This is a genomic window from Sedimenticola hydrogenitrophicus (assembly GCF_029017505.1).
GTDB classification, from domain to species: Bacteria; Pseudomonadota; Gammaproteobacteria; order Chromatiales; family Chromatiaceae; genus Sedimenticola; species Sedimenticola hydrogenitrophicus_A.
Map to the genome: position 1 here is coordinate 1 of NZ_JAQGEI010000032.1, position 56,434 is coordinate 56,434.

Annotated in this window: 53 protein-coding genes and 1 tRNA gene (1 of these 54 cut by a window edge); 27 read left to right on the forward strand and 27 right to left on the reverse strand. The window is 63.7% G+C overall.

Going from position 1 to position 56,434, the window contains the following annotated elements:
* Window positions 1-170 precede the first annotated feature (170 nt).
* The 17 genes from ppa to leuS all read right to left on the reverse strand — a co-directional run bounded on the left by ppa (window position 171) and on the right by leuS (window position 23,093).
* Complete coding sequence (ppa, locus tag O9K64_RS17670; protein ID WP_275099431.1) at window positions 171-719, reverse strand: inorganic diphosphatase; 549 nt, start codon at window positions 717-719, stop codon at window positions 171-173.
* A gap of 717 nt (window positions 720-1,436) precedes the next feature.
* Window positions 1,437-2,693: a 6-phosphofructokinase gene (locus O9K64_RS17675; RefSeq protein ID WP_275099432.1), complete on the reverse strand. Its 1,257-nt coding sequence runs from the start codon at window positions 2,691-2,693 to the stop codon at window positions 1,437-1,439.
* Window positions 2,694-2,916: 223 nt separating this feature from the next.
* Window positions 2,917-3,261, reverse strand: coding sequence for a hypothetical protein (locus O9K64_RS17680; protein ID WP_275099433.1), 345 nt, complete (start codon window positions 3,259-3,261; stop codon window positions 2,917-2,919).
* A 632-nt stretch (window positions 3,262-3,893) separates the two neighbouring features.
* Window positions 3,894-5,234, reverse strand: coding sequence for a metalloprotease PmbA (gene pmbA / locus O9K64_RS17685; protein WP_275099434.1), 1,341 nt, complete (start codon window positions 5,232-5,234; stop codon window positions 3,894-3,896).
* A 46-nt stretch (window positions 5,235-5,280) separates the two neighbouring features.
* Window positions 5,281-6,723, reverse strand: coding sequence for a metalloprotease TldD (gene tldD, locus O9K64_RS17690; RefSeq protein ID WP_275099435.1), 1,443 nt, complete (start codon window positions 6,721-6,723; stop codon window positions 5,281-5,283).
* A 136-nt stretch (window positions 6,724-6,859) separates the two neighbouring features.
* Window positions 6,860-7,681 carry a carbon-nitrogen hydrolase family protein gene (locus O9K64_RS17695; protein WP_275099437.1) on the reverse strand — a complete coding sequence of 274 codons (822 nt, stop codon included), beginning with the start codon at window positions 7,679-7,681 and terminating at the stop codon, window positions 6,860-6,862.
* Window positions 7,682-7,859: 178 nt separating this feature from the next.
* The gene (locus tag O9K64_RS17700; RefSeq protein WP_275099438.1) at window positions 7,860-12,218 is read right to left on the reverse strand and encodes a YhdP family protein; all 4,359 of its coding nucleotides are present in this window, start codon (window positions 12,216-12,218) and stop codon (window positions 7,860-7,862) included.
* Window positions 12,219-12,228: 10 nt separating this feature from the next.
* Entirely contained in the window at window positions 12,229-13,683 is a 1,455-nt protein-coding gene (gene rng, locus O9K64_RS17705) for a ribonuclease G (RefSeq protein WP_275099439.1), read from the reverse strand.
* Window positions 13,680-14,279 carry a Maf family protein gene (locus O9K64_RS17710; protein ID WP_275099440.1) on the reverse strand — a complete coding sequence of 200 codons (600 nt, stop codon included), beginning with the start codon at window positions 14,277-14,279 and terminating at the stop codon, window positions 13,680-13,682. Before O9K64_RS17710 ends, rng begins: the two co-directional genes overlap by 4 nt.
* A 296-nt stretch (window positions 14,280-14,575) precedes the next feature.
* Window positions 14,576-15,046: a 23S rRNA (pseudouridine(1915)-N(3))-methyltransferase RlmH gene (gene rlmH / locus O9K64_RS17715; protein WP_275099441.1), complete on the reverse strand. Its 471-nt coding sequence runs from the start codon at window positions 15,044-15,046 to the stop codon at window positions 14,576-14,578.
* A 136-nt stretch (window positions 15,047-15,182) separates the two neighbouring features.
* A complete protein-coding gene (locus O9K64_RS17720; RefSeq protein WP_275099442.1) occupies window positions 15,183-15,410 on the reverse strand; it encodes a hypothetical protein in 228 nt (75 codons plus the stop codon).
* A 364-nt stretch (window positions 15,411-15,774) separates the two neighbouring features.
* Complete coding sequence (gene rsfS / locus O9K64_RS17725) at window positions 15,775-16,134, reverse strand: ribosome silencing factor (RefSeq protein WP_275099443.1); 360 nt, start codon at window positions 16,132-16,134, stop codon at window positions 15,775-15,777.
* A gap of 261 nt (window positions 16,135-16,395) precedes the next feature.
* Window positions 16,396-17,010, reverse strand: a complete 615-nt coding sequence (gene nadD / locus O9K64_RS17730; RefSeq protein WP_275099444.1) for a nicotinate-nucleotide adenylyltransferase — start codon at window positions 17,008-17,010, stop codon at window positions 16,396-16,398.
* Between the two features lie 14 nt (window positions 17,011-17,024).
* On the reverse strand, window positions 17,025-18,296 hold the full coding sequence (locus O9K64_RS17735; RefSeq protein WP_275099445.1) for a glutamate-5-semialdehyde dehydrogenase: 1,272 nt from the start codon (window positions 18,294-18,296) through the stop codon (window positions 17,025-17,027).
* 581 nt (window positions 18,297-18,877) lie between these two features.
* Window positions 18,878-19,930: a DNA polymerase III subunit delta gene (gene holA / locus O9K64_RS17740; RefSeq protein ID WP_275099446.1), complete on the reverse strand. Its 1,053-nt coding sequence runs from the start codon at window positions 19,928-19,930 to the stop codon at window positions 18,878-18,880.
* Between the two features lie 19 nt (window positions 19,931-19,949).
* On the reverse strand, window positions 19,950-20,450 hold the full coding sequence (lptE, locus tag O9K64_RS17745; RefSeq protein ID WP_275099447.1) for an LPS assembly lipoprotein LptE: 501 nt from the start codon (window positions 20,448-20,450) through the stop codon (window positions 19,950-19,952).
* 42 nt (window positions 20,451-20,492) lie between these two features.
* The gene (gene leuS, locus O9K64_RS17750) at window positions 20,493-23,093 is read right to left on the reverse strand and encodes a leucine--tRNA ligase (RefSeq protein ID WP_275099448.1); all 2,601 of its coding nucleotides are present in this window, start codon (window positions 23,091-23,093) and stop codon (window positions 20,493-20,495) included.
* 438 nt (window positions 23,094-23,531) lie between these two features.
* Here leuS and O9K64_RS17755 point away from each other — a divergent pair, with 438 nt between their 5' ends.
* Window positions 23,532-24,062: a zinc ribbon-containing protein gene (locus O9K64_RS17755; RefSeq protein ID WP_275099449.1), complete on the forward strand. Its 531-nt coding sequence runs from the start codon at window positions 23,532-23,534 to the stop codon at window positions 24,060-24,062.
* A gap of 233 nt (window positions 24,063-24,295) precedes the next feature.
* Here the strand turns inward: O9K64_RS17755 and rpmG are convergent, their stop codons facing one another.
* The 3 genes from rpmG to radC form a co-directional block, all read right to left on the reverse strand.
* Complete coding sequence (rpmG, locus tag O9K64_RS17760; RefSeq protein ID WP_029133651.1) at window positions 24,296-24,451, reverse strand: 50S ribosomal protein L33; 156 nt, start codon at window positions 24,449-24,451, stop codon at window positions 24,296-24,298.
* Between the two features lie 11 nt (window positions 24,452-24,462).
* Window positions 24,463-24,699 (reverse strand): 50S ribosomal protein L28, encoded by a 237-nt coding sequence (gene rpmB, locus O9K64_RS17765; RefSeq protein ID WP_260294133.1) that lies wholly within the window; start codon window positions 24,697-24,699, stop codon window positions 24,463-24,465.
* A gap of 213 nt (window positions 24,700-24,912) precedes the next feature.
* The gene (gene radC / locus O9K64_RS17770; RefSeq protein WP_275099450.1) at window positions 24,913-25,587 is read right to left on the reverse strand and encodes a RadC family protein; all 675 of its coding nucleotides are present in this window, start codon (window positions 25,585-25,587) and stop codon (window positions 24,913-24,915) included.
* A 118-nt stretch (window positions 25,588-25,705) separates the two neighbouring features.
* On the opposite strand from radC, the gene coaBC reads away from it, so the two are divergent.
* From coaBC to slmA, 5 genes are all read left to right on the forward strand, one after another.
* Window positions 25,706-26,920, forward strand: coding sequence for a bifunctional phosphopantothenoylcysteine decarboxylase/phosphopantothenate--cysteine ligase CoaBC (coaBC, locus tag O9K64_RS17775; protein WP_275099451.1), 1,215 nt, complete (start codon window positions 25,706-25,708; stop codon window positions 26,918-26,920).
* 52 nt (window positions 26,921-26,972) lie between these two features.
* Window positions 26,973-27,431 (forward strand): dUTP diphosphatase, encoded by a 459-nt coding sequence (gene dut, locus O9K64_RS17780; protein ID WP_260294075.1) that lies wholly within the window; start codon window positions 26,973-26,975, stop codon window positions 27,429-27,431.
* Between the two features lie 72 nt (window positions 27,432-27,503).
* On the forward strand, window positions 27,504-30,017 hold the full coding sequence (locus O9K64_RS17785; RefSeq protein ID WP_275099452.1) for a phosphomannomutase/phosphoglucomutase: 2,514 nt from the start codon (window positions 27,504-27,506) through the stop codon (window positions 30,015-30,017).
* Between the two features lie 124 nt (window positions 30,018-30,141).
* Complete coding sequence (gene argB, locus O9K64_RS17790) at window positions 30,142-31,038, forward strand: acetylglutamate kinase (RefSeq protein ID WP_275099453.1); 897 nt, start codon at window positions 30,142-30,144, stop codon at window positions 31,036-31,038.
* Window positions 31,039-31,048: 10 nt separating this feature from the next.
* The gene (gene slmA, locus O9K64_RS17795) at window positions 31,049-31,639 is read left to right on the forward strand and encodes a nucleoid occlusion factor SlmA (RefSeq protein ID WP_275099454.1); all 591 of its coding nucleotides are present in this window, start codon (window positions 31,049-31,051) and stop codon (window positions 31,637-31,639) included.
* Window positions 31,640-32,024: 385 nt separating this feature from the next.
* Here the strand turns inward: slmA and O9K64_RS17800 are convergent, their stop codons facing one another.
* Both O9K64_RS17800 and pyrE read right to left on the reverse strand, forming a co-directional pair.
* Window positions 32,025-33,023, reverse strand: a complete 999-nt coding sequence (locus O9K64_RS17800) for a DUF4124 domain-containing protein (RefSeq protein ID WP_275099455.1) — start codon at window positions 33,021-33,023, stop codon at window positions 32,025-32,027.
* A gap of 87 nt (window positions 33,024-33,110) precedes the next feature.
* Window positions 33,111-33,752, reverse strand: coding sequence for an orotate phosphoribosyltransferase (pyrE, locus tag O9K64_RS17805; protein WP_275099456.1), 642 nt, complete (start codon window positions 33,750-33,752; stop codon window positions 33,111-33,113).
* Window positions 33,753-34,148: 396 nt separating this feature from the next.
* Between pyrE and O9K64_RS17810 the strand changes: the two genes are divergently transcribed.
* From O9K64_RS17810 to hisD, 10 genes are all read left to right on the forward strand, one after another.
* Window positions 34,149-35,687: an AmpG family muropeptide MFS transporter gene (locus O9K64_RS17810; protein ID WP_275099457.1), complete on the forward strand. Its 1,539-nt coding sequence runs from the start codon at window positions 34,149-34,151 to the stop codon at window positions 35,685-35,687.
* Between the two features lie 11 nt (window positions 35,688-35,698).
* A complete protein-coding gene (locus tag O9K64_RS17815; protein ID WP_275099458.1) occupies window positions 35,699-36,328 on the forward strand; it encodes a hypothetical protein in 630 nt (209 codons plus the stop codon).
* 292 nt (window positions 36,329-36,620) lie between these two features.
* Entirely contained in the window at window positions 36,621-37,442 is an 822-nt protein-coding gene (locus O9K64_RS17820) for an ABC transporter ATP-binding protein (RefSeq protein ID WP_275099459.1), read from the forward strand.
* Entirely contained in the window at window positions 37,436-38,215 is a 780-nt protein-coding gene (gene mlaE, locus O9K64_RS17825) for a lipid asymmetry maintenance ABC transporter permease subunit MlaE (protein ID WP_275099460.1), read from the forward strand. The genes O9K64_RS17820 and mlaE overlap by 7 nt, the downstream gene beginning before the upstream one ends.
* A 3-nt stretch (window positions 38,216-38,218) precedes the next feature.
* Window positions 38,219-38,707: an outer membrane lipid asymmetry maintenance protein MlaD gene (gene mlaD / locus O9K64_RS17830; RefSeq protein ID WP_275099461.1), complete on the forward strand. Its 489-nt coding sequence runs from the start codon at window positions 38,219-38,221 to the stop codon at window positions 38,705-38,707.
* Window positions 38,700-39,296, forward strand: a complete 597-nt coding sequence (locus O9K64_RS17835) for an MlaC/ttg2D family ABC transporter substrate-binding protein (RefSeq protein ID WP_275099462.1) — start codon at window positions 38,700-38,702, stop codon at window positions 39,294-39,296. Before mlaD ends, O9K64_RS17835 begins: the two co-directional genes overlap by 8 nt.
* The gene (locus O9K64_RS17840; RefSeq protein WP_275099463.1) at window positions 39,297-39,605 is read left to right on the forward strand and encodes an STAS domain-containing protein; all 309 of its coding nucleotides are present in this window, start codon (window positions 39,297-39,299) and stop codon (window positions 39,603-39,605) included. It abuts the gene before it with no gap.
* 328 nt (window positions 39,606-39,933) lie between these two features.
* A complete protein-coding gene (murA, locus tag O9K64_RS17845; RefSeq protein WP_275099464.1) occupies window positions 39,934-41,193 on the forward strand; it encodes a UDP-N-acetylglucosamine 1-carboxyvinyltransferase in 1,260 nt (419 codons plus the stop codon).
* Between the two features lie 30 nt (window positions 41,194-41,223).
* Window positions 41,224-41,868 carry an ATP phosphoribosyltransferase gene (hisG, locus tag O9K64_RS17850; RefSeq protein ID WP_275099465.1) on the forward strand — a complete coding sequence of 215 codons (645 nt, stop codon included), beginning with the start codon at window positions 41,224-41,226 and terminating at the stop codon, window positions 41,866-41,868.
* Window positions 41,869-41,919: 51 nt separating this feature from the next.
* On the forward strand, window positions 41,920-43,218 hold the full coding sequence (gene hisD, locus O9K64_RS17855) for a histidinol dehydrogenase (protein ID WP_275099466.1): 1,299 nt from the start codon (window positions 41,920-41,922) through the stop codon (window positions 43,216-43,218).
* Between the two features lie 516 nt (window positions 43,219-43,734).
* Here the strand turns inward: hisD and O9K64_RS17860 are convergent.
* Window positions 43,735-44,886 (reverse strand): Do family serine endopeptidase, encoded by a 1,152-nt coding sequence (locus tag O9K64_RS17860; protein ID WP_275099489.1) that lies wholly within the window; start codon window positions 44,884-44,886, stop codon window positions 43,735-43,737.
* Window positions 44,887-45,129: 243 nt separating this feature from the next.
* Here O9K64_RS17860 and O9K64_RS17865 point away from each other — a divergent pair, with 243 nt between their 5' ends.
* From O9K64_RS17865 to O9K64_RS17890, 6 genes are all read left to right on the forward strand, one after another.
* Entirely contained in the window at window positions 45,130-45,876 is a 747-nt protein-coding gene (locus O9K64_RS17865; RefSeq protein WP_275099467.1) for a Nif3-like dinuclear metal center hexameric protein, read from the forward strand.
* Between the two features lie 198 nt (window positions 45,877-46,074).
* Window positions 46,075-46,659, forward strand: coding sequence for a ubiquinol-cytochrome c reductase iron-sulfur subunit (petA, locus tag O9K64_RS17870; protein WP_275099468.1), 585 nt, complete (start codon window positions 46,075-46,077; stop codon window positions 46,657-46,659).
* Window positions 46,659-47,876 (forward strand): cytochrome b, encoded by a 1,218-nt coding sequence (locus tag O9K64_RS17875; protein WP_275099469.1) that lies wholly within the window; start codon window positions 46,659-46,661, stop codon window positions 47,874-47,876. The genes petA and O9K64_RS17875 overlap by 1 nt, the downstream gene beginning before the upstream one ends.
* Window positions 47,877-47,887: 11 nt before the next feature.
* Window positions 47,888-48,625 carry a cytochrome c1 gene (locus tag O9K64_RS17880; protein ID WP_275099490.1) on the forward strand — a complete coding sequence of 246 codons (738 nt, stop codon included), beginning with the start codon at window positions 47,888-47,890 and terminating at the stop codon, window positions 48,623-48,625.
* A gap of 282 nt (window positions 48,626-48,907) precedes the next feature.
* Window positions 48,908-49,531 carry a stringent starvation protein SspA gene (gene sspA / locus O9K64_RS17885; RefSeq protein ID WP_275099470.1) on the forward strand — a complete coding sequence of 208 codons (624 nt, stop codon included), beginning with the start codon at window positions 48,908-48,910 and terminating at the stop codon, window positions 49,529-49,531.
* Between the two features lie 18 nt (window positions 49,532-49,549).
* A complete protein-coding gene (locus O9K64_RS17890) occupies window positions 49,550-49,939 on the forward strand; it encodes a ClpXP protease specificity-enhancing factor (protein WP_275099491.1) in 390 nt (129 codons plus the stop codon).
* A gap of 8 nt (window positions 49,940-49,947) precedes the next feature.
* On the opposite strand, the gene O9K64_RS17895 is transcribed toward O9K64_RS17890, so the two are convergent.
* On the reverse strand, window positions 49,948-50,292 hold the full coding sequence (locus O9K64_RS17895) for a DUF3301 domain-containing protein (RefSeq protein WP_275099471.1): 345 nt from the start codon (window positions 50,290-50,292) through the stop codon (window positions 49,948-49,950).
* A gap of 541 nt (window positions 50,293-50,833) precedes the next feature.
* On the opposite strand from O9K64_RS17895, the gene O9K64_RS17900 reads away from it, so the two are divergent.
* Both O9K64_RS17900 and O9K64_RS17905 read left to right on the forward strand, forming a co-directional pair.
* Window positions 50,834-51,331, forward strand: coding sequence for an O-acetyl-ADP-ribose deacetylase (locus O9K64_RS17900; protein ID WP_275099472.1), 498 nt, complete (start codon window positions 50,834-50,836; stop codon window positions 51,329-51,331).
* Between the two features lie 119 nt (window positions 51,332-51,450).
* A complete protein-coding gene (locus O9K64_RS17905) occupies window positions 51,451-51,669 on the forward strand; it encodes an RND transporter (protein ID WP_275099473.1) in 219 nt (72 codons plus the stop codon).
* Window positions 51,670-51,861: 192 nt separating this feature from the next.
* Here the strand turns inward: O9K64_RS17905 and O9K64_RS17910 are convergent, their stop codons facing one another.
* Genes O9K64_RS17910 through trmB form a run of 3 tightly spaced genes read right to left on the reverse strand, consistent with a single transcriptional unit; the run spans window position 51,862 to window position 53,962 of the window.
* Window positions 51,862-52,659, reverse strand: coding sequence for an ABC transporter permease (locus O9K64_RS17910; protein WP_275099474.1), 798 nt, complete (start codon window positions 52,657-52,659; stop codon window positions 51,862-51,864).
* Entirely contained in the window at window positions 52,659-53,258 is a 600-nt protein-coding gene (locus O9K64_RS17915) for an ABC transporter ATP-binding protein (RefSeq protein WP_275099475.1), read from the reverse strand. The genes O9K64_RS17910 and O9K64_RS17915 overlap by 1 nt, the downstream gene beginning before the upstream one ends.
* Window positions 53,259-53,263: 5 nt before the next feature.
* Window positions 53,264-53,962: a tRNA (guanosine(46)-N7)-methyltransferase TrmB gene (gene trmB, locus O9K64_RS17920; RefSeq protein WP_275099476.1), complete on the reverse strand. Its 699-nt coding sequence runs from the start codon at window positions 53,960-53,962 to the stop codon at window positions 53,264-53,266.
* A gap of 250 nt (window positions 53,963-54,212) precedes the next feature.
* Here trmB and O9K64_RS17925 point away from each other — a divergent pair.
* The 3 genes from O9K64_RS17925 to O9K64_RS17935 all read left to right on the forward strand — a co-directional run.
* Window positions 54,213-54,286: transfer RNA gene (locus tag O9K64_RS17925), tRNA-Gly, on the forward strand.
* Window positions 54,287-54,336: 50 nt separating this feature from the next.
* The gene (locus O9K64_RS17930) at window positions 54,337-54,648 is read left to right on the forward strand and encodes a DUF2007 domain-containing protein (RefSeq protein WP_275099477.1); all 312 of its coding nucleotides are present in this window, start codon (window positions 54,337-54,339) and stop codon (window positions 54,646-54,648) included.
* 533 nt (window positions 54,649-55,181) lie between these two features.
* Window positions 55,182-56,434 carry the 5' portion of an AsmA family protein gene (locus O9K64_RS17935; protein ID WP_275099478.1) on the forward strand. The gene runs 916 nt beyond the window's last position, so only the first 1,253 of its 2,169 coding nucleotides appear in the window; its start codon is at window positions 55,182-55,184; the stop codon falls past the right edge of the window.

Here is a 56,434-nt window from a genome sequence, read left to right on the forward strand (position 1 = left end):
GGTACATCCCTGTACCACACCCTGACGGGTGGCCTTCGGCTGTGAAAATTGTCTATCGTGAAAATTTTTCATAGGGTTCCCGGCGGAGCGCCATCCCTGGCGCGGAGACGCCGCCCCCAGGGGCAGCGTCGGGTCACCACTCAATGATGTCGTTCCTATCCTGCGAGGGGTTAGAAGTTTGGTTTTTCCGGTGCGTCGTTAAACATCGCGATGCTATCTTGAATCTCTTTTTTGGCCTCGTCAACGCCGCCCCAGCCCTGCACCCGCACCCATTTGCCTTCTTCGAGATCCTTGTAATGCTCGAAGAAGTGGGCAATCTGGTTCAGGGTGTCCTCGGTGATGTCGCGGAAGCTCTCCACCTTGCGATAGCGCTTGGAGAGCTTGTCGATGGGCACCGCCAGGATCTTGGCGTCGTCGCCGGCCTCATCAGCCATCTTCAGCACGCCGATCGGGCGGCATTTGATCACCGAGCCCGGGATCAGCGGGTAGCGGGTCACCACCAGCACATCGACCGGATCGCCATCGGCGGAGAGGGTGTGGGGGACGTAGCCGTAGTTGCACGGATAGCGCATCGAGGTGGACATGAAACGGTCCACAAACATGGCCCCGGTCTTCTTGTCCAGCTCATACTTGACCGGATCGGACTGGGCGGGGATTTCGATGATGACATTGATCTCGTTGGGTACATCACTACCCGAACTAACTCTATCCAGATTCATGGGTTCTCGCCGTACTAAAAGTTTGAAAATGAGCCGGCTATTAGACCTGACCTAAGGTTTTTTTTCAAAAGATCTTATAATTCTAGGTGATATTCCCATAAGTTGTTTGATGGATATGGCCCTGCTGGCGCTGTTTCTCGGGCCGTTCCGGCTCCGACCCCGGCGATCACGGGGTGATTGACCTGCCTTGCCGGCCTTACGTGATGGCTTGTCTCCTCGAATCCGGCCCCATTTTCAGCGCCTGCCCAAGCCGCTCCCGGCCATCCCTGGCCTTCGCGGCATAAGTCCTTCCCTGGACAAAACTCGCTGCGCTCAAACAAGGGCAGGCTTGAATCTGAAAAAGGGGCCGGATTCGAGGCGCCATCCAGATCAGCCAACAAGGCAGGCCAATCACTTACAGACCGGGTGAGTAGTTAGACTCAGAGTTAAATGGCACTTACTTAAGCCAAGAACCACCGTCATCCCGGCGCAGGCCGGAGGAGTGGTGCAGGGATGCACCGTTTACGGACCTAAGGATGGCATCCAGACTGCTTAATGGTGGCGGTATTCCTGGATTATTCGCTTCGCTCACCCTTCGGGCCGACTTTCAGTCGTTCAACGCGCTTCGCGCTTTTGTCCGGCCTGCGCCGGAGAAGTGGTGCAGGGACGCACCGTTTACGGACCTAAGGATGGAATGACGAAAATCCTGCAATTCGCATTAAGTTAGTGCCATTCGACTCAGAGTTCGAATCCGGGCAGCTTCTTCTCCACAATACCGCTTTTCAGGGTCACATAGCGCGGCATGCCGTTGTCGTCATACTCCGGATAGGATTCGCCCTTGATCAGCGGGTAGAGATACTCCTTGCACTGGTCGGTAATGCAGTAACCGTCTTCGGTAATGAACTCCATCGGCATCATCTTCTCCACATTGGCTACCTCGCTCAGCGGGGCCTCGCCGATGTGCCATCTGTAGGGTGTGGAGGAGTCCCGCACCACGGTCGGCATGATCGAGTTCTTGCCCTCCAGTGCCTTCTCAACGGCGGCCACGCCCAGGGCATAGGCCTGTTCCACGTCGGAAGCGGAGGCCAGATGGCGGGCGGCCCGCTGCAGATAGTCGGCCACCGCCCAGTGATATTTGTAGCCCAGGGCGTCCTTGATGATATTGGCCACCACCGGCGCCGCACCGCCCAGTTGGGCATGGCCGAAGGAGTCCCGGGTGCCCTGTTCGGCGAGGAATTTACCGTCCGGCCAGTGGCAGCCCTCGGAGACCACGATGGAGCAGTAGCCATACTCCTTGACCTTGGCGTCCACCGCGGCCAGGAACTTCTCCTGATCGAACTCCACCTCGGGGAACAGGGTGATGACCGGGATGCCGTAGTCCTCCACCAGGGCGCCGGCGGCGGCAATCCAGCCGGCGTGCCGCCCCATCACCTCGATGACGAAGATCTTGGTGGAGGTGGCCGCCATGGAGCGCACATCAAAGCTCGCCTCCAGGGTGGAGACGGCGATGTACTTGGCCACCGAGCCGAAGCCGGGGCAGTTGTCGGTGATCGGCAGGTCGTTGTCCACGGTCTTGGGGACGTGGATGGCCTGGACCGGGTAGCCCATCTTTTCCGACAACTGGGAGACCTTGTAGCAGGTATCGGCCGAGTCGCCGCCGCCGTTGTAGAAGAAATAGCCGATGTTGTGGGCCTTGAACACCTCGATCAGCCGCTCGTACTCGCGCCGGTTCTCTTCCAGGCTCTTGAGTTTGAAGCGGCAGGAGCCGAAGGCGCCGGAGGGGGTGCTGCGCAGCGCGGCGATCGCCTCGTCGGACTCCAGGGCGGTGTCGATCAGCTCTTCGGTCAGGGCGCCGATGATGCCGTTGCGCCCGGCATAGACGGTGCCGATCCGGTCGGCGTGCTTGCGTGCGGTCTCGATCACTCCGCAGGCCGAGCTGTTGATAACGGCGGTCACGCCGCCCGATTGTGCATAGAAAGCGTTTTTCTTGGTCATGCTTTCATCTTCCTCTCAGTAGGTTTTAGTAATCATTTCTTTACGCTCAGCTGGCCGCAACAGGCTTCCAGCGCGATGTCTTGATCAAGCTCTCTCCAAGACGCCAAGAAACCATGGCACTGATACCCTCGGGTGACAGGACGGTCGCCGAACCGACAAGATAGTGGGCTGCTGTGCCGCCGAAACCATGCGTGTCTTGCGTCTTTGCGAGATGGACTCCTTGTTAGATGTCGCCGCGCTCCTTGGCCTCGAAATCGGCCTGGGCCTGCAGCAGCGAAACTGCGCACTCGGCAATATCGGTATACTCGTAGACCCCGGTGCCGTATTGGCGATAGGGTTTGTAGAAGAACTGGCAGCGGTAATGCTTGTCACCGGTCTTGAAAATGACGAAATGGCAACCGTCCCACTGCCAGTACCATACCGGACAGGCGCTTAGTTCCCGGTCGGAGGGGCGCAGGCGGATCTCGGAATCGGCCAACTGCAACTCTACCTCCTGATTGTAGCGCTCGTGCAGGGTGGTGCGGATGATCCAGGTTTCGTTGTCCGTGATATCAGGAATGGTTTGCATAACTATACGATTGCCTTATGTCTAATTGGCGATACATAAGGATAACCTATCCAGAGTATCCTTGCCTAGGAGCCTGTCGGACTTGGCGCTGATCTACTGCGGAAAAGCCGGGCTTGGCCATATTTTCCGATCTTTCTCGTTTAATAGGTCCACTATTGGCCTCGAAAGATCGAAAGATCGAAAAATCTGGCTCAAGCCGGCTTTCCCTCGCTACGATCGGTCAAGCCCGACAGGCTCCTGGATCTTAAAATTGTTATTGACTTGGTAGGAATGATCCGTTTACTGTAGCGGACACTTTGCACCCCGGCCAATGCAAATGTTGGATGCCGGCATGTAAAAAGCTAATTCATTTTAATATCAATGTATTAGCGGTTGAAAAAAGGTTGGGTGCGGGTTATGTTTCGCCCAATTGAGATAGTGAGGAGGGGGATCGGCCCCGTGAGGCCAGTGCCGTAAGGCGCCGTACAGACTCAAGCCGCCGTTACACCAAATAGAGTGGCCGGTCTGATAAAAACAGGCACAGAAAAACTAGAACGTCCTGGACGTATCTGCATATAAGCCTGGAGGAGTGTTAATGGGACCTGACGGTCCCGTTTCTTTTTCCAGCCCCGAAATTTCCCGCCCGCCCGATTTCACTCGCCGGCGATGGTCATCTGCTCGATCAGCAGCGAGCCGGTGCGGATGCTGCTGCGCCGCTCTTCGTCCCGGCCGACCGCCAGCAGTTGGGCGAACATCTGCTTCAGGTTACCGGCGATGGTGATCTCCTCCACCGGGAACTGGATTTCGCCCTGCTCCACCCAGAAGCCGGCTGCGCCCCGCGAGTAGTCCCCGGTCACCATGTTGACGCCGTGGCCCATCATCTCCGTCACCAGCAGTCCGCTGCCCATCTCCCGCAGCAGGCCGTCCAGGTCGTGTTCGCCCGGGGTGATGCTGAGATTGTGCACGCCACCGGCATTGGCGGTGCTCTGCAACCCCAGTTTGCGTGCCGAATAGCTGCTCAGCAGGTAGGTCTGCAGGACGCCGTCCTGGATGATCCGCTTGTCATAGGTGGCGACCCCTTCGCTGTCGAAAGCGGCGCTGCCCAGGCCGCCTGGAATGCGTGGATGCTCCTGGATCTGGACGTGCGCGGGAAAGATCGGCTGGCCCAGTTGATCGAGCAGGAAACTGGCCTTGCGGTAGAGGCTGGAACCGCTGATGGCGCTGATCAGGCTGCGCAGCAGGCTGCCGGCGATGTCCGCGCGAAAGATGACCGGCGCCTGGCGGGTGCCGAGTTTGCGCGCGCCGAGGCGTGCCAGGGTGCGCTCGCCGGCCTTTCGGCCCACCTCGAACTCCGACTCCAACTGACCGGCATCGCGGCTGACGGTATACCAGTAGTCCCGTTGCATGCTGCCGTTTTGCTGGCCGATCACCGAGCAGCTGAGGCTGTGGCGGCTGCTGGGGTAGCCGCCGACGAAGCCGTGACTGTTGCCGTAGACATGCAGGCCGCCGTGGCTGTTGACGCTGGCCCCTTCGGTGTTGCTGATGCGGGTATCCAGCTCCAGCGCGGCGCTTTCGCAGCGCCGCCCCAGCTCGATCGCCTCCTCCGGGGTGATATCCCAGGGGTGATAGAGGTCGAGATCGGGGGTTTCGGTGGCCATGCGATCGGCGTCGGCCAGCCCGCTGCAGGGGTCGTCATTGGTGAAGCGGGCGATATTGCAGGCGGCGCGGACCGTGTCCCGGATCGCCTCCGGCTTGAAGTCCGAGGTGCTGGCGGTGCCCTTGCGCTGGCCGAAGTAGACGGTGATCCCCAGTCCCTGGTCACGGGTGTGCTCGATGGTCTCCACTTCGCCCTTGCGCACGTTGATGGAGAGGCCGCTGTCGCTGGAGACGGCCGCCTCGGCGGCGCTGGCCCCCTGCTGTTGGGCCTCCTTCAGCAGGTCGTTGACCATCTGTTCAAGCCGTGCCTGGCGTGCTGATAACTGCTGTTCACTCATGGATCTGTCTCGCTGCAAGGGTTCTGGCGTGGATTCTGGCGTGGCTTCAGGCACTGGTGCCGCCGACGGTGAGGTTGTCGATCTTCAGGGTGGGCTGTCCGACCCCGACCGGGACGCTCTGGCCGTCCTTGCCGCAGGTACCGACCCCGGCATCCAGCTCCAGGTCGTTACCGATCATGCTGACCCGGGTGAGGACCTCCGGGCCGCTGCCGATCAGGGTGGCGCCACGCACCGGGCGGGTCACCTTGCCGTTCTCGATCAGGTAGGCCTCGCTGGCGGAGAAGACGAACTTGCCCGAGGTGATATCCACCTGGCCGCCGCCGAAATTGACCGCGTACAGGCCCCGTTTGACCGAGGCGATGATCTCTCCCGGATCATGCTGGCCGGGCAGCATGTAGGTGTTGGTCATGCGCGGCATGGGCAGGTGGGCGTAGGACTCGCGCCGGCCGTTGCCGGTGGAGTGGCCGCCCATCAGGTGGGCGTTGTGCTTGTCCTGCATGTAGCCCTTGAGCCGGCCGTCCTCGATCAGCACGGTGCACTGCGAGGGGGTGCCCTCGTCATCCATGTTGAGCGAGCCGCGTCGTCCCGGCAGGGTGCCGTTATCCACTACCGTGCAGCCGTCCGCGGCCACCTTCTCGCCGATCCGGCCGGAGAAGGCGGAGGTGCCCTTGCGGTTGAAGTCCCCCTCCAGGCCGTGGCCGATCGCCTCGTGCAGCAGGATACCCGGCCAGCCCGAACCGAGGACCACGGTCATGCTGCCGGCCGGCGCGTCTTCCGCCTCCAGGTTGACCAGGGCCTGGCGAACCGCCTCCCGGGCATAGCCCAGGGCGCGCTCCTCGTCGACAAAGAACTGGAAACTCTCGCGCGCGCCGCCACCGCTGGAGCCTTGCTCCCGCCGGCCGTCGGCCTCGACAATGACATGCACATTGCAGCGCACCAGCGGCCTGACATCGCCGCACAGGGTGCCGTCACTGGCGGCCACCAGGACCACGTCGTGGGCCGCTACCAGGCTGGCGATCACCTGCTGTACCCGCGGGTCCTGGCGGCGTGCCTCGGCGTCCAGCCGACGCAGCAGGCCGATCTTCTCCTCCTCGGTCATGCTCTCCAGTGGATTGAGCGGGGCGTAGAGCTGCTGGGTGGGGGTGGTGCGGCTGAGACGGGTAGTGCCCTGGCTGCCGGCGCGGGCGATCGCCCGGGCGGTGCGGCCGGCCTCGAGCAGGCTCGGCAGGGCAATCTCGTCGGTGTAGGCAAAACCGGTCTTCTCGCCACTGATGGCGCGTACCCCGACCCCCTGCTCGATATTGTAATTGCCGTCCCGGATGATCCCGTCCTCCAGTACCCAGGACTCCAGCCGGCTCGCCTGAAAATAGATATCGGCGGCGTCGATCTGCGAGGTGAGCAGCTGATTCATCACCCGATCGAGGTCACTGTCGCTCAGTGAGGCGGGTGCGAGGAGGGTGTTGTGTGCGATTTCAATGGCGTTTGGCATGCTGATTATTTGCTGAATCCTGCGGGTTGTTGAGGCCGTGGCCGCGTTTGGCCGCCGGCACAATGACTGGAGATGTTCCGATACGGGGCATGCCCCGTTTTGCAGGCCGCCTCTTAACGTAGACAGCGGCCATGGGCTAGAGTTTTCGGTGATTGATGGTCGGGAAGTTGCGCCGCAGCGAGGCCAGGTAGCCGAGATCGAGTCTGCAGCTGACCGAACCGGTGCCGCGGGGCACCTGCGCCAGGATGTTGCCCCAGGGGTCCACGATCATGCTGTGGCCGTGGGTTTCGCGTCCGTTGATGTGAAAGCCACCCTGGGCGGCCGCCACCACGTAGGAGAGATTCTCGATCGCCCGCGCCCGTACCAGCGTGTCCCAGTGGGCCTTGCCGGTGATGGCGGTAAAGGAGGAGGGCATGCAGGCGACCTCCATCCCCTTGTCCAGCAGCTTGCGGAACAGCTCGGGAAAGCGCAGGTCGTAGCAGACCGCGATACCCAGCCTGCCGAACGGGGAGTCGAGCACCACGATCTGGTCGCCAGCCTCGATGGTCTCGGACTCGACGTAGCGCTCGTTGGCCTCGATCAGGTTGACATCGAACAGGTGGATCTTGTCATAACGGCCGACCCGACGGCCCTGGTCGTCGTAGACGATACAGGCGGCGCGTACCTTGCTGTTGTCGTGGGCCTCCAGCGGAATGGTGCCGCCCACCACCCAGATCGCGTGGCGCTTGGCCAGCTGGCTGAGAAACTCCTGCAGCGGGCCGTCATGATCAATCTCCCGCAGGGCGCAGAGGTCCCGGTCGCGCTTGCCCATGAAGGCGAAGTTCTCCGGCAGCACCACCAGTCCGGCGCCATTCTCCACCGCCTCGATGACCAGCCGCTCCACCTCCAGCAGGTTGGCGCTGACATTGGGTCCGGTCGCCATCTGGATGGCGCAAACTCTGTTTTTCTCTCTGCTCATGTTGGACGGTGTTTCCCCGATTTGTTCTATGACTGCGGCCGCCGCTGCGGTCTGCCCGGAGCATAGCATTAACCCTGACCGCGGACCAAGTAGGGGCCGGCCCCTGTGCCTGCCCGAAGGCCGGCCCCCGCGACCGCACGAACATAATGCCCGCGCACGGACGCGGTCGCGGTTTCGCTCAGCGCTGCTCCGGTGTGGCCGGTGGATAGGTGGGGCCGGTGGGTGTGATTTTTTCCAGCAGGCGTGAGAAGAGCCCGGCGGGTTGCTCCGGGCTGTCGTCCGGCGCGGTTGCCCCGGTCGTGGCCTGCTCCCCGGTTGCCGTGGTCGGCGGGGCCGCTGGGTCATCATCCGCACCGCCCGGCTCCTTGACCGGGTCAGGCTCGCCGGTCGACGTGTTCGGGTCATCCGCTACTAGACGCTGGTCGGTTTCCGGGTTGTCCCGGGTCTTCGGCATCAGCACCGGGTCATCCCAACTGCCGGTCGCCATGTATTCCAGCCGGGTGGCCCGGTCGATGGAGTCCCCCATCAGCTGCTGGGCGATGAACAGGGCTGCGCCGACCGCCGGTCCCCCGGCGATGGCGCCGGCCAGGGGGATGCTGGAGGAGATCTTCGGGGTGATGGTCACCAGGGCATCGAAATCCTCGGCACCCAGGCCGATACGGCCGGAGAGTTCGATATTGGCCGATGGCCCTTGCATGCGGAAGTCGTTGGTATAGGCGTCGCCCTCGTCCAGCAGGAAAGTGCCCTCGATGCCGTCAAAGGTGAAGCCTTTCTTGAAGATGTCGCTGAAATCGAATGTCAGGCGACGTCGCAGCGCCCCCAGGTTGAACAGGCCGAACAGCCGTCCCACGCCGGGATCGACCTTGAGGAAGCGCCCCTTGCCGATCCGCATGCCCAGTTGGCCGTTGAGCCGCCGGGTGCTGAAGTCGAGGGGAGTCCCCCGCCAGTCGAGCCGGCTGTCGATCTCCACCGCTGCCCCGTCGACATTGGTTGAGAGCTGCAGGTCCTGGAGCACCGAGCCGAGATCGCGGCTGGAGATGGAGAGATCGAGCCGGGAGCTGGACACCAGCGACGGGTCCGCCTGCCAGCTGCCGGAGGCGGAAAGCTGCAGGCGCTCCGAGTTGAGCGACAGGGTCTGCAGCGCCAGGCCGTTATCGCGATGCTGGGTGATCAGCTGCAGCCCGCCGAACGGTTGGTCATTGATGGTGACCCGGGCGATCTTTGCCTCGACGGCCGGAATCCGCTTGGGGTCGAGGCGCTCGCCCGGCTCCCGGGGGCTCAGCGCCTCACCCTCGAACAAGGTGTCGTCGATATGCAGATTCAGATAGTCGAGGGTCAGTCTGATAGGAGCTTCCAACGGGCGCAGCGGCACCATGACTTCGCCGGCAAAGTGGCTGCTGCTGAAGTGGCCGTTCCACTCCCCTGGGCGCTGGGTCAGGTCGAGCGTGAAATCCGCCACCGTGGCCTGTTTGAACAGCAGTTGATCCGCCGTGAGCTGGAGGCGTTGTGGTACCGTCGTCCCGGTATCCGGCGCGCTGTCGCCCAGCAGGTCCAGCCAGGGGTCCAGTCGCAGCCGTTTCAGCCGGGCGCTGACGACGGCCGACGGGGAAGCTTCGAGCGGCAGCAGAATACCGCCCTCGGCCCAGTCGCTGATGATGTCTCCCTCCCAGTGAGTCTCCCCCCGGTTCAGCGAGACCCGCACTTGGTCGGTCTCCTGTCCGCCAATTTCCAACCGCCCTATCTCCAGTGCCAGGCGGTTCAGTGGCGGCAGCCGGGTGGCGGGCTGTGGCGTCCCGATGCGCTCGAGCCAGGGTTCCAGTTGCAGCCGTTCCAGTCGCCCCGTCAACTCCAGGCCCGGCGCCTGCGGCCGGGTGGCCCGGGCGCCGCCCAGCACAATGGCGCCGCGTAGCAGCCGCAGCTGTTCTGGGCGGCTGCGATCGATCGCCAGCGCCATGTCGACCTGATCGTCGTAGCGGATATGCAGTGGCTGTTCCAGTCCGCCGTTGAGCCGGGTCTCCAGCAGCAGGGGGCGTGCGGCCTCGGCCGTTTTGCCCAGGGGTGCCGGCTGATCGATACGGATACCGACCAGGTCCGAGCTGACGCGCACCGCTACCGGGGCGTCCGGTCCGGCGGCGAAGTGGGGGATATCCAGGTCCAGCTGCCACTGGCTGCTGCCCGCGGCAAACGCACCCAGATCGATCGTCGGGAGCTGCTGCTGCAGGGTGGCGACGGGCAGGTTGCCCGTGGCGGTGAAGCGGGTGGCGGCCGGGTTGGCCTCCGGGGCCGAGACATCGATCCTGACCGGCCGCTCAAATACCCGGCCGGTGATTCCCTTGGCAAAGAGATGTTTCTGATCGAACTGCAGGTCGCCGCGCAGATCGTCCAGGGAGATCCGCCACGGCTCCAGCCGCAGCCGGGAATCGAGGAAACTGAGCCGGCCGCCCAGCGTGAAAGTGGCGTCGTCTTCGATCGGCAGGCGGAAGGTGATGCCGAGCCGGGTCTCGCCCTCGCCGCCGAGGTCCTTCACCAGGGGGGCGAATTCGACCCGCAGCGGCGATTCGCGCAGCAGCCGCAAGTGATCGGTCAACGGGCCCTCCACGCTTCCGGTCAGCTCCAGGGGCGAGGTGTGGGCGAGATGATCGATTCGGGCATGGGCGGCGGTGAGCCGGCTGTCCAGGATCTCGCCACTGCTGGCCCAGGCGTCAAAGCTGTTGTTGAGGAAGCGCACATCGGCATTCAGGTTGCCCAATGCCGGCCATTCCGGCCAGTAGTCGAGCTGCAGGTCCGCCACGTTGAAGAACACCTCAAAGCGTCCACTGTGGCTCGCCGCGAAGGGGAAGTCCGCCAGCGGCCCCCGCACCAGCGCGCTCCCCTGGGTGACATGACCGCTGCCGATGCTGCGGTCCACCCACTCGACCACGCGCTTCGGCATGATGGCGGTGGGCAGGTAGCGGTGGGTGGTGCGGGCATCGCCATCCCAGAAATCGCTCTGCAGGTCCAGGAACAGCGGCCCCTGTCCCGGCTCGGGAATGGTCAGCTGCAGTCGGCTCAGGGTGTGGATGTCGTCATTCTCCGCCAGTAGCCGCGGGCTGGAGATGACCAGCTCGCCGTCCGGCCGGTGCTGCCATCTCAGGTCGCCCTGCAGGCGCCGCAACCGCAGCGGGTCCCGGAACAGCTCGGCAAAATCCACGGATATATCCGTCGCGTCCAGGGAGATTGTGCCCTGTCGGGCATCCATCCAGAAGCGCAGCGGCAGGTTGCGCACCCCCGGCAGGTCTTTCCAGGGGCTGGAGGTGAATTGCGTTATCTCGCCACTGGCCGACCAGCGGTCGTCTTGCGCCTGCTGCCGGTAATCCAGGCGCAGATTGTTCAGGCTGCCGGACGCCTCCACCCGCCGCAGCATCTGCTCGATACCACTGTCGGGCAGGGGGAACAGGGTGCTGATGGCGTGGATGTCTTCCAGCCGCAGCCGGCTGCTGCCGGCGCGGAAGCGCCAGTCGCCCTGCGGGTCCTGTTCGGCGATGACGCCGACCCGCGACTTGGGCCACTCGCGGCCATTGCGTATGATCTGCAGATCCACCAGGTCCAGCCGCCACCCCGTCGGCTGGCGCTGCAGCCGGATCGTCCCGGCGGCGTGGTCCAGCTGCAGCGTGCTGGCGGCCTGTAGCACTGACCCGGCCTGGCGGGTTATGGCGACCTGCTCCCACTGGGTGGTGCCCTCCAGGCTGATCAGCCCGTCTTGGTTCCACTCGCCCCACAGTTTGATCTCCGCCCGGCGGTTGTTGAAGCGGTAGTTGTCCGCCACGCGGCGGTTGAGCAGAAAGGCCAGATCGATGCCGCTGCTCTGCATGTAGCTGCGGGCGCTCCAGGTATCGAGCTTGTCCAGCTGGCCGTGCAGGTCGATGGCCAGTTCTATCCTGCCCTGGTGCTCGCCCGGCAGGCTGACGCTGCCGTTGAGCTGGTGCCGGGTGCCGCCGTTGCGCAGATTCAGGTTGACGTCCGTGAGGCGCAACGGCGGGGCCTGGACCGTCTGGTCGTCCCAGATTACCTCGCCTTTTTCCAGGCTGAGATGGGTCGGCAGGAGAAAGGCCGAGCTCCCGTCATCCGGGTTGAGTTCATTCAGTTGATCCAGGTTGCCGATGGTGACAGCGCCGTCTTGCAGGCGCGTGACCCGCAGCCGGGGTGAGATGAAGGCCACCTTGCGGACCACCGGGCTCAACTGCCGCAGCGAGTCGAGCAGACCGATGGTGATGCGTACCTCCTTCAGATAGAGGGAGGGCCTTTGGCTACGGGGATTGAACAATTGCAGGTCATGGAGAACCAGCACCGGTCCCAGCCCCCGCCACGAACCCTGCAGTCGGCCCACCGCGACCGGCTGTCCCATCAGGTCGCTGGCCCACTCCTCCACCTCGGCCCGATACTGGGTCGCCAGCGGCGCCAGCAGCCGGCCGAAGATGATCAGCAGGGCGCTCAGGACGATCAGCAGGATCAGCAACCGTCGGGTGGTCCTGAGAGAAAAGTGATACAGACGCTTCATGGCGCGGAACCTAGATCAACACCACATCGTAGTGTTCCTGGCTGTACAGCGACTCCGCCTGCAGCCGTATGTTTTTGCCGATAAAACTGCTCAGTTCCGCCAGGGTGGCGGACTCCTCGTCCAGCAGCCGGTCGACCACCTCTTGCGAGGCCAGCACCAGCAGCGACTCGACGTCGAATTGCCGGGCTTCGCGCAGGATCTCGCGGAAGATCTCGTAACAGGTGGTCTCCGCCGTCTTCAGCGAGCCGCGGCCGCCGCAGCAGGGGCAGGGTTCACAGAGGATGTGTTCCAGCGACTCGCGGGTGCGCTTGCGCGTCATCTCCACCAGTCCCAGGCTGGAGACCTCGGTGATGTGGGTTTTGGCATGGTCCCGCGCCAGGGACTTCTCCAGCGCCCGCAGCACCTGGCGTTTGTGCTCCTCCTCGATCATGTCGATAAAATCGATAATGATGATGCCGCCGAGATTGCGCAGGCGCAGCTGGCGACAGATCGCCTGGGCCGCCTCCATGTTGGTCTTGAAGATGGTCTCTTCCTGGTTGCGGTGGCCGACGAAGGCGCCGGTGTTGACGTCGATGGTGGTCATCGCCTCGGTCTGATCGATAATTAGGTAACCGCCGGACTTGAGCACTACCCGCTGCTCCAGCGCCTTCTGAATCTCGTCCTCGACCCCGTACAAGTCGAAAATGGGGCGCTCGCCCGGGTAGTACTCGATCTTGACCGGGCTGTCGGGGATCAGCTTTTCGGCGAACTGGGTCAGCCTTTGCCAGCTCTCCCGCGAATCGATGCGCAGACGTTCCACATCCGCGGTGATCAGGTCCCGCAGGGAGCGCAGGTACAGGGGCAGGTCTTCGTGGATCATCTGCCGTGCGGGTGAGGTCTGCAGCCGGTCCTGGATGGCGTGCCAGAGCCGGGTAAGGAAGCGGATATCCGATTTCAGGGTCTCCTCGTCCACCCCGTCGGCGGCGGTACGGATGATGAAATTGCCGCTGAGCGAGGAGTCGCCGAAGAAGCCGGTGACGATCTCGCGCAGGCGGTTGCGTTCGTCCTCATCCTCGATCTTCTGGGATACCCCGAGGTTGCTCAGTGCCGGCATGAACACCAGATAGCGTGAGGGGATGGAGATGTGGGTGGTCAACCGGGCGCCCTTGGTGCCCAGGGGATCCTTGACCACCTGCACGATCACCTCGGCGCCTTCCCGTACCAGCGCATTGATGCTGCTGTCGCTGTGGACGGCATCACCGTTGCTGATGTCCGATGCATGCAGAAAGGCGGCCCGTTCCAGGCCGATATCGACAAAGGCCGCCTGCATGCCGGGCAGCACCCGGCACACCTTCCCCTTGTAGATATTGCCGACCAACCCCTTGCGCTGGGTGCGCTCAATAATGATCTCCTGCACCACGCCGTTTTCGATTACGGCGACCCGGGTTTCGGGCGGTGTGACATTGACCAGTATCTCTTCACTCATGGATGTTCTCTAATGGCGGCGAGAGGGGAAATTCCCGCGCGCTGAAGCAGTTCGCCGGTTTCGAACAGCGGCAATCCCATCACGCCGGAGAAGCTCCCTTCCAGGCGCGAGATGAACAGCGCCCCGAGGCCCTGAATGGCATAGCCGCCCGCCTTGTCGGCGGGTTCGCCGCTCGCCCAGTAGGCGGCGGCCTCCGGCACGCGGATGGGGCGAAAACGGACAGTGCTGACGCTCAGGCGGGTCTCTTCCCGTTGGCCGACAAGGGCTACTCCGGTAAGTACCTTGTGGGTGGTGTCGGAGAGCAGCGTCAGCATCGCGATGGCATCATCCCGATCCCGGGGCTTACCCAGAATCCGCTGCCCAGCCACGACCGCGGTATCGGCCCCGAGCACGGGCAGCGGGGGCTGCCGCGATAGGGCCTGGCGGCCGCTACGGGCCTTCTCCAGCGCCATGCGAATGACATATTCGGCTGGCACCTCGCCCGGCAGCGGGGTCTCATCGACGGCGACGCCGACTACAGTGTGGTGGACCCCGATCTGTGTCAGGAGTTCACGCCGGCGTGGCGAATGGGAGGCAAGATAGATCAGCGGCTGCATGGTTAGCCTGTGTTTCTGCTTCTGGACAAAACCGGTTGTTATGCCAACAGCGCGTGGTTAATTATTATCGAGTTCCGGATCGGCCCGGCTGTATTGCCAGGCACGCTCCGCAGCCTCTGTCGTTAACCCTACACCAGTGTGAAAATGAAAGACAGTAAAGAATATCCTTCGGATCTTCGGGTTGCCCCCATCCCCCCCGAGCGTAGTCGCGCCTGGCGCTGGGGGGCAATCCGCCTCCGGCCCCGAACCAATGCCCGGATAGGGTCCCTTTGGGGGGGCAGGCGCGGTGCTAGGGGTCAGGCGCGGTGATACGGGTGGTTGCGCAACAGGCTCCAGGCGCGATAGAGCTGTTCGGCCACCACCACCCGTACCAGGGGGTGGGGCAGGGTCAGCGGCGACAGGGACCAGCGCCCGTCCGCCTGCTGCAGGCAGGCCTCGGCCAAGCCTTCCGGACCGCCCACCAGCAGCGCGATGTCCGGCCCGGCACCCATCCACTCGCCGAGCTGATCGGAGAGTTGCTCGGTACTCCAGGCCTTGCCCCCGACATCCAGGGCGACGATACGGCAGCCCTTGGGGATCGCCTTGAGCATCCGCTCCCCCTCCTCGCGGACGGTGCGCTTCACATCGGCGCTCTTGCCACGGTGGCCGGGCGCGATCTCGATCAGGTTCAGGGCGCACTCCGACGGCAGCCGCTTGGCGTACTCCTGGTATCCCTCCTGGACCCAGTGGGGCATTTTGTTGCCGACGGAGATGAGGTGAATGATCATGCTGTTGGGGACGCGCTTCCGGTGGCGGCTACAGGTCTGGCGGGCGCATTGTATCAGGGAATGTTGTCGAGTAGCCGTCCGCCTGGTTCATTCGGGACGACCGGCATGGTGCGGCCTGAATCCGATCCCTCGCGCTTCAATCCCCCAGCCCGTTGACACCGAACAGGATTGCCAGGAACCAGAGGATGCGGCGTGGCTGGATGGTGAACCAGCCGGCCACCGGGAGCAGGCCCAGCAGGAAAAAACCGGGCGTGTAGTAGGAGCGCGGCAGCAGCAGCAGCAGCAATAGCCAGGCGGCCAGCCAGAAGACGAACAGCAGGCTGAGTAAACGGATCGGTTTGGCGCGGTTTTCCGGGTTCGACATGTCGGCATTCCATGCAAATTGTGTCGGGTCCGGGGGCTGGGGACCAGTTGAAGTCTTTGAGTCTTGCTGAGACGGTTGGTTCCTAATTGGGCTCCGTCCATCAAGGAATACAGTTCATTATAAAGGGCATAAATCGGTTTGGGTAGTCTATTTTTCCCGGTACTGCTCCAGGGCGTCGTTACGTCGGGCCGCCCTTTCGCGGATTCCGCCGCCGTGGACGCGTGCGGTCTTTCCTGTTGGGGGAATGGCGGCTTCATCCAGGCCGACCTACCGGCGACGCAGGATGCCGGTGAGCTTGCGAATCGCCACATTCCCGGTAAGGCTTGATGCGGGTTCGCGGGCGGTGACCGGGGCCGGGCCGGCGTCAGTGGGGGGCCGCTTGTTGCGCGCTGTCGGCCGGTATGTCCAGATCCCACAGCCGCTCCAGCTGGTAAAAGTCCCTGACCTTGGTCTGCATGACGTGGACCACGATGCCATTGAGGTCCACCAGTACCCATTCGCCCTCCTTCAGCCCCTCCACGCCCAGTGGTGTTTCGCCCGCTTCCTTGGCCTGGAAGGCGACGGTTTCTGCGAGGGAGGTGACGTGTCGGTTGGAGGTGCCGCTGGCGATGATCATGAGATCGGTGATGGTGGTCTTGCCCCTGACATCGAGCACTTTGACATCGAGTGCCTTCATGTCGTCGAGAATTTTCATTATGAGGTCGCGAAGTTCGTCTGTCTGCATATCTCTCTACGCTGTGATTGAATTTGAATACTACAAAAGCAATTTTATACCTGATTAGCAATGAACGTCAGCTACGCGTACCGGACCGGAGCATCAGCACTCGTCATTCCCGCGAAGGCGGGAATCCAGGGTTTGCTGGCACCTCGAGTTGCGGCTGGATTCCGGCCTGCGCCGGAATGACGAAACTTGGCTGACCTTTCTTTCTAATCAGGATTTTATATTAAAACGGCCGGGGCCACCGAAATTTACCCGAACCAGGAGTCAGTCGGGCGAGTAGAGCCGACGCCGCCGGATCAGCTCGAGTACCGCATCCGGTAGCAGGTAGCGGGGCGATTGGCCACGCCGCAGCAGCTCCCGGATCCGGGTCGCCGAGATCTCCAGTTGGGTGACCTGCAGCGCCAGGATCAGTCCGGCCGCCTGCCGCTTCAGCTCCTCCGGGTCGTGAGTGAGGTGTTCGTGGTAGTGCACCGGTTCAGGTTCCCCGGGGCGCTGCATCACCACCAGATGGGCCAGCCCGAGGATTGCCTCCGGTCGGTGCCAGGTGTGGAAACCGTTGAAGGCATCGCTGCCCAGCAGCAGGCAGAAGGTCTCCTCCGGCAGCTCCGTCCGGAGCGATTGCAGGGTATCCAGGGTGTAGGTCTTGCCGCTGCGCTCCAGCTCACGGGGGTCGATGCGGAACAGCGGGTTGTCATCCGCGGCGGCATGCAGCAGCGCCAGCCGCTGCGCTGCCGAGAGGGTCGGCTGGGCGCGGTGCGGCGGGTCACGCAGCGGAATCAGGCGGATCTGCTCCAGCCCCAGGTGCTGCTGCACGTCCAGCGCGGTACGCAGGTGGCCGTAATGGATGGGGTCGAAGGTACCGCCGAGTATCCCGATCACCGAGGGTCAGTCCGTCAGCCGCGGATGTGGCCATCGCCGAGGACGATGAATTTGACCGAGGTGAGCCCTTCCAGGCCCACCGGGCCGCGGGCATGGAACTTGTCGGTGGAGATGCCGATCTCCGCCCCCAGACCATATTCGAAGCCGTCGGCAAAGCGGGTGGAGGCGTTGACCATGACCGAGCTGGAGTCCACCTCGGTGAGGAAGCGGCGCGCCCGGGTGTAGTTCTCGGTGACGATGGACTCGGTGTGCCCGGAGCTGTGGCGGTTGATATGCTCGATCGCCTCGTCCAGCCCCCGGACCACCCGGATCGACAGGATCGGTCCCAGGTACTCGGTGTCCCAGTCGGCCTCGCTGGCCTCCTGGCACTCCTCCAGGATCTCCCGGCAGCGGGCGCAGCCGCGCAGCTCCACCCCGTGTTCGGCATAGGCGGCCGCCAGCATCGGCAGGATATCCTCGGCGATGGCCTCGGCCACCAGCAGGGTCTCCATGGTGTTGCAGGTGCCGTAGCGCTGGGTCTTGGCGTTGACGGCGATGTCGAAGGCCTTGCCGTTGTCGGCCTGATCGTCGATATAGACGTGGCAGATGCCGTCCAGGTGCTTGATCACCGGCACCCGGGCGTCGTTGGCGATGCGCTCGATCAGCCCCTTGCCGCCGCGCGGGATGATCACGTCGATCGCCTCGGGCATGGTGATCATGGCGCCGACCGCCGCCCGGTCGGTGGTGGCGACCACCTGCACGGCGTCGCCCGGCAGACCGGCCCGCTCCAGCCCGCGCTGGATGCTGGCGGCGAGCGCCTGGTTGGAGTGGAACGCCTCGGAACCACCGCGCAGCACCGTGGCGTTGCCCGATTTCAGGCACAGGGCGGCGGCGTCGGCGGTGACGTTGGGCCGCGACTCGTAGATGATGCCGACCACGCCGAGGGGCACCCGCATGCGCCCCACCTGGATACCGCTGGGGCGGTAGCTCATATCGAAAATCTCACCGATAGGGTCGGACAGGGCGATGATCTGTGCAATCCCCTCCAGCATGCTGTCGATGCGCGCCGGGGTCAGCTCCAGACGGTCCAGCAGGGCGCTGTCCAGCCCCTTGGCCGCGCCCGTCTCCAGGTCCTTGCGGTTCTCCTGCATCAGGGCGTCACGGTTGGCCTGAATGTCCTCCGCGATCGCCTGCAGGGCGGCGTTCTTACTGGCGGTGGAGGCGGCGGCGAGGCGCCGCGAGGCGGCCCGGGCACGGCGGCCGAGGTCGGCCATGTAGGCGGTAACGTCGAGGATTTCGCTGGACATGCTGGTCACGCTGGTCGCTGTTTGCCGGAGATGGGTGCAGTCTAGCAAATTGTGCGGTGGTTGGGCATGGGGATTGACTGGCTGCGCATTTTCGGGAACCGCATCGGCGTGGTTCGCACCTCACCGGCACTCTGCAATCCGCCGCGGAAGAGCCACGGATGGACACGGATACACACGGATTTTGGATAGGGGAGCGGCCCAACAGGCGGTTCGCCATGCGGGGGGCATATAGGTGCTCGGCGGGGTTAACCCATCTGTGTCCATTCGTGTGGATCCGTGGTTTGGATAGGGGCGGTCACGCTGTGGCCGCATTGCCTCGGCACCAGCCATAGCGCGGGCCGTGCCCGCCGATGGCGCCCATGGGGCACTCCATTGCTGAGGAAGAACCACGGATGGACACGGATACACACGGATTTTGGATAGGGGGAGCTGCCCAACAGGTGGTTGGCCGTGCGGGGGCATATAGGTGGGCGACTGGGGGGAAACCCATCTGTGTCCATCCGTGTGGATCCGTGGTTCGGATAGGGGTGGTCGCGCTCCACCCATAGCGCTGTGCCCGCCGATGGCGCCCGTGGAGTGCGCTATGACCGGTCTTCGGGGTGGGCCGCGGGCCGGTCCGGCAGCGGGGCGCCGGCCATGCCGCTGCAGATACGTTGCAGCAGCAGCCAGGGATCCTGCCGCTCCTGGCCCTTGATGGCGCGGTCGGTGAGACTGCAGAGCTGCAACAGTTGCCGCCACTGGTGGAGGTTGAGACGCTGCAGTCCCTGGCTGACCAGCGGTTTGCGCTTGTCCCAGACCTCCCGGGCGCCGGCCACCGCCTGTTGCGCCGAGCGGCCCTGGGCCACCAGCCGGGCCAGGGAGCAGAGGGTGCGAATCTCCCGGGCCAGCGCCCAGAGCACCACCGGGGCGGCGGTCCCTTCGGCCTTCAGGCCGTTGAGCATGCGCAGGGTGCGGCCCACCCGGCCCTCCAGCGCGGCGTCCACCAGGCCGTAGACATCGTAGCGGGCGCTGTCCGCCACCGACTCCTGCAGGTGCTCCAGGGTGATCACCCCGCTGCCGTGCAACAGTTTCAGCTTGTCGATCTCCTGGGCGGCCGCCAGCAGGTTGCCCTCAATACGCTCTGCCAGCATGGCTACAACCTGGGGGCCGGGGGTGAGGCCCGCCTGGCGCATGCGCTGTTCAATCCAGGGCTGCAGGCGGTTCACCTCTATCGGCCAGATCTGCACGAATACGCCCCGGGCTTCCAGTGCCTTGAGCCACTTGCTGCCGATCTGGCCCTTGTCCAGCTTGGGCAGGGTGATCAGCAGCAGGGTATCCTCGGGCGGGCGTTCGGCGTATTCGCTGAGTGCCTTGCCGCCGTCGCGGCCCGGCTTGCCGGAGGGGATGCGCAGGTCGATGATCCGCTTTTCCGCGAACAGCGACAGGCTGTTGGCCTCGGCGATCAGCTCGTTCCAGTCAAACCGGGCGCCGGCCTCCAGTACATCCCGGCCGCTGTACCCCTGGGCGCGGGCGAGGGCACGGATAGTGTCGGCGGCCTCATTCATCTGCAGCGGTTCATCCCCGCTGATCAGATAGATGGGGGCAATCCCCTGTCGTTGGACATGGCTTGCCAGTTCGTGGGGGCGGACGCGCATGTCGGGCCGGCCGGGTCGCTTACAGCTGGGCCTGCAGCCGGCGCATGATCTGCGAGGCCAGGTCGCGCTGCAGGTCCTTGCGCAGGGTGCCCTCTTCCTGCTGCTTGCCGAGTACCTGGGTCTCGCTGTTCAGGTAGGTGGTGATGGCGCTCACCGTCTGTCTCTCGACCAGGGCCGTGCCGTCGGCCGCCACCAGCGCGAAGCGTGCCCCCTCATGCAGTTCGTATTCCGCCACGTTGCCGTTGCCGTCCACCGACAGGACGCGCCGGTCGCTGGCGCGGCTGTCAATCCGCAGGGTGCTGCCGGCGCCTTGCGGCTTCGCCGCCACCGGGATATCACTGAAGGTAAACATCTGGGCCAGCTCGCGGCGCAGTTCGTCATACTCTCCCAGGCCCTGGATATAGACCGGGCCGATGGTGCTCGGCAGCGTGACGCTGCCCCGCAGCTGGAATCCGCAACCCTGCAACAGGGAAGCCGTCAGTAGCAGCAGCGCCAGGTTGAAAATCTTCTTGCCGATCATGTAGTTCTCCCGGTTCCGCGGACGCCGTCCGCTTCTCCATGCTTAATTGGCGACAATGTTGACCAGTTTGTTGGGCACCACGATGACTTTGCGGATCTGTGCATCACCGATGAACTTGCGGGCGTTGGGGTCCGCCAGGGCCTGCTGTTCGATGCTGCCCCGGTCGGTGTCGGCGGGTACCTCGATCTTGGCCCGCACCTTGCCGTTCACCTGCACCACGTACTGGATGCTCTCCTGCACCAGGGCCGCCTCGTCGGCGCGCGGCCAGGGCGAGTCGAGGAGCTCCTCGCCAAAGCCCAGTTCGCGCCACAGGTGGTGGGTGACGTGGGGGGCGATCGGACCGAGCAGGCGCAGCACGATGCTGATGCCTTCGCGCAACAGGGCGCTGTCGGCCGGGCTGTCGCCCAGCTTGTACAGCGTGTTGGTGATCTTCATGGCGGCCGAGACCACGGTGTTGAACTGTTGCCGGTCATAGTCGAAGCAGGCCTGTTTCAGGGCTGCATGGATCTCGCGTCGCGCCGTCTTCTGGTTGTCGTCCAGCCGGTCCAGGTCGTCGCCGGCCGCGGCGAGCCGCGCCTGCTGATTGTAGGCCAGCGCCCAGAGGCGGCGCAGGAAGCGGTTGGCGCCCTCGACACCCTCGTCGGACCACTCCAGGGACTGGTCCGGCGGAGAGGTGAACATGGTGTAGAGGCGCACGGTGTCGGCGCCGAAGCGGTCGACCAGGGACTGCGGGTCGACGCCGTTGTTCTTCGATTTCGACATCTTCTCGATGCCGCCGATCGCCACCGGCTGGCCGTCCGCGGCCAGGCTGGCGCTGATCACCCGGCCCTTGTCATCCTGCTCGGTGACCACTTCCGCGGGATTGAACCAGCTCTTGCCGCCGTCGCTGTCGTCCCGGTAGTAGGTCTCGGCCACCACCATGCCCTGGGTCAGCAGCTTGGTGAAGGGTTCGCTGTTGTCGATCAGGCCGACATCGCGCATCAGCTTGTTGTAGAAGCGGGCGTAGAGCAGATGCAGGATGGCGTGCTCGATACCGCCGATATAGTGATCCACCGGCAACCAGTAGCGCGCCCGCTCATCCAGCATGCGGTCATCGGCGTCCGGACAGGTGTAACGGGCGTAGTACCAGGAGGACTCCATGAAGGTGTCGAAGGTGTCGGTCTCGCGCTCGGCCGCGCCGCCGCAATTCGGGCACCGGGTCTGATACCACTCCGGCATCTTCTTGATCGGCGAGCCGCCGGTGGCATCGAATTCGATATCCTCCGGCAATACCACCGGCAGTTGCTCCTTGGGTACCGGCACGATGCCGCAGTGATCGCAGTGCACCATCGGGATCGGCGCGCCCCAGTAGCGCTGGCGCGACACGCCCCAGTCACGCAGCCGGTACTGCACCTGTTTTTCGCCCAGCCCCTTGGCATCGAGGTCGGCGGCGATGGCGTCCACCGCGTCACTGTAGGCCAGCCCGTCATACTTGCCGGAATTGACGCAGACGCCCCGCGCCTTGTCCGCGTACCACTCCTGCCAGGCGTCGTTGGAGAAGGTCTCACCCTCAACCTGGATCACCTGACGGATCTCCAGTCCATAGGTCTGGGCAAAGTGGAAGTCGCGCTCGTCGTGGGCCGGTACCGCCATCACCGCGCCCTCGCCATAACCCCACAGCACGTAGTTGCCGACCCACACCGGGATCGGCTCGCCGCTGAGGGGGTGGGTCACCGAGATACCTGTCGGCACGCCCTTCTTCTCCATGGTGGCGAGATCGGCCTCGGCCACGCCGCCCTGGCGGCACTCCTCGATGAAGGCGGCCAGCTCGGGATTGTTGCGCGCGGCATGCCGGGCCAGCGGGTGCTCCGCCGCCACGGCGCAGAAGGTGATGCCCATGATGGTGTCGACACGGGTGGTGTAGACCCACAGCAGTTCGTCCTGGCCGTCCAGGGTGTAGGGGAAGGCGAAGCGCACGCCGTAGCTCTTGCCGATCCAGTTGCGCTGCATGGTGCGCACCTGCTCCGGCCAATCCTCCATGCGCTCCAGCTCCTCCAGCAGCTCATCCGCGTAGGCGGTGATCTTGACGAACCACTGTGGGATTTCGCGCCGTTCCACCAGGGCGCCGGAGCGCCAGCCGCGGCCGTCGATCACCTGCTCGTTGGCCAGCACCGTCTGATCCACCGGGTCCCAGTTGACCACCGAGTTCTTGCGGTAGACCAGCCCCTTCTTGTACAGCTCGGTGAACAGCCACTGCTCCCACTTGTAGTACTCCGGCTTGCAGGTGGCCAGTTCCCGGCTCCAGTCGTAGCCGAAGCCCAGCTGCTGCAGCTGGTTCTTCATGTAGTCGATATTGGCGTAGGTCCACTTGGCCGGGGCCATCCTGTTCTTGATCGCGGCGCCCTCGGCGGGCAGGCCGAAGGCGTCCCAGCCCATCGGTTGCAGCACGTTCTTCCCCAGCATGCGCTGATAGCGGGTGATCACATCCCCGATGGTGTAGTTGCGCACGTGCCCCATGTGCAGCTTGCCGCTGGGGTAGGGGAACATGGAGAGGCAGTAGTACTTCTCTTTCGAGGGGTCTTCGGTGACCTGGAAGCTGCGCTTCTCGGTCCAGTATTGCTGGGCTTCCGCCTCGATGGATGCCGGGGTGTAAGTCTCTTTCATTGTCAGGGTGGGGTTGCCGGTTGATGCCATGGATTAAACGAGCAAGGATACCCTACGGCAGGGTAGACATGAAGGCATATTGTCGATTCGGGTGACCGGAAGTGGCGCTTTCTCCAGGCTTGATCCGGAAAATGAGCGATAGCGAGGGAAAACCGCCCGGGCATCTTGTGTTCTGGTGAACTTGGTGTACAAAGTAATTAATTCTACTTTGTCAGGTTCTAGTGCTGTGCGGATAGCTTCCGGATGAAAGGATTCCAAGACACGCCGTAAACCCATCCCTGGGGGCTCGGTGGCGGCATGGCATCCTCGGCTCCGTAAACGGTACATCCCTGTACCAATCCTCCTCCCACCCGAAAGCCGTGAGGAAGTCGATCCGATAAAGTAGAATTAAGGGTGTGTATTTGATCCAATTTGGCAAACAGAGGTTAGGGATCGGTTATGACCAATAATAAAGACCAGAAAGATCCGGTTGAGCGCATGGTGGATGCCTACGAGCGCATGCTGGAGTATGTGGACGATGTGATCGGCAAGGCGGAGAAGAGCACCTTGCCCACCCTGAAGAAGAGTCTCGATGCCGCCCGCGAGAAGGCGGTGGAGCTGAATGAGCTGACCCGGGAGGAGGCGGAGAAGATCGCCGCCTATGTCGAGCGTGACATGAAGGATGCAGCCCATTACCTGGTGGAGACCGGGGATGAGTTCCGGCAGTGGTTCCGTTTCGACGTGAAACTGATCGAGGGACGCCTGATGGAGATGTTTGCCTCGGTTGCCGACCGCACCCGACTGGAGCTGGAGCGCTTCGCCAACCAGGCGCGTGAGGAGGCCGTCTATCGGACCGGCGAGATCACTGGGCCGGGCACCCTGGTGTGTGACCAGTGTGGCAAGGAGCTGCACTTCCACAAGGCGGGGCATATCCCGCCCTGCTCCCAGTGTCGCGGCACCACCTATCGGCGCGGCACGGAGAGTAGCTGAGGGCGTACAGGCCGGTGGCTGTAGCCTGGATGAAGCCGCTACACTATATCGAGGGGTCGGAGTCAAACCGCCCCAGGCTCTTTGCAAAAGTTACCCCGCTACCAGCGGTTTGACACCGACCCCGGGTGAGAACACCGACCCCGGGTGAGAGCATGGTCGCCGTGGCACGGCTCCATCCGGGGATAAAAAAACCCGCCGGCAGGGGCGGGTTTTTTGATGCGGGCGGAGGCCGATTATTTAATCTTGGCTTCCTTGTACATCACATGCTTGCGGATTTTCGGATCGAACTTCTTGATCTCCATCTTGCCAGGCATGTTGCGCTTGTTCTTGGTGGTGGTGTAGAAGTGGCCGGTACCGGCGCTGGATACGAGTCTGATTTTATCACGCATGACTGTTCTCCTTAGACCTTTTCGCCGCGGGCGCGCAGGTCGGTCAGAACCGCGTCGATACCCTTCTTGTCAATGATGCGCATGCCGCTTGCGGAGACGCGCAGGCGAACCCAGCGGTTCTCGCTCTCCACCCAGAAGCGGTGCTGGTGAAGATTGGGCAAGAAGCGACGACGGGTCTTGTTGTGGGCGTGGGAAACATTGTTCCCTGTCACAGGACGCTTGCCCGTAACCTGACACACTCTGGACATGGTTAAATCCTCGAAAAACCTGGTTTTTGCGACCCCGATTTTCAGGGTGCTGTGAAATCTGTTACACCCCCGATGGGGTGAAGAGGCGGATTTATAGCAAAAAGATTTTTTGCTGACAAGTTTTTCTTTACAGGCGTTTTTGCCTGCCGTCCGGGGCAATCTTTCCCTCGGCACTAATATCCATATAAAAATCAACGCGTTGTAATGCGATCGTCAGATTTCACCCTGCTCGGCCAGGGAGGTGATTTCACCGCTGCCGATGATGAAGTGATCCAGCAGGCGGATATCCACCAGCTCCAGCGCCGCCTTCAGCCGGCGGGTGATCGCCCGGTCGGCCTGACTCGGCTCCGCTACCCCGGAGGGGTGGTTATGCGCCAGGATCAGGGCCGCCGCATTGTGGCTCAGGGAGCGGCGGACCACTTCGCGGGGATGCACGCTGGCGCCGTCGATGGTGCCCCGGAACAGCTCCTCGTATTCGATCACCCGGTGCCGGTTGTCCAGAAACAGGCAGGCAAACACCTCGTAGGGATAGCCGGCGAGGCGGGCGCGCAGATAATCGCGGGTCTGTTGCGGGCTGGTCAGCACGTCCACGCGCTGGATCCGCTCCCGCAGGTGACGCCGACCCATCTCCAGTACCGCCTGTAGCTGGGCGTATTTGGCACTGCCCAGGCCGTGGTTGCCGCAGAAGCTGGCGCGGTCGGCGGTGAGCAGATTGCCCAGTCCCTTGTGCCGGTCGAGCAGTTCACGCGCCAGATCCACCGCGCTCTTGCCGCGCACCCCGGTGCGCAGGAAGATCGCCAGCAGCTCGGCGTCGGAGAGGGCGTCCGGCCCCCGTTGCAGCAATTTCTCCCGGGGTCGTTCATCCGCCGGCCAGTCGGTTATCGCCATGCACACCTCCTTGTCGTGTCAGGCGATAAAATCATATCAGCAATACGATGCGGGTTCCAGATGGTCGTCCATTCGGTTAATCTTGGCGCTTCGACCTGGTTGAGACAGATGACCCCTTATGAATGAGCTGGCAGGAAAACGACTGTTACTGGGGATTACCGGTGGCATAGCGGCCTACAAGTCGATTGAGCTGGTGCGCCTGTTGCGCAAATCCGCCGCCGAGGTGCAGGTGGTGCTGACCGGGGCCGCCAGTCAGTTCGTCACTCCCATGACCCTGCAGGCGGTCTCCGGCCGGCCGGTCCGTCAGGACCTGTTCGACCCGGCACACGAGGCGGCCATGGGGCATATCGAGCTGGCGCGCTGGGCCGATCTGGTGCTGGTGGCACCGGCCAGCGCCGGTTTCATGGCCAGGCTGGCCAACGGCTTTGCCGATAACCTGCTCGCCACGCTCTGCCTGGCCACCACCGCGCCGATCATCCTGGCGCCGGCAATGAATCAGCAGATGTGGGCCAACCCCGCCACCCGGCACAATGTCGCGCTGCTGGAACAGCGGGGCGTCGAGTTGTGGGGGCCGGCCTCGGGCGATCAGGCGTGCGGCGAGATCGGCCCCGGGCGGATGCTGGAACCGGAGGCGCTGCTGGGACAGCTGCAGGGCCGTTTTGCTCCGGGCCCCCTGTCGGGAGTGCGGGTGCTGTTGACCGCCGGCCCGACCCGCGAGCCGCTGGATCCGGTCCGATTTATCGGCAACCGCAGCTCGGGTAAGATGGGCTTCGCCCTGGCGACGGCCTTCGCCGGGGCCGGCGCCGCGGTTGAGCTGGTTGCCGGTCCCGTATCGCTCGACACGCCGCCCGGGGTGGAGCGCATCGACGTGGAGACCGCCTGTGAAATGGAGCAGGCGGTGATGTCCCGGGTGACCGGTTGTGACATCTTCGTCGGTTGCGCCGCCGTGGCGGACTACCGTCCCGATGCGGTGGCCGCACAGAAGATCAAGAAGCACAATGACCGGATGGAGCTCCGGCTGGTGCGCAATCCCGACATTCTGGCCGGCGTGGCGGCCCGGACCGATGCACCCTTCACGGTCGGCTTTGCCGCCGAGACCCAGGCCGCCGAGGATCACGCCGAGAAGAAACGGATCGCCAAGCGCATCGACATGATCGCGGCCAATCTGGTGGGTGCCCGGGAGGGGGGGTTCGAGCGGGATGAAAATGCCCTCACCCTGCTCTGGGAGGGCGGTCGGGAAGCGTTGCCCATGATGGACAAGCGGCGGCTGGCGGAACAGCTGGTCTCCGTGGTGACCGAACACTACCTGGCTGCCCGCCATCCGGCGTCGTGACCGGAGCGGGCTAATTGCAGTCAACTGACAAAGCCAACTCGTAATAGAGACTATGAAAACAGACATTCAGCTAAAAATCCTCGATCATCGCCTGGGTGACGCCTTTCCGCTGCCGGCCTATGCCACCGAGGGGTCGGCCGGTATGGATCTGCGCGCCATGCTGGAGCAGCCGCTGCGCATCGCGCCGGGCGAGACCCACCTGATCCCCACGGGCATGGCCATCCATGTCGAGGATCCCCGGCTGGCGGCGGTGATCCTGCCGCGTTCGGGTCTGGGTCATAAACACGGCATTGTGCTGGGCAATCTGGTGGGGCTGATCGACTCCGACTATCAGGGGCAGCTTTTTGTCTCCTGCTGGAACCGCGGCAACGAAAGTTTTCTGATCGAGGTGGGCGAGCGTATCGCCCAGCTGGTGATTATTCCGGTGGTCAGGGCCGCCTTCGAGATCGTCGAGGAGTTCCGGGAGTCGGACCGGGGCAGTGGCGGATTCGGTCACTCCGGGAGGCATTGAGATCAAGCGGGGTGCTGCCAGCGGGTGGTGCGGTCGTGTGGGCCTGCGCCGGGGAGCTTCAGGGATGTGGGTATGCTAAAACGAAAAAAAGCTGATCCGGATGGGGATGACGCGAGCGATAGGACCACCGTGGTGGCGGGTGTCGGCAGCGCCAGTCGTTATTTCTATGTCACCCTGTTGCTGTCGCTGGCGATAATTTGCGCCGCGGCGCTGGCCATTGTCTTTCTGCAGGGGCAGCAGGAGCAGCAGCATGGCCTGGCCCAGCTGCAACGGATCGGCGCCGGCATTACCGGGCGGATCGCGGAACGGGTGGAGGGGCGGCGCACCCTGTTGCTCGCGCTGGCCGGCGATGCCGATCTCAGGGCGCCGTTGCTGAGCGAGGATCTGCCCGGTCTGCGCCGGCAGGAGCGCCGGCTGTTGCCGCTGCTGCCGGGTGCCCTGCGGGTGCGCCTGCTGCCGAAAGGTTGGGAAGCGCTGGATCCGGTCGCCAATCCGCCCTTCAGTTACGCCTCGCTGGACATACTGCGCAGCGCGGAACGCAGCGGCAAGCCCTCGCCGGCCGAGGTGCATCTGTTTGGTACGGCGCAACAGCACGTGGCGATGGCCGTTCCGGTCTTTTCGGCGGATGGGGCGGAGGTCCTTGGTGTGCTGCACGTGGCTTATCCCTCCGCGGTGTTGACCCGGACCCTCACGGGCCTGACCGGTGTGAGTGGCCGGGTTGAACTGCAACAGATGGTCAAGGGTACCCCCGTGGTGATCGCCGCCCTGGGTCCGCCGGCGGAGCAGATGGCGGGCACAGTGGAGATCCCTGGAACCATCTGGCGTGTCGGTTATGCCGCCCCGGCCGTGGCGTTCGGGGGGGACACCCAGCTCTTCCAGTTGGGCATACTGCTGGTCGCCACGGTGCTGATCGCCATCGTGCTCTGGCTCCAGTCGCGCCACTTCAGGCAGGCGCTGCGCCATGACCTGGAATCGATGTTTGCCCTGGTAGAGACCCTCAAGAGCGGCTCGGCGGGGCAGGTCAGTCCGCCCCGGCTGGAGGAGTTCGGGCATGTGTTCGGCCTGATCCGGCAGATCTGGCATCAGGCGGCAAGAAAACCGCTGCCGGCCGAAGCGGGGTCGGCCGAGACGCCGGACGCACCCCCCATGCCCGAAGTGGATCTGTTGGACGCGGCGCCGGATGGGCCGGTTTCCGCCTATGCCGGGCTGGAGTCGCTGCCGCAGGAGATTTTCCGTGCCTATGATATCCGCGGCGTGGTGGGGGATACCCTGACCGACCAGATCGTCTATGAGTTGGGCCGCGCCATCGGCAGCGAGGCCTATGAACAGGGGGAACAGACGGTCATCGTGGCCCGCGACGGGCGGCACTCCGGGCCTGCATTCAGCCGGGCGCTGTGTGACGGACTGATGGCCAGTGGACGGGATGTGCTGGATATCGGCATGGTGCCGACACCGGTGCTCTATTTCGCCACCCACTTTCTCGGCAGCAAGTCCGGGGTGATGATTACCGGCAGCCACAACCCCGCGGACTATAACGGTCTGAAGATCGTCATCAACGGCGCGGCGCTGTCCGGTGAGGCGATCACCGGGCTGGAGCGGCGCATCCAGCAGCAGGATTATCTGGAGGGACAAGGTTCACTGCATACCCAGGACCTGCTGCCCGACTATATGGAGCGGATACTGGGCGATGTGCAGTTGAGTCGTCCGCTCAGGCTGGTGGTGGATTGCGGCAACGGGGTTGCCGGTGTGGTGGCGCCGGCCCTGTTCCAGGCGCTCGGCTGTGATGTGGCGGCGCTCTACTGTAATGTGGATGGCGACTTCCCCAATCACCACCCGGATCCCGGCAAACCGGAGAATCTGGTCGATCTGATCCGCGCCGTGCGCGAGCACAAGGCCGATCTGGGCGTGGCCTTCGATGGTGACGGCGACCGCCTGGGGGTGGTTGACGGCAACGGCAAGATCATCTGGCCGGATCGCCTGCTGATGCTGCTGGCGCGGGATGTGCTGAGCCGCCAGCCCGGGGCCGACGTGATTTATGATGTGAAGTCGAGCCGCCACCTGGCGGATGAGATCCTCTCCTGCGGCGGCAGGCCCATCATGTGGAAGACGGGGCATTCGCTGATCAAGGCGAAGATGCGCGAGACCGGCGCCCTGCTGGCGGGGGAGATGAGCGGGCATATCTTTATCCAGGATCGCTGGTACGGATTTGACGATGGGTTATACTCCTGCGCCAGATTGCTGGAACTGCTCTCCGTCGAGCCGATGTCGGCGACCGAGGTGTTCGACAGCCTGCCCGAGAGCGTCTCGACTCCGGAGCTGAGCCTGGCGTTTGCGCGGGAAGGGGAGAATTTTGCGCTGATGGAGAAACTGTCCGGCCAGGCCGATTTCGCGGATGCCAAGGTGGTGTATATCGATGGCTTGCGGGTCGAGTTCGAGGATGGCTGGGGATTGGTCCGGCCCTCCAATACCACGCCGTCGCTGGTGTTTCGTTTCGAGGCGGATAGCGAGGCGGCGCTGCTACGGATTCAGCAGCAGTTCCAGCACTGGCTGTTGCGCGTCGAACCCGGATTGAAACTCCCTTTTTAGCGGCAGGATGCCGGTGAGCTTGCGAACCGCGACGTTCGCGGGTCATTGGGTTGATGCGCCGGTTGTTGATGGTCGGTGCGGTTGATCGACCTATTTGTGATTTGATTGTGAGACGGAATGCAGCATGAGTTTAACCCCCGAATCGGCCCATAACGTGGCCCATGTACTGACCGAGGCGCTGCCCTATATCCAGCGCTTTCGCGGCAAGACCGTGGTGATCAAATACGGCGGAAACGCCATGACAGAGCCCGATCTCAAGGACGGTTTTGCCCGTGATGTGGTGCTGATGAAACTGGTGGGCATCAACCCGGTGGTGGTGCACGGCGGCGGTCCGCAGATCGGCAAGCTGCTGGGCCGGCTCGGCAAGGAGAGCGAGTTCGTCCAGGGTATGCGGGTCACCGACAGCGAGACCATGGACGTGGTGGAGATGGTGCTGGGCGGTCAGGTCAACAAGGAGATCGTCAACCTGCTGAATCAGCACGGCGGCTCGGCCGTCGGCCTCACCGGCAAGGACGGCGGGCTGATTCATGCGCGCAAGCTGGTGCTCAAGCGGACCTCACCGGAACTGCAAGCCCCGGAGATTATCGATGTCGGGCATGTGGGCGAGGTGGCCAGCATCAACAAGGCGGTGGTGGACATGCTGGTGAGCGGGAATTTTATCCCGGTGATCGCGCCCATCGGCGTGGGTGACGATGGCCACTCCTACAACATCAACGCCGACCTGGTGGCTGGCAAGATGGCGGAAGTGCTGCAGGCGGAAAAGCTGATCCTGCTCACCAATACCCAGGGGCTGCTGGACAAGCAGGGCAACCTGCTGACCGGACTGACCGCCGGCCGGGTGGACGACCTGATCGCGGATGGCACCATCTACGGCGGCATGCTGCCGAAGATCCGCTGTGCCCTGGACGCGGTCAATGCCGGGGTCAACTCCTCGGTGATCGTGGACGGCCGGGTGAAGCACGCGGTGCTGCTCGAACTGTTCACCGATCAGGGCATCGGCACCCTGATCAAGCGTCGCTGAGTCGGGCCGGATGAATCAGAAACCATCCCGCAAGCAGCAGATCCTGGAATCCCTGGCGAGCGAACTGGAGCGCAATCCGGGAGAGCGCATCACCACGGCGGTGCTGGCGCGCTCGGTCGGTGTCTCCGAGGCGGCCCTGTATCGGCATTTCGCCAGCAAGGCGAAGATGTTCGAGGGGCTGATCGGCTTTGCCGAGGAGTCGGTGTTCGCACGTATCAACCAGATCCTCGAGGGCGAGAAGGAGACGCGTGCCCGCTGTGCCCGGCTGCTCTACCTGCTGTTGGTCTTTTCCGAGCGCAATCCGGGCATCACCCGGGTACTGCTGGGGGATGCGCTGATCGGTGAGACCGGGCGGCTGCATCTGCGGGTGGAGCAGTTCTTTGCCCGCCTGGAGACCCAGTTGCGCCAGGTGCTGCGCGAGTCGCGGATGCGCGACGGGCATGTCTGCGTGGACGCCGAGAGCGGCGCGGCGCTGATGTTGTCGCTGATCGAGGGGCGCATGCACCAGTTCCTGCGCACCCGCTTCAAGGTCTCGCCGGCGGCCGGCTGGGAAGCCCAGTGGGCGATCCTGGAGCGCGCGCTGTTTCAGCCGGCAGGTTGAATCCGCCAGTTTCGTAGGGCGAGGTTGGCGGCGAGCAGTTCCGTAGGGTGGATAAGCCGGTAGGCGCATCCACCATTTTCAAGGCCGCTCCCGGTTGTCCGGCTTATCGTCGCAGGGGCAGGCTCCTGCGCCTGCCTATTCCCCGGGCAACCACGGGGGGTTGCCCCCGCCAATCCCTGGTCTCCGCGTAACCCATCATGCATCCGCTTCAAAGTTGGTAGAGTGGGCGCGTTTTCTGTGCCCACGCTGTCATCCCGTGTGCAGCATCCGCGTGGGCACAAAAAGCGTGCCCACCCTACGCGCTAACCCTACCCTTTTGCATCCTACATGCTGAACTGGTTTTGCAGGGTCGGGAAGCGACAGCGCATCCACCTGGATAACCGCTTCAGTTCGCGGATTGAGCGCGGTTGGAACCAGCCAGGTAGTCACGAAAGCCGGTACGGATCTTCTCCACCGGTTCGGATCTGCAGTACTCGTCGCCGCGCGGCGAGGATTTGCACTGCAGGTCCATGAACAGCTCCGCACCCGGCCGGTCCTTGTAGCGGATGCGCGATGCGGTGAGGCTGATATCCTCGTCCTTCAGCGGCGCGGCGGACATGATGATGCTGTCGCTGAGCATCTGCAGGCGGGTGGTGGTATGTTGGCGCACGTACTCCTCCACCTTGATCCAGGCCAGGTCGCAGTCCCGCGCATCCCGGCACACCACCACCGTATCCAGTAGCGAGACGGTCCTCTCCTGGTCGAATCGCGGGTCGGTATTCTCTTCTTGCAGATTCCTCAGGCTGCGGAAGCGGGCCAGATCCTTGGCCGCCTTGTTGCGTATGGCCTCTTTCTCCTGCTCCTTCTGGATGATTGCGGTGTAGCTGTCGCGCAGCTGAGTGCGGGTGTTTTCGATATCCTGGATCAGATTCTCCGAGAGCCGTTGCCCCTGCCGTTCCATCGAGGCCGCGCTCTCCTGCATCTCCGCCAAGTGGTCTTTCATGCGCCGGATGTTGCCGCGGATCACCTGGATATTGGAGTCGATGGCCGTCAGTTTGCCGTTGCGCGCCATGAGCAGGTCATCTTCCGTACGGAAGGTCCGCAACAGCACCTGATCCTTGGCCTGCTGCAGCTCGATCAGCCGCTGCTGTTCCGCGCGCAGCTTTTCCAGCTCCCGCTCCCGGGCGATCTCCTCCGCGGTCTTGGCCGCCTGGGTGCGTTCCAGTTCGCGGCCGCTCTCGCTCAGCTCGGAGCGGGCGCTACGCGCGTGCTCGGTGGGTACCCGGTCGGAGAGGTGGACGTTGCCCTCCTCGTCCACCCAGCGATAGATCTTGCCCGCCGTGACCTGGGTGGCGAGGAGGCAGGCGGCGAGTATTCCGAAGGACAGTCTGTATGCTCTACTCATAGGGCTCGGGGATCAGGTGCTCGGTCTGCGGTGTTTTCGGTATTGCTCACTATCGGGCAGAAAGCGGGTGATGTAAAGCCACCCCCGTCACACCCCGTACTGCTCGCGATAAGCGCGGATCTGCTGCAGAGACTCACCGGCATCCGCTTTCTCCGCCAGGTACTCCACCAGGTGCTCCAGCCGGACGATGGCGGCCACCGGCATCCGGTAGTCAGCTTCGACCTCCTGGATGGCCGAGCGTTCCCCGGTTCCCCGCTCCTGGCGGTCGAGTGCGATCACCACGCCGGCCGGGGTGGCGCCCTGGGCGCTGATGACCTCCATCGACTCGCGGATGGCGGTGCCGGCGGTGATCACGTCATCGATAATCAGGATGCGCCCCTCCAGGGGGTGGCCGACGATGCTGCCGCCCTCGCCGTGGTCCTTGGCCTCCTTCCGGTTGAAGGCGTAGGGGATGTCGATCCCGTGCTGGTCATAGAGCGCGGCGGCGGTCACGGCCGCCAGGGGGATGCCCTTGTAGGCCGGGCCGTAGAGCACGTCGAAGCGGATGCCGGAGTCGACGATCGCCTGGGCGTAGAACTTGCCCAGCCGGGCCAGGCTGGAGCCGCTGTTGAACAGGCCGGCGTTGAAGAAGTAGGGGCTGACGCGGCCTGACTTGAGGGTGAAGCGGCCGAAACGCAACACTCCCACGTCGAGGGCGAAATCGAGGAAATCTTTTTGATAACTTTGCATGTCTGACTCCAGATACGGGATGCCAGATTGTCCGTTCCCGGCGGCCGCGATGCAAGGGTAGGTACTCTGCCAGGGTGATATTGACGTATTCAGTTGGCCTGTCCGCGTTCCTGGCAAGGCGCGGCTCGCGGCGAATGGCCCGGTCCTTTGCAAGAGCCGCAACACGGCCAGGGGCGCGGACAGGCCAACCCGAAGGGCGCCCCTGTGGTGTCCCGCCGCCGCGTTGCGTCGTTTGACAAGGACCGGGCCATTGCCTGCACGACGCGCCTTGCGGCGAAATACCACAGGGGCGCTGAACTAGTCAATATCACCCTGGCAGAGTACTGGGGGAAAGGGCAGCGTTATCGGGTACAATCGCGCCCTGATATCTATTCCAGGGGCGGGGTGTTCCAAGCTATGGCGACAGGGGAGAGCAGGGACTGGGCGGCTACATTGCGGGCATGTCGGCACCCGCGGGTGCTGGTCATGCTGTTTTTCGGCTTTTCCGCCGGTCTCCCGTTGCTGCTGATCTTCTCCACCCTGTCGCTGTGGTTGCGCGAGGCGGCGGTCGACCGCTCCACCGTCACCTATTTCAGCTGGGCCGCGCTGGCTTACTCGTTCAAGTTCGTCTGGGCGCCGCTGGTGGATCGGCTACCGCTGCCGTTGCTGACCGCCTGGCTGGGACGGCGGCGTGGCTGGCTGTTGTTGTCACAGCTCTCGGTCATTGGCGCCATTCTCTGGATGGCGTTCACCGATCCGGCGGAGAGTCTGTACCTGATGGCGTTCGCCGCCGTGCTGCTCGGCTTCTCCGGGGCCACCCAGGATATCGTCATCGACGCCTATCGCATCGAATCGGCGGAACAGGAGCTGCAGGCGCTGATGGCCTCCATGTACATCGCCGGTTACCGGGTGGGTATGCTGGTGGCCGGTGCCGGCTCGCTCAAGCTGGCGGCCTGGTTTGGCGCCGAGGGGGGCTATTACTACAGCGCCTGGCAGTGGACCTACCTCTGCATGGCGGCGGTCATGTGCGTCGGGGTGCTCACCACCCTGCTGGTGGCGGAACCGAAGGTCGATCCGGCGCGCCCCGGTGTGTTCCATGGCGCCTCCGACTATGTCCGCTTTCTGCTGCTGTTCCTGCTGGCGGTGGCGGTCTTTGCCGCCAGCTTCTTCCTCAGCAGGGATCTGGTCGGCGCGACCAAGGCCGACTGGCTGGCCGCCCTGCCGGGGGATGCGCTGCTGGCCGGTTTCGTGCTGGAGGGGGCGCGCCTGCTGCTGGCGCTGCTGCTGGCCTGGCTGGCCGCCCGGCTGGGGGTGGCCCTGGGGCTGGTGCGCGGCGAGGTGCTGCGCGAGGCCTACCTGGAGCCGCTGGCCGACTTTTTCCGCCGCTACCGCCGGGCCGCGCTGCTGGTGTTGTTGCTGGTCGGCCTCTACCGGGTGTCGGATATCGTGCTCGGGGTCATCGCCAATGTGTTTTTTCAGGATATGGGCTTCAGCAAAGACCAGATAGCCGACATTAGCAAGACCTTCGGCCTGGTGATGACCCTACTGGGCGGCTTCCTGGGCGGAGTGCTGACCCTGCGCTACGGCGTGATGCGCATCCTGTTTCTCGGCGCATTGCTCTCCGCCGCCACCAACCTGCTGTTTCTGCTGCTGGCCCGCGGGGGCGCGGATGTGTCGCTGCTGATGCTGGTCATCACCGCCGACAATCTGAGTGCCGGGCTGGCCGGCGCCGCTTTCGTGGCCTACCTGTCCGGGTTGACCCATGTCGCCTTCACCGCCTTCCAGTACGCGATGTTCAGCTCCCTGATGACCCTGGCGCCGAAACTGCTCGGTGGCTACTCGGGTACCCTGGTGGATGCCTTCGGTTACGAACGCTTCTTCCTGTTCACTGCGGTGCTGGGTCTGCCGGTACTGCTGTTGATCTATCTGGCCAGCCGTTTTAGCGACGCCGAATGAGGAGATCGGTTATGCATCCTGAATTGATAATCGGCGCGGAGGGGTGGGAGCACGCCGCCTGGAACGAGTCGTTCTATCCCGATGACCTGCCTCCCGAGTGGCGGCTGAGCTACTACGCCAATGAGTTTTCGCTGCTGCTGGTGCCGTTTGAAGTCTGGCGGACGGGTGATGACGAGCGGTTTCGCGGCTGGCGCGAGGATGTGGCGGGAGGCTTCCGCTTCGTCCTGGATGTCACCGGCATGGCGCTGGAGGACGGGCGGTCCCTGCAGCAGCTGCAGCGCTGCCAGTCGGCCCTGGGGGATCGGCTGGCCGGTGGCGTCTCCTGGTCGGCGGCGTCGCCGTCCGACTGCGCGCGGCTGCGCGGCTGGCTGGGGGATGGACGTTTTCTGGCGTCGGCGGCGCGGCGGCCGGACCTGCCGTTGACGGTACGGGTGGCGGCTGACGGAACGACCCTGTGCGCCCTTATTCCCAGCGAGGCGGCGGCGGATCTCAAGTGGCTGCGTTCGGTGCTGGAGTCGCTCTCCGCCGGGCGTGCGGAGACCAAGCGCCTGCTGCTGTTCTTTACCGGGACGCCGCCGCGTACCCAGACGATGCAGGAGGCAGGGCTGCTCTGGCAGCTGCTGGCGGGGATGCGACGTTAAGGGCCCGCGCAAGAATAAGTTCCTGTATTCGGTCGCCCCTGGACCCCGCTGGCGGCGTTACGCTTTTTGGCAAGGGAGCGGCCATTGCCTGCAAAGCGTGCCTTGCCAGCGTGGCCCAGGAACGCCCTCGATACTACGGAATTATTCTTGCGCGGGCCCTAAGGATTGTTGATCGGGCTTGACGCTGTCGAACCCAAAAGGTGAGAATGCGCCCTTTGTCCACATGTGGGGCCGGTGTCCGCAGCCGGGGCAGAAAGCATCACGGAACGAACGGTTGGAGCGTGGATCGGATATGGTGGAATCGGTAGACAGTCAGGTGCCCCTGGTCAGTATTCGGGGGTTGCGCTTCTCCCGTGGCAGCCGGGTCATCTTCGACGGCGTGGATATCGATATCCCGCGCGGCAAGATCACCGCCATCATGGGGCCGAGCGGTACCGGCAAGACCACCCTGCTGAAGCTGATCGGCGGCCAGCTGCGGCCCTCGGCCGGGACCATCCTGGTGGATGGGCAGGATATCCATCGCCTGGGCAACCGGGATCTCTATCGCCTGCGCATGCGCATGGGGATGTTGTTCCAGAGCGGCGCGCTGCTCACCGATATCGATGTGTTCGAGAATGTCGCCTACCCGTTACGCGAGCACACCGATCTCTCGCCCTCGATGATCCGCAAACTGGTGTTGCTGAAGCTGGAGGCGGTCGGCCTGCGCGGGGCGCGGGAGCTGATGCCGAGCGAGCTCTCCGGCGGCATGGCCCGCCGGGTCGCGCTGGCCCGCGCCATGGTGCTGGACCCGATGATGATCATGTACGACGAACCCTTCACCGGGCAGGATCCGATCTCCATGGGGGTGCTGGTGGAGCTGATCCGCGCCCTCAACGACGCCAGCCGGTTGAGCAGCATCATCGTCTCCCATGACGTGCAGGAGACGGCGGCCATTGCCGACCTCATCTATGTCATCTCCAACGGCAAGGTGATCGAATCGGGCGGACCCGAGGCGATGATCAATTCCGAGTTGGCTTGGACCCGGCAGTTCATGCAGGGGCTGGCCGATGGCCCGGTGCCGTTCCACTACCCGGCCGCTGAACTGGCCGACGATCTGCTGGGGGGCACATGCTGAACGCACTGGCACAGTTGGGGCGGGTCGGCATCGGCATGCTGGAGCGGCTCGGGCGTGGTCATCTGCTGCTGCTGGGGATCCTGCGTGGACTGCCGGACCTGTTGCCGCGCCCGGGTCTGCTCATAAAACAGATCTATTCCGTCGGCGTGTTGTCTATATTGATCATCAGCGTGTCCGGGCTGTTTGTCGGCATGGTGCTGGGGTTGCAGGGCTACTATATTCTTTCCCAGTTCGGCGCCGAGCAGACCCTCGGAGTGATGGTGGCGGCCTCGCTGGTGCGGGAGTTGGGGCCGGTGGTGGCGGCGCTGCTGTTTGCCGGCCGCGCCGGGTCGGCGCTGACCGCCGAGATCGGCCTGATGAAGGCCACCGAGCAGCTCTCGGGACTGGAGATGATGGCGGTGGATCCGATCCGGCGCGTGCTGACGCCGCGTTTCTTTGCCGGCTTCATCTCCATGCCGTTGCTGGCGGCGCTGTTCAGTGCGCTGGGCGTGCTGGGCGGCTACTTTGTCGGCGTCGGCCTGCTGGGGGTGGATGACGGCGCCTTCTGGGCGCAAATGCAGGCCAAGATCGATCTGTACGAGGACGTGTTCAACGGCGTGATCAAGAGCGTGGTTTTCGGTCTGGTCTGTTCCTGGATCGCCCTGTTTCAGGGCTTTGACGCGCTGCCCACCTCGGAAGGGGTGAGCCGGGCGACCACCCGCACGGTGGTCCACTCGTCGCTGGCGGTCCTGGGACTGGACTTCATATTAACGGCACTGATGTTCGGGGATTGATTGATGATACAAAACAGGACGATTGAGATTCTTGTCGGTGCCTTCATGGCGGCGGGTCTGGTCGCTTTTTTCTTCCTGGCAATGCAGGTGAGCAACCTGAGCGCGTCCAACAACGGCGAAGGCTACGAGGTGACGGCCCGGTTCGACAACATCGGCAGTCTGAAGGTGCGTTCGCCGGTCACCATGGCCGGAGTGCGCATCGGCCGGGTCAGCGAGATCGGCTTTGACCGCGCCACCTACGAGGCGCTGGTCAAGATGCGCATCGAGGGTCAGTACAATGTCATTCCCGAGGACAGTTTTGCCAAGATCTTCACCGCCGGGCTGCTGGGCGAGCAGTACATCGGCCTGGATCCGGGCGGTAGCGAAAAATATCTGCAGGCGGGCTCCGAGATCTCCCTGACCCAGTCGGCCCTGGTGCTGGAGGAGATTATCGGCCAATTCCTGTTCAGCAAGGCAGAGGAGGGTGGAACTCTTGAAAAAGCGAATGATTAGCGGGATCTGGCTGGTGCTGGCGCTGCTGCTGGCGGCACCGGCGGTGGCGTCGGCGGATGCCGAAGAGATCGTGCGCCAGACGTCCGATCAGATGCTCACCGAGCTGAAGGAGCGCAAGCAGGAGCTGCAGGCGTCACCGGGCAAGATCTACGCCCTGGTGGAGCATATCGTGCTGCCCCGGTTCGATTTCGAGCGCATGTCGCAGCTGGTGCTGGGCAAGCACTGGCCGCGCGCCAGCGAGGGCGAGAAAGAGGCCTTCGTGAAGGTGTTCCGGGAGTTGCTGGTGCGCACCTACGCCACGGCGCTGTTGAACTACTCCGGCCAGGAGATCGTCTACCTGCCCTCGCACAAGGCGGCGGACGGCAAGGAGGTGACGGTGAATACCAAGGTGCAGGCGACCGGCGCGCCCGCTATCCCGATCAACTACCGGCTCTATCTCAATGGTGAGGAGTGGCAGGTGTACGATCTCTCCATCGACGGGGTCAGCCTGGTCTCCAATTACCGCTCCACCTTCTCCTCGCAGATCAAGCGCCACAAGCTGTCGGGGCTGATCGAGCGGCTCGAAAAGCGCAATCAGCCGGGCAGCTGAATGTCCTCTCCTCAGGCTGTCATTGATGACCAGGGGGTCATGCAGTTGTCAGGTGACCTGGTGTTCGCCCAGGTTACGCCACTGCTGGCGCAGATCGAGCGTCTGCTCGGCGACACCAAGGCGGAGCACCTGGTGCTCGACCTCTCCCGGGTGGACGATGTGGACAGCTCCGCGCTGGCGCTGCTGCTGGAGGTGATGGAGCGTGCCCGGGAGCATGGCGTGACGCTGCGGATCCGCTCGCTTTCCGAGGCGCTGCTGGGTATCGCCCGGCTGAGTAATGTCGAGGCGTTATTGCCGCTGGAGGCCTGAGTGCCAGTCTGTCGGGTTTTTCCACGGTAGATTAGTTTTGTAGGGTGGATAAGCCGGTAGGCGCATCCACCGCGGTATTGGTGGATGCGCTGTGGCTTATCCACCCTACGTTGCTGAGCAGTGTTGGGAACCTGCGGCCGCTGGCGGGTAGGGCGGGATACCGTTTCGATTGCCCGCCAGCGGCGCATTGCGTGGGACAATTTGGACTGGGTCGATAGTTTGAGCTTCACGCCTTCCGGTTTGCCGCCTTTTCTCATAGAATTGCCGGTTCCTTTGGGTTTTCTTCTTCCTTGGTGGTGCTTCTGGTGCCCGAAAAAATGGTTCTTAGATGGATAAACTGATTATCACCGGCGGCGCGCCGTTATCTGGCGATGTACGTATTGCCGGCGCCAAGAATGCCGCCCTGCCGATCCTTGCGGCCACCCTGCTGGCCGACGGGCCGGTAAACATCGGCAATGTGCCCCATCTGCACGACATCACTACCACCATGGAGCTGCTCGGCTACATGGGGGTGAAGCTGGTGGTGGATGAGCGGCTCTGTATCGAGACCGATACCAGCAGTATCCGCGACTTTCATGCCCCTTACGAGCTGGTGAAAACCATGCGCGCCTCGATCCTGGTGCTCGGCCCCCTGTTGGCCCGCTTCGGACGGGCCGACGTCTCCCTGCCCGGTGGCTGCGCCATCGGTTCCCGGCCGGTCAACCTGCACATCGAGGGGTTGCGCGCCATGGGCGCCAAGATCGAGGTGGAGAACGGCTATATCCGCGCCTCGGCCAAGAAGCTGAAGGGTGCCCGCCTGATCATGGACGTGGTGACCGTCACCGGCACCGAGAACCTGATGATGGCGGCGACCCTGGCGGAGGGGGAGACGGTGATCGAAAACGCCGCCCGCGAGCCCGAGGTGGTGGATCTGGCCCTCTGTCTCAACAAGATGGGCGCCAGGATCAGCGGCGCCGGTACCGATACCATCATCATCGAAGGTGTCGACCGGCTGGTCGGCACCCACTACGACGTGTTACCGGACCGCATCGAGACCGGCACCTATCTGGTGGCGGCCGCCATCACCGGGGGCAGGATTCGTGTTCGCGACACCCAGCCGGCGCTGGTGGAGGCGATCACCCATAAGCTGCGCGAGGCGGGTGCCGAGATCGAACTGGGCGCCGACTGGATCTCCCTGGATATGCATGGCAAGCGGCCCCGCGCCGTGGATATCCACACCGCCCCCTATCCGGCCTTCCCCACCGACATGCAGGCCCAGTTCACGGCGCTGAACGCGGTGGCCGAGGGGGTCGGCACCATTACCGAAACGGTGTTCGAAAACCGTTTCATGCACGTGCAGGAGATGCAACGCATGGGGGCCAAAATCAGGTTGGAAGGGAACACCGCCATCATTGCCGGTGTCAGCCGGCTTACCGGGGCGCCGGTGATGGCCACCGATCTGCGTGCCTCCGCCAGCCTGGTGCTGGCCGGCCTGGTGGCGGATGGCGAGACCATTGTCGACCGCATCTACCACATCGATCGGGGTTACGAGAATATCGAGGAGAAGCTGGCGGGACTGGGCGCCCAGATCCGCCGCGTGCCCAAATAGGCCTTGCCGGCGACAGAGCGGGATGAGCAGATGAACTTTGATACACCGATTACCATCGCCCTCTCCAAGGGGCGGATCTTCGAACAGACCCTGCCGCTGCTGGCCCATGCCGGAATCGTGCCGAGCGACGACCCGGAGACCAGCCGCAAGCTGATCCTGGGTACCAATCACCCGCAGGTGAAGCTGGTGATCATCCGCGCCACCGACGTCCCTACCTACGTACAGTGGGGGGCCGCCGACCTGGGGGTCGCCGGCAAGGACGTGCTGCTGGAACACGGCGGCGAGGGGCTGTACGAGCCACTGGACCTGGGGATTGCCCGCTGCCGCCTGATGGTGGCGGGGGTGCCCGCCGCCAGCCTGGAGGGCAATCGCCTGCGCATCGCCACCAAGTACGTGGAGTCGGCGCGGCGCTACTTCGCCGCCCGCGGCCAGCAGGTGGAGATCATCAAGCTGTACGGCTCCATGGAGCTGGCGCCGCTGGTCGGCCTGTCGGACCTGATCGTGGACCTGGTGGAGAGCGGCAACACCCTGAAGGCCAACGGCCTGGTGCCGCTGCAGCACATCGCCGACATCAGCTCCCGCCTGGTGGTCAACAAGGCCGCCTGGAAGATGAAGCACGCCACCGTCATGCAACTGCTCGATGCCCTGCGGGAGGCGACCGCCAGGGCGGCGTGAGTCGGCCACGCCTGGTACCACCCTCGTTTTACTCTGCCATTGGAAAAGATCATGTCTGAAATACGCCAGCTCTCCACCACCGACAGCGACTTTCAACAGCAGCTGGACCAGTTGTTGGCCTGGGAGTCGGTGTCGGACGGTGCGGTCAACAGCACCGTCAACGGAATCATCGACGACATCCGCAAACGCGGGGACCAGGCGCTGTTGGAGTACACTAACCGCTTTGACGGCTGGGAGGCCGCCACGGCCGCCGATCTGGAGGTGCCGCTGGCGCGCCTGGAACAGGCCTGGAACACCATTCCCGAGGCGCAGCAGGCGGCGCTGCGCCACGCCGTGGAGCGGGTCCGGGTCTACCATGAAAAGCAGAAGGGGGAGTCCTGGAGCTACCGGGAGGCCGACGGCACCCTGCTGGGCCAGAAGGTGACGCCGCTGGAGCGGGTCGGGCTCTACGTGCCGGGAGGCAAGGCGGCCTACCCCTCGTCGGTGCTGATGAACGCCCTGCCGGCCAAGGTCGCCGGCGTGCGCGAGCTGATCATGGTGGTGCCGACGCCGGGCGGCGAACTCAATGAACTGGTACTGGCGGCGGCCCACCTGTGTGGTGTCGACCGGGTGTTCGCCGTGGGCGGCGCCCAGGCGGTGGCGGCGCTGGCCTACGGTACCGGACTGGTGCCGCCGGTGGACAAGGTGGTGGGGCCGGGCAATATCTACGTGGCCACCGCCAAGCGGGCGGTGTTCGGCCAGGTCGGTATCGACATGGTGGCCGGCCCGTCGGAGATCCTGGTGGTGTGTGACGGCCTCACCGATCCCGACTGGGTGGCGATGGACCTGTTTTCCCAGGCGGAACACGACGAGGATGCCCAGTCGATCCTGATCTCGCCGGACGCCGATTTCGTCGCCCGGGTGAAGCAGAGCATCGACCGGCTGTTGCCCACCATGGAGCGCGAGCCGATCATCGCCGCCGCCCTGAAGGAACGCGGCGCGCTGATCGTCTGCCGCGACATGGACGAGGCGTGCCGGGTGGCGAATCACATCGCCCCGGAGCACTTGGAGCTGTCGGTGGAGGACCCGTTGACCCTGGTGGAACAGATCCAGCACGCTGGCGCGATCTTCATGGGGCGCTACACCTCTGAGCCGCTGGGGGACTACTGCGCCGGGCCGAACCATGTCCTGCCCACCTCGCGCACCGCGCGCTTCTCCTCACCCCTGGGGGTCTACGACTTCCAGAAGCGCTCCAGCCTGATCATGGTTTCGGATGCCGGGGCCGATACCCTGGGTCGGACCGCCTCCATTCTGGCCCGGGGCGAGGGGCTGACGGCCCACGCCCGCTCCGCCGAGTACCGACTCAAATAGCGTAGGGGCAACCCCCCGTGGTTGCCCGTGTTCCTCGTTCCCACGTTTCGCGTGGGAATGCATACCCGGCGGCAATGGTGGATGCGCCCTTCGGGCTTATCCACCCTACGTACTCCGACCCCCCCTCGTTCCCATGCTCTGAGACTGTGAAAGTATTCAGGCTGATCAACGCGGCAAAAAAATTGACCGCCTGAGAAGTCCGTAGAGAGGCGATCGCCATCTCGGGAAGGGTTTGGGTACCCCCCTTTTCGCGTCATTTGGCAATTCTTTCACAGTCTCTCTGCGTGGGAATGCATACCCAGCCGGTAGCGTAGGGGTAACCCCCTGTGATTGCCCACGCGACGCGACCCATATCCTGTCCGGGCAGGCACGGGGGCCTGCCCCTACGAGTTACCGGGTTCGGTGGGATGGGCGTGCCTCTTTTGCCCACGCGGAAGGCGGTTAGCTTGTCTGGCATAGGGCGGGCCGTGCCCGCCAAACGGCGCCCAAGGGGCGCCCTATGGTTTGTGGCCCGGACTACTGCTGCTGCGGATCGAGGCGCGGCCGCTCGCTTACCTCGACCTGGATATCGATCGGCTCGCCGTTGCGCCACCCCTTGACCCGCACCTTCTCCCCGGGCGGCACGGCCGCGATCAGGTTGAGAATGTCGTGGGCACTGGTCAGCGGCTGCTCGTTGATGGTGGAGATCACATCCCCCGGTGTTAGCCCCGCCTGGTCGGCCGGGCCGCCCTCCAGTACCCCCGAGACCAGCACCCCGCGGCCCGCCTTCAGGCCGAATGACTCGGCCAGTTCCTGGGTGATGTCCTGGCCGGCAATGCCGAGCCAGCCGCGTACCACGCGGCCCTGTTTCAGGATCTGCTCCATCACCCCCTTGGCCAGCGTGACCGGGATGGCGAAACCGATCCCCTGGGAGCCGCCGCTCTTGGAGAAGATGGCGGTGTTGATCCCCACCAACTGACCGTGGGCATTGATCAGTGCGCCGCCGGAGTTGCCCGGGTTGATGGCGGCATCGGTCTGGATGAAGTTCTCGAAGGTGTTGATGCCGAGCTGATTGCGTCCGGTGGCGCTGACGATGCCCATGGTAACCGTCTGGCCGACGCCGAACGGGTTGCCGATGGCCAGGACCACATCGCCCACCTGCAGCCCCTGGGAATCACCCACCGTGATGGTGGGGAGGTCGTCCGCGTCGGTCTTCAGCACCGCCAAGTCGGTGTCCGGATCACCCCCCGCCACCTGGGCATCCAGGGTGCGGCCGTTGGAGAGTACGACACGGATCTGGTCGGCATCCTCGATCACGTGGTTATTGGTGAGGATATAGCCGTTGCGGCTGATGATGACCCCGGAACCGAGACTGGTCTGGAGTTGTTTGCGCGGCTGGGACCGAAACCGGTCGCCGAAAAAGCGCTGGAAAAACGGGTCGTCGAACAGCGGGTTACCGCGCTGTACCGTGACTTTGGCGGTAAAGATATTGACCACCGCCGGCGCCGCCAGCTGCACCGCGCTGGCATAGGAGACCGGTCCCTGATTCTGCCCGGCGGGCAGGACCGGCAACGGGTCCGGCGTGAGCAGTTCCGTGGGCGCCGGCGCGGTGAACAGGGTCACGGCAATATAGGCGGCCGCCATGCCGGCGAGGGCGGAGGTGGCGATATAGGTGAAGGCTCTTTTCATCATGCGGTCAGGTTACACTGCAGCGGTCAAATATGGGATAGCTTATTATGTCCCATTACCGAGGGTAAGGGCCTGGAAAGAAATAACTGCTACGTATTGCGCCGGATTTTCGTTTGCCTTCAAGGCACGGCAAGGCGCGCATAGTCGTTCTATGTAAGTCTTGCCGTAACGCCGAAGGCGGGCGAAAAGACCAGCAAGATGTAGTAGTTATTTATTGACAGGTCCTCAGGGCGAGGCGGAGCGATGATCGATATTTTTGAACTGGAACGGTACTGCAATGACCTGTTGGCGGCCGATGGCTTTGAGGACTACTGTCCCAACGGGTTGCAGCTGGATGCGGGCCGACGGGAGGTCCGCCGCCTGGTGACCGGGGTCACCGCCAGTCAGGCTCTGATTGAGGCGGCCGGGCAGGCCGGGGCCGATCTGCTGCTGGTTCACCACGGCTATTTCTGGCGCGGCGAACCCGCTCCGCTGACCGGTGTTAAAGGTCGGCGGGTGCGTGCCCTGATGACCGCCGGCATCAGCCTGCTGGCCTACCATCTGCCGCTGGATGCCCATCCGCAGCTGGGCAACAACCGCAGCCTGGGCGATGTGCTGGGGATCCGGCAGGCGCGGGCCCTGGATCAGGGGCTGGTCTGGCAGGGTGAGCTGGCTGAGGAGCCGCCAGCCGCCCTGGCCGGCCGGATGGCCGGACTGCTGGGGCGGGCGCCGCTGCTGATCGCGGCGGGTGACCGGCCGATCCGGCGTATCGGTTGGTGCACGGGGGCGGCACAGGGGGCCATCGTGGAGGCGGCCGCGGCCGGGCTCGATGCCTTCATCAGCGGCGAGGTGTCGGAATCCACCACCCACCTGGCCCGGGAGTTGGGCATTCACTATTTCTCCGCTGGCCATCACGCCACCGAACGCTTCGGGGTACAGGCCCTGGGCCGCCACCTGGCGGAAAAGTTCGACCTGGATCATCAGTTTATCGATATCGACAATCCGGTCTGAGCGGCAGGCGGGCGATTGCCCGACTACACGAATGGCCCCGATACGGGTCAGGTCATTCTTGACCTCGGGCGTCGCATGTAAGAGAATGCGCCGTCTATTTTGGGGTAAATATCAGCATATACTGATTTTCCTGAGCCAATCCTGCATAAGATTCGGCCGGGATTTTCAGCGTCCGGCCTACTCCGGGAGTCTTAACTAATGAGTGTGGATCTAAAAAAGCGGCGGTTTCTTACTGCCGCAACCAGTGTGGTCGGTGCCGTGGGCGCCGGCTTTGTCGCAGTACCTTTTCTGAAGTCTTGGAATCCAAGTGAAAAGGCCAAGGCAGCGGGTGCACCGGTTGAAGCCGACATCGGCAAGCTTGAGCCGGGCCAGATGATGCGCGTCAAATGGCGCGGCAAACCGGTCTGGGTGGTCCATCGCACGGAGAAGAATCTCAAGGATATGGAGGGCCTGGTTGAGGTCCTGCTCGACCCTGATTCAGAGCAGCCGCAACAGCCGGCTTACTGCCAGAACCCCTATCGCTCGCGCAAGGAAAAGTATCTGGTGGCCGTGGGTATCTGCACCCACCTGGGTTGTTCGCCGACCTACCGTCCCGAGGTGGCGCCGCACGATCTGGGCGCGGATTGGGTGGGTGGCTTCTTCTGCCCCTGCCACGGTTCCCGTTTCGATCTGGCTGGCCGCGTCTACAGCGGCGTGCCGGCCCCGACAAACCTGGTGATACCCCCCTATTACTATCTGACGGATACCCGGTTACTGGTGGGTGAAGACGGAGGAGCCGCCTGATGAGTTTAATGAGCTGGATCGACGAGCGCTTCCCGGCCACCAAGGTGTGGAATGAGCACCTGGCGGAATACTATGCGCCGAAAAACTTCAACTTCTGGTATTTCTTCGGCTCGCTGGCGATGCTGGTGCTGGTAAACCAGATCCTCACCGGTGTCTGGCTGGCCATGAGCTACAAGCCGGATGCCATGCAGGCATTCGGCTCGGTCGAATACATCATGCGCGATGTGGAGTGGGGCTGGCTGATCCGCTACCTGCACTCCACCGGAGCCTCGGCCTTCTTCATCGTTATCTATCTGCACATGTTCCGCGGCCTGATCTACGGCTCCTACCGGGCGCCGCGCGAACTGCTGTGGATCATCGGCGTGGTGCTCTATGTGCTGATGATGGCCACCGCCTTCATGGGTTACCTGTTGCCCTGGGGCCAGATGTCCTACTGGGGCGCGCAGGTGATCATCAACCTGTTCTCGGCGGTGCCGGTGATCGGCCCGGAACTGGGGGTCTGGATCCGTGGTGACTATGTCATCTCCGATGCCACCCTGAACCGCTTCTTCGCCCTGCACTTCCTGTTGCCGTTCCTGCTCGCCGCCGTGGTGTTCATCCATATCGTGGCGCTGCACAAGGTGGGTTCCAACAACCCGGACGGTATCGAGATCAAGAAGAACAAGGGCGAGAACGGCATCCCGAAGGACGGCATTCCGTTCCACCCCTACTACTCGGTCAAGGATACCGTCGGCGTGGCCGGGTTCCTGTTCCTGTTCGCGGCGGCGGTCTTCTTCGCCCCGGAGATGGGCGGCTACTTCCTGGAGCCCCCCAACTTCGACCCGGCGGACCCGCTGAAAACCCCGGTGCACATCGCCCCGGTCTGGTACTTCACCCCGTTCTACGCCATACTGCGCGCGGTGCCATCCATCGCCGGCTCGGCCTTCCCGGGCGTGGTGGCCATGGGCGCGGCCATCGTGGTGCTCTTCTTCCTGCCCTGGCTGGATCGCAGCCCGGTCAAGTCGATCCGCTACAAGGGCGCGATCGTAAAGGGTGCCATCGCCATCTTCGTGGTGGTGTTCATCCTGCTGGGCTGGCTGGGTACGCAGCCGGCCACCCCTATCCTGACCCTGCTGGCGCAGATCTCTACTGTGCTCTACTTCGCCTTCTTCCTGTTGATGCCGTTCTACAGCAAGATGGATAAGACCAAGCCTGTTCCTGAGAGGGTGACCAAATGAAAAAGCTGCCAATGAACAAGCTGATAGCCGCATTTTTATTAGCCTTGGCACCCCTGCTCGGTCTGGCTGCCGGTGGCGGTGCGCATCTGGATGACGCCGATATCGATGTCTCCGACCAGGCATCGCTGCAGCGCGGCGCCAAGTACTTCGTCAACTACTGCCTGAGCTGCCACTCGGCCAAGTTCCAGCGCTACAACCGCCTGGCGCGTGACCTGGGCCTGACCGAGGACGAGGTGAAGGAGAACCTGATGTTTACCACCGACAAGATCGGTGAGACCATGAACATCGCCATGAGCCCGGCCAATGCCGAGGCCTGGTTCGGCGTCGCGCCGCCGGATCTGAGCCTGATCGCCCGCGCCCGGGGTGTCGACTACATCTACACCTACCTGCGCGGCTTCTACGTTGATGAGGCCAGGCCCTTCGGCGTCAACAACGTGGTCTTCCCGGATGTCGGCATGCCGCATGTGCTGTGGGAACTGCAGGGCATGCAGAAGGCCGTGTTTGAAGAGGTGGATGGCCAACAGGTGGTCAAGGAGCTGGTACCGGTCGAGGGTGCCGCCGGCCAGGGCAAGATGAGTCCGGAGGAGTTCGACGGTGCCATGCGTGACCTGACCGCCTTCCTCAGCTACGTGGCCGAGCCGGTTCAGCTGGAGCGCAAACGCATCGGCGTCTGGGTGCTGCTGTTCCTGGCGGTGTTCTTCGTGCTCTCCTACCTGCTGAAGAAAGAGTACTGGAAAGACGTCCACTGATCGTCTACATATCCGGTCACCCGGGGGCGTACAGTTTAATGTATACTGTACGCCCCCGTTGCTTTAGGGCAGCGGAATTTTTTATTGCCAGGAGTCTGCCGGGCTTGACCGATCATAGCGAGGGAGAGCTGGATTGAGACAGATTTTTCGATCTTTCGAGGCGGATAGTGGGCCTATTTAACGAGAAAGATCGGGAAATGTGGCCAATCCAGCTTTTCCGCAGTAGATCAGTGTTAAGTCCGGCAGACTCCTCGTCCCTGATACTATCCTGGAGTGGTTTGTATGGCCGTTGTTGCGAACAAGAGATCTGTGATGACCATGTACTCGGATCCGAGCAGCCCCTACAGTCATCGCGTGCGTCTGGTGTTGGCTGAGAAGAATATCACCGTTGAGATCAAGGACGTCGATCCGCTGAAAATATCCGAAGACATCATGGACCTGAATCCTTACGGCACCCTCCCCACGCTGGTGGACCGGGATCTGACCCTGTTCGAGTCGCGCATCATCATGGAGTATCTGGATGAGCGCTTCCCCCATCCACCGCTGTTGCCGGTGGACCCGGTCTCACGCGCCAGTTCGCGGCTCTATATGCACCGCGTGAGCAAGGACTGGTACACCCAGATGGAGGAGATCCTGGCCGGCGGCAAGGGCGCCGCCAAGGCCCGCAAGGAGCTGCGCGAGAGCCTGATCGCCGCCGCCCCCATCTTTACCCACAAACCCTATTTCATGAGCGATGACTTCTCCCTGGTGGACTGCTCGATCGCGCCGCTGCTGTGGCGTCTGCCGTTGCTCGGCATCGAACTGCCGCCCCAGGGCAAGCCGGTGCTGGATTACGCCGCGCGCCTGTTCGAGCGCGAATCGTTCCGGGAGAGTCTCTCCGAGGCCGAGCGGGAGATGCGGGACTGATCACCGCCTGTTGCCATGCTGACTTCCAACCGTCCCTATCTGATCCGTGCGCTCTATGAGTGGCTGGTGGATAACGATCTCACGCCTCACCTGCTGGTGGATGCGGAAAAACGCGATGTGATCGTACCCCGGCAGTTTGTCGAGGAGGGGCGGATCGTGCTCAACGTAACCCCCAGTGCGGTGCGCGGCCTGGTGCTTGGTAATGACTACATCACCTTCAACGCCCGCTTCGGCGGTACGCCGATGGACGTGGTGGTGCCACCGGATGCGGTGCTGGGGGTCTATGCCCGTGAGAACGGGCGCGGTATGCTGTTTCCGGATGATACCCCGGGCGATGACGACGGCACCCCGCCGGATGACGATCCCAAGCCACCGCGTGACCGGCCGAGCCTGAAGGTGGTCAAGTAGGAGTAGGGTCAGAGATCGGGTGGCTTGTGGCGAAACGGCACCACATTGTCCCCCTGGCCGGGCAGTCCCAGACTGAACTCCTCCAACTGGATGCCGAGCAGTATCAGATGGCCGTCGCGGCGGCCGACCCCCTCCTCGCTATAATCGAACTGATACAGCCGCCTGATGCGGATGCCCCGATCGGTCCAGCGCAGCCCGATGCGCCTCAGGGCCACCGTCTGGTCGAGAAACTGCAGATTCCGCTGTTCACAGGCCGCCTGGCAGATGCCGGTGGCGATCTCGCGGGCGCGGGCGCTGTCCAGCCAGAACCAGATCAGCAGGCCAAGCAGCAGCAGTGGGACAAGAGTGGTCATGGGGGCTATGGTACAGAATAAACGGGGTAGTGACCCCATGGATTGCAGCACATCCCATGAACTCTTTGGCATAGGGTGCAGGATGGGTGGAGGCGCGGCACCCTTGTTGACGGCTGTTCGTGGCGGTTGGGCGCGCCGTAACCCATCTTCGGATACGGATGCAGGTGCACGATGGGTTGCGTGCCGGAGTAGGAGCCGGCGGAGAGTTCATGGGGGCGCTTCACCCATCGCCCTGAAAAAGGGATCGGATTCGAGACGCCACCAAGATCGGCCAACAAGGCAGGCCAATCACTTACAGACCGGGTGAGTTGTTACAAGGTTTTTTCGTTTATCTCTCGCGAAGACACCAAGCACGCAAAGAAAACCACGGGTCATTCCTGGCGTGCTTTGCGAGAGATCGGTCATGTCCCGTAAGGCGGGCAAGGTGTCGCCTGAGGCGGGCAAGGGGTCGGAGTCAAACCGAGCGGATGCGCGGAATTTGACTGTTCGGCTACCAATCGCTTTGACTCCGACCCCTCGGAACAGGCGGAGAACGATTGAGATGAACCACATCAGTATCATACAGGACGATATCACCCGGCTGGCCGTGGATGCCATCGTCAACGCGGCCAATTCCAGTTTGCTCGGCGGCGGCGGGGTGGACGGGGCCATCCACCGGGCGGCGGGGCCGGAGCTGCTGGCCCATTGCCGCAACCTGGGCGGTTGTCCGACCGGCGAGGCGCGCATCACCCCGGGCTTCAGGTTGCCGGCCGACTGGATTATCCACACCGTCGGGCCGGTCTGGCGCGGCGGCGACCGGGGCGAGCCGGAGCTACTGCGCGCCTGTTATCGCAACAGCCTGGCGCTGGCCCGGGAGAAGGGGTTGCGGCGGGTGGCCTTTCCCGCAATCAGCACCGGTGTCTATGGCTATCCGAAACGGCAGGCGGCGGCGATCGCCCTGCAGGAGATGGCGGCGGCCGAGGGATTCGATGAGTTGATCGCCTGCTGCTACAGCGAGGCGGATGCGCTACTCTATCGCTCGCTGGTCGATGGGACATAGGGCGCCCCGTGGGTGCCGTATCCATGGTGCGAAACGTTACCGGAACAGTCGGGGGTATCCGCCCCAATAACAGATCAAAAGGGCAATCAGCATGTATTTGGCAACCGGGGGAGTTGAAAATGGCCTGGCTGGATGAGTTTCCCCTGCCGCTGATCGTGCTCGCCTGCCTGCTGCTTGGGCTGGCCCCGTTTACCCCGGAGCCGCATCTCTGGGAGAAGCTGAAGATGCTGGCCGATGGCCGCCTGGTGCGTCCCCTGGATATGTTCGATCTGCTGCTGCACGGCGCGCCCTTCGTGGTGCTGCTGTTGAAGCTGCGGCGCATGCGCCGGGTCGCCTGACCGCGACAGCCGATATAACTCGCCAACTGATGGGCTCGGCGGCTTGTCGCAAATTCGGCCCGGGACGGACCTCCTACAGGAGGACCACCGGCCGGGGAGAACCGCACCTGTAGGAGCGGCGCCCCGCCGCGATTTTGGCCGAGTTCCTATCCGCATGGCCCAATCGTCGGGCCGATCCCGCGCACCCCACGCCTATGCGCCGGTGAGCCGTTCCAGGCGCAGCCGCTGGCGCTGGTCGAACAGTCGTCTTGAACCGATCCACACCGCCACGATGGCGCCGAGACCGGTGCCCACCGCGATCAGCAGCAGGATCATGATCTGATACTTGGCCGCCTCCAGCGGCGGGCTGCCGGAGAGGATCTGGCCGGTCATCATGCCGGGCAGGCTGACCACCCCGGCCGCCGCCATGGCGTTGATGATCGGGATCAGGCCGGAACGCAGGGCGTTGCGGCGAATCTCGCCGATCGCCCGGTCCCAGTTCTCCCCGAGCATCAGCTGCGCCTCGATCATGCCGCGCTGCTGCCAGGCGTCCCGGGTCAGGTTGTCCAGGGCGATGGCCATGCCCGACATGGTATTGCCCAGCAGCATGCCGAGTAGCGGGATCAGGTACTGGGGGGTGTACCAGGGATCGACCCGCACCACCAGATGCACCGCCAGCAGGGTGATGCTGAAGGAGGAGATGAACATGGAGAGGGTGCCGATGCCGATGCCCCAGAGCCCGCGGAAGCGGCGTTTCTGGCGCGCCATTACCTCGTAACCGGCCACCGTCAGCATGAACAGGGCCAGGGCCAGGATCGGCAGCGGCGCGCGCTGACTGAACAGGGTGTTGAGCACCAGGCCGAGCAGCAGCAGTTGCAGGATGCTGCGCAGGGCGGCGATCAGCAGCTGCCGCTCCACCCCCAGGCGCAGCCGCCAGGAGAGGGCCGACAGCGCCAGCACCAGCAGGGCCGGGATCGACAGGTCATAGGCGCTGAGTTGGATCAGTTCCATCAGGCGCTCGCCGTCTCGATCCGCCGCTCGCGGATCACCAGGTGGCGTTGCCCCACCCGGCGGCGCTGGCGCGGGTCGTGACTGACCCAGAGCACGGCGGCGCCGTGCTGTTGCGCATAATCCTGCACCAGCGCCTCCACCCGGGCGCTGTTTTCCGGGTCCAGATTGGCGGTCGGCTCGTCCAGCAGCAACACTGCCGGCTGGCGATCCAGCAGCCGCGCCAGGGCGAGGCGCTGGCGCTCGCCGCTGGAGAGACGCGCCACCTGCCACTCCAGGCAGGCCGCGTTCAGCCCCAGTTCGGTCAGGAGTTCGTTGGCCGAACCGTTGAAGTGGTCACCCACCCGGTCCTGCCACCAGTGGCTCTCCGCCGGCAGCAGGCCGACCCGCCGGCGCCACTCGGGCGGCGGCGTCTGGTCGACCGCCTGGCGGTCGACCAGGGCCGCGCCGCCGTGGGGATCGAGATCGGCAATGGCGCGCAGCAGACGGGTCTTGCCGCTACCGGAGCTGCCGGTGAGGGTGACACACTCGCCCGCCTCGATGGTGAGATCGACCGGCTCCAGATCGGCGCCCTGAAACTGCCGCAGAATCAACCGGCCCATCCCTGCTACACCTGCCGCCGGATAAAGATCAGATCCCAGACACCGTGGCCCAGCCGCTGGCCGCGCTGTTCGAACTTGGTCAGTGGGCGGTAATCGGGGCGGGGGGTGTAGTGGCCCGGTCCGGCACTGTTCTCAAACAGGGTGTCGGCCGCGGAGAGCACCTCCAGCATCTGCCGCGCATAATCCTCCCAGTCGGTGGCGGCATGGAAAAAGCCGCCCGGGCGGATCACCCGGCCCAGTTCGGCGACGAAGGCCGGGTTGAGGATGCGCCGCTTGTGGTGCCGCTTCTTGTGCCAGGGATCCGGAAAGAACAGAAACAGCCCCTGCAGCGTGGCGCTCGGGATGCACTGCTTCAGCACCTCGATGGCGTCATGGCGGAGGATGCGCACATTCCGCAGACCCCGCGCCTCGATCTGGATCAGCAGATGGCCCACCCCGGGTCCATGCACCTCGATGCCGAGATAGTTTTGCTCCGGGTGCGCCTCGGCCATGGCGGCCAGGGATGCGCCATTGCCGAAACCGATCTCCAGGAACACCGGGTGGTCATTGCCGAACAGCTGGTGAAAATCGATTGGCCGGCCGTCGTAGTCGATGCCGAAACGGGGCCAGAGGGTATCGAAGGCCCGTTGCTGGCCGCCGGTGAGGCGGCCCTGGCGCAACACGAAGCTGCGGATCGGACGGAGCGGTTTTTCCTGTTCAGGCATGATGAGGGTGTGGTCAATAAGCAGTGGGCCGGGGTCGGCTTGGTTCCGCTCTCGTGGCCGTGGATTTCGACGTCACGCCGATCCGCTACGACAACAAGCCGGTTTTCAGGCGGATTCTACACCAAACCGGCCGCACGGGTGATGGGATTCGCCGGGGCGGGGCGGGGCGGGGCGAGCGGTGAAAACCGTGGCGGGTCTGTCGCGGTGCTTGCACCCAACCCCCGACAGCGCATAGAATCTGCTGCGCACAGCGGGTGTAGTTCAATGGTAGAACGGCAGCTTCCCAAGCTGCATACGAGGGTTCGATTCCCTTCACCCGCTCCAATTTCCTCCCCCCGTTTCCGACATAATCCTATTGCCTGCATAATCAAGTCATGAAGCAACTCTACGAGTGCCGGGATCGTCTGCAAGCCCAGATGTTGCACGACGCCCTGGCGACCCATCACATCAATACCGTCATTCTGGGCGACTACCTGAGCGGTGCGGCGGGTGAGCTGTCGGCGCTGCAGTTTCCGGTGCTCTGGGTGGTTGAGGAGGAGGATTACGTGCTGGCCCGGCAATTGATCGATCGCTATCTCAGCGAACCGGAAGCGGAGCGTTTACCCTGGCGCTGCAGTCGCTGCGGCGAACTGGTGGAGGCCGCCTTCGATCTCTGCTGGAACTGCTCCACGCCGCGTGACCCATAACCGCGCTGAATCGGTCCCCCCTATCCGTTAACCCCAATCTACATACTGTAGGAGGTGCGGCACGGGGCAAAAAGGTGGGCACAGACTACGTGCCCACCCTACGCGACTACGGTGGATGCGCTGTCGCTTATCCACCCTACAAAACTGAATCGGCGCGGCGTGCTCCTATATGCCGATCCGAGACGGCATTTCCCCGCCGTTCCGCGGGTGGCACCGGGGCCAATTATGGTTCATGATTAGTGGTGCTCTGACCCGAATGGCACTTAACTTAAGGCGAATTGCAAGATTTTCGTCATTCCGGCGCAGGCCGGACAGAAGCGCGAAGCGCGTTGAACGACTGAAAGTCGACCCGAAGGGTGAGCGAAGCGAATAATCCAGGAATACCGGTACCATTTAGCAGTCTGGATCCCGGCCTGCGCCGGGATGACGGTGGTTCTTGGCTTAAGTAAGTGCCATTCTGCTCTGACCTCCGCGATCCAATCCGGCGAGCGGCAGGGTGGAAATAAGAAAACGACAATAACACGGAGTTTGTGATGGGTAAGTTATTCAAAATACTGGGTGGTCTGGTGTTGGTGCTTCTGCTGCTGATCGTGGCGGCAGTCATCATCCTGCCGATGGTCATTGATCCCAATGACTACAAGGATGAGATCGTCACCCAGGTCAAGGGGCAGACCGGACGGGATCTGACCATAGCCGGCGACCTCAAGCTCTCGGTCTTCCCCTGGCTGGGGATCGAGATCGGCGGGCTTGAGTTGAGCAACGCCCCGGGCTTTGGCGAACAGCCGTTTGCGGTGGTCAAGAGCGCGGCGATCCGGGTGAAACTGATGCCGCTGCTGAGTCGCCGGCTGGAGGTGGATACGGTGGGGCTGGACGGTTTGGCGTTGAATCTCGCCAAGTCGAAAGAGGGCGTCAGCAACTGGGATGACCTGATCAAGGAGGGCGCCCCGGCTGAGGGTGCTCCGGCTGAGGGCAAGCCCGCGGCGGGTGCGGGGCGAGGGCTGGAAGGCTTTATGATCGGCGGCGTGGATATCAGTGATGCCCGCATCCGCTGGGACGACCAGAGTGCCGGCCAGCAGTATACGGTGGACCGGTTCTTCCTCAAGAGCGGCGCCATCCGCCCGGGCAGCCCGGTGAGCCTGGAACTTGGGGCGCAGTTGCAGAGCCGGGAGCCGGAGCTGAACGCCGAAATCAAGCTGGAGGGTGAGGTCACCCTGGACGAGGCGGCCAGGATGTTGCACATCAAGGGGCTCGAGCTGCAGGTGGATGCCACCAGCCCGCTGTTCCAGAAAGAGACCATGAGTGCCAGCCTGGTGGCGGATGTCGGCGTGGCGCTGGATGGCCAGTCGCTCGCGGTGGATGGCCTCTCCATCACCGCCGATGAGCTGAAACTGACCGGCAATCTGCAGGGTAGCAACCTGGCGGCCCAGCCGGCCTTCAGCGGCACCCTGAATCTGGCGGAGCTGAATCTGCGCGAATGGCTCGGCGGGCAGGGCATGGTCGTGCCCGAGACCGCCGATCCCCAGGTGTTGACCCGCTTTGGCGCCGCTATTGAACTGGCGTCCCAGGATGATGTGACCCGATTGAACAAACTCGCCATCGTGCTGGACGATAGCAAGATCAACGGCAATGCCAGCCTGCAGGGCGGCGCGATCGGATTTGATCTGGATGTGGACAGCATCGACCTGGACCGCTATCTGCCGCCGGTGCGGGAGGAGACCGCCGCGCCTGCGCCCGCGGCACCCGCCACCCCCACCGCTGGTTCCACTGGCACCGCACCGGCGGCGAC

Coding starts and splice junctions, on each gene's coding strand:
- O9K64_RS17710 (WP_275099440.1), bottom strand. CDS start 14,279: ATGCAGCCGCTGATCTATCTTGCCTCCCATTCGCCACGCCGGCGTGAA.
- O9K64_RS17800 (WP_275099455.1), bottom strand. CDS start 33,023: ATGAGTAGAGCATACAGACTGTCCTTCGGAATACTCGCCGCCTGCCTC.
- O9K64_RS17675 (WP_275099432.1), bottom strand. CDS start 2,693: ATGACCAAGAAAAACGCTTTCTATGCACAATCGGGCGGCGTGACCGCC.
- murA (WP_275099464.1), top strand. CDS start 39,934: ATGGATAAACTGATTATCACCGGCGGCGCGCCGTTATCTGGCGATGTA.
- mlaD (WP_275099461.1), top strand. CDS start 38,219: ATGATACAAAACAGGACGATTGAGATTCTTGTCGGTGCCTTCATGGCG.
- O9K64_RS17910 (WP_275099474.1), bottom strand. CDS start 52,659: ATGGAACTGATCCAACTCAGCGCCTATGACCTGTCGATCCCGGCCCTG.
- O9K64_RS17735 (WP_275099445.1), bottom strand. CDS start 18,296: ATGTCCAGCGAAATCCTCGACGTTACCGCCTACATGGCCGACCTCGGC.
- tldD (WP_275099435.1), bottom strand. CDS start 6,723: ATGCCAAACGCCATTGAAATCGCACACAACACCCTCCTCGCACCCGCC.
- O9K64_RS17895 (WP_275099471.1), bottom strand. CDS start 50,292: ATGACCACTCTTGTCCCACTGCTGCTGCTTGGCCTGCTGATCTGGTTC.
- O9K64_RS17860 (WP_275099489.1), bottom strand. CDS start 44,886: ATGAAAAGAGCCTTCACCTATATCGCCACCTCCGCCCTCGCCGGCATG.
- lptE (WP_275099447.1), bottom strand. CDS start 20,450: ATGATCGGCAAGAAGATTTTCAACCTGGCGCTGCTGCTACTGACGGCT.
- O9K64_RS17755 (WP_275099449.1), top strand. CDS start 23,532: ATGACCAATAATAAAGACCAGAAAGATCCGGTTGAGCGCATGGTGGAT.
- rng (WP_275099439.1), bottom strand. CDS start 13,683: ATGAGTGAAGAGATACTGGTCAATGTCACACCGCCCGAAACCCGGGTC.
- hisD (WP_275099466.1), top strand. CDS start 41,920: ATGTCTGAAATACGCCAGCTCTCCACCACCGACAGCGACTTTCAACAG.
- pmbA (WP_275099434.1), bottom strand. CDS start 5,234: ATGAGTGAACAGCAGTTATCAGCACGCCAGGCACGGCTTGAACAGATG.
- leuS (WP_275099448.1), bottom strand. CDS start 23,093: ATGAAAGAGACTTACACCCCGGCATCCATCGAGGCGGAAGCCCAGCAA.
- argB (WP_275099453.1), top strand. CDS start 30,142: ATGAGTTTAACCCCCGAATCGGCCCATAACGTGGCCCATGTACTGACC.
- O9K64_RS17785 (WP_275099452.1), top strand. CDS start 27,504: ATGCTAAAACGAAAAAAAGCTGATCCGGATGGGGATGACGCGAGCGAT.
- radC (WP_275099450.1), bottom strand. CDS start 25,587: ATGGCGATAACCGACTGGCCGGCGGATGAACGACCCCGGGAGAAATTG.
- coaBC (WP_275099451.1), top strand. CDS start 25,706: ATGAATGAGCTGGCAGGAAAACGACTGTTACTGGGGATTACCGGTGGC.
- O9K64_RS17865 (WP_275099467.1), top strand. CDS start 45,130: ATGATCGATATTTTTGAACTGGAACGGTACTGCAATGACCTGTTGGCG.
- petA (WP_275099468.1), top strand. CDS start 46,075: ATGAGTGTGGATCTAAAAAAGCGGCGGTTTCTTACTGCCGCAACCAGT.
- trmB (WP_275099476.1), bottom strand. CDS start 53,962: ATGCCTGAACAGGAAAAACCGCTCCGTCCGATCCGCAGCTTCGTGTTG.
- O9K64_RS17915 (WP_275099475.1), bottom strand. CDS start 53,258: ATGGGCCGGTTGATTCTGCGGCAGTTTCAGGGCGCCGATCTGGAGCCG.
- dut (WP_260294075.1), top strand. CDS start 26,973: ATGAAAACAGACATTCAGCTAAAAATCCTCGATCATCGCCTGGGTGAC.
- holA (WP_275099446.1), bottom strand. CDS start 19,930: ATGCGCGTCCGCCCCCACGAACTGGCAAGCCATGTCCAACGACAGGGG.
- mlaE (WP_275099460.1), top strand. CDS start 37,436: ATGCTGAACGCACTGGCACAGTTGGGGCGGGTCGGCATCGGCATGCTG.
- rpmG (WP_029133651.1), bottom strand. CDS start 24,451: ATGCGTGATAAAATCAGACTCGTATCCAGCGCCGGTACCGGCCACTTC.
- O9K64_RS17900 (WP_275099472.1), top strand. CDS start 50,834: ATGAACCACATCAGTATCATACAGGACGATATCACCCGGCTGGCCGTG.
- O9K64_RS17810 (WP_275099457.1), top strand. CDS start 34,149: ATGGCGACAGGGGAGAGCAGGGACTGGGCGGCTACATTGCGGGCATGT.
- hisG (WP_275099465.1), top strand. CDS start 41,224: ATGAACTTTGATACACCGATTACCATCGCCCTCTCCAAGGGGCGGATC.
- O9K64_RS17820 (WP_275099459.1), top strand. CDS start 36,621: ATGGTGGAATCGGTAGACAGTCAGGTGCCCCTGGTCAGTATTCGGGGG.
- sspA (WP_275099470.1), top strand. CDS start 48,908: ATGGCCGTTGTTGCGAACAAGAGATCTGTGATGACCATGTACTCGGAT.
- O9K64_RS17835 (WP_275099462.1), top strand. CDS start 38,700: ATGATTAGCGGGATCTGGCTGGTGCTGGCGCTGCTGCTGGCGGCACCG.
- O9K64_RS17875 (WP_275099469.1), top strand. CDS start 46,659: ATGAGTTTAATGAGCTGGATCGACGAGCGCTTCCCGGCCACCAAGGTG.
- O9K64_RS17700 (WP_275099438.1), bottom strand. CDS start 12,218: ATGAAGCGTCTGTATCACTTTTCTCTCAGGACCACCCGACGGTTGCTG.
- O9K64_RS17680 (WP_275099433.1), bottom strand. CDS start 3,261: ATGCAAACCATTCCTGATATCACGGACAACGAAACCTGGATCATCCGC.
- O9K64_RS17905 (WP_275099473.1), top strand. CDS start 51,451: ATGGCCTGGCTGGATGAGTTTCCCCTGCCGCTGATCGTGCTCGCCTGC.
- O9K64_RS17930 (WP_275099477.1), top strand. CDS start 54,337: ATGAAGCAACTCTACGAGTGCCGGGATCGTCTGCAAGCCCAGATGTTG.
- slmA (WP_275099454.1), top strand. CDS start 31,049: ATGAATCAGAAACCATCCCGCAAGCAGCAGATCCTGGAATCCCTGGCG.
- O9K64_RS17720 (WP_275099442.1), bottom strand. CDS start 15,410: ATGTCGAACCCGGAAAACCGCGCCAAACCGATCCGTTTACTCAGCCTG.
- rpmB (WP_260294133.1), bottom strand. CDS start 24,699: ATGTCCAGAGTGTGTCAGGTTACGGGCAAGCGTCCTGTGACAGGGAAC.
- O9K64_RS17815 (WP_275099458.1), top strand. CDS start 35,699: ATGCATCCTGAATTGATAATCGGCGCGGAGGGGTGGGAGCACGCCGCC.
- rsfS (WP_275099443.1), bottom strand. CDS start 16,134: ATGCAGACAGACGAACTTCGCGACCTCATAATGAAAATTCTCGACGAC.
- O9K64_RS17695 (WP_275099437.1), bottom strand. CDS start 7,681: ATGAGCAGAGAGAAAAACAGAGTTTGCGCCATCCAGATGGCGACCGGA.
- rlmH (WP_275099441.1), bottom strand. CDS start 15,046: ATGATCATTCACCTCATCTCCGTCGGCAACAAAATGCCCCACTGGGTC.
- O9K64_RS17880 (WP_275099490.1), top strand. CDS start 47,888: ATGAACAAGCTGATAGCCGCATTTTTATTAGCCTTGGCACCCCTGCTC.
- pyrE (WP_275099456.1), bottom strand. CDS start 33,752: ATGCAAAGTTATCAAAAAGATTTCCTCGATTTCGCCCTCGACGTGGGA.
- O9K64_RS17840 (WP_275099463.1), top strand. CDS start 39,297: ATGTCCTCTCCTCAGGCTGTCATTGATGACCAGGGGGTCATGCAGTTG.
- ppa (WP_275099431.1), bottom strand. CDS start 719: ATGAATCTGGATAGAGTTAGTTCGGGTAGTGATGTACCCAACGAGATC.